At 63.7% G+C, this 46,240-nt stretch carries 56 protein-coding genes and 1 tRNA gene (1 of these 57 cut by a window edge); 34 read left to right on the top strand and 23 right to left on the bottom strand.

Going from position 1 to position 46,240, the window contains the following annotated elements:
• The first annotated feature begins 300 nt into the window (after positions 1-300).
• Positions 301-1,272, top strand: coding sequence for a nitronate monooxygenase family protein (locus tag FHW96_RS16465; RefSeq protein WP_172341654.1), 972 nt, complete (start codon positions 301-303; stop codon positions 1,270-1,272).
• Here the strand turns inward: FHW96_RS16465 and FHW96_RS16460 are convergent.
• The 9 genes from FHW96_RS16460 to FHW96_RS16420 form a co-directional block, all read right to left on the bottom strand.
• A complete protein-coding gene (locus FHW96_RS16460) occupies positions 1,258-1,887 on the bottom strand; it encodes a MarC family protein (RefSeq protein WP_172341653.1) in 630 nt (209 codons plus the stop codon). The genes FHW96_RS16465 and FHW96_RS16460 overlap by 15 nt on opposite strands.
• Positions 1,888-1,927: 40 nt before the next feature.
• Entirely contained in the window at positions 1,928-2,581 is a 654-nt protein-coding gene (locus tag FHW96_RS16455; RefSeq protein ID WP_172341652.1) for a hypothetical protein, read from the bottom strand.
• A gap of 41 nt (positions 2,582-2,622) precedes the next feature.
• Positions 2,623-3,537 carry a bifunctional methylenetetrahydrofolate dehydrogenase/methenyltetrahydrofolate cyclohydrolase FolD gene (folD, locus tag FHW96_RS16450; protein ID WP_172341651.1) on the bottom strand — a complete coding sequence of 305 codons (915 nt, stop codon included), beginning with the start codon at positions 3,535-3,537 and terminating at the stop codon, positions 2,623-2,625.
• Complete coding sequence (locus tag FHW96_RS16445) at positions 3,534-3,827, bottom strand: YggT family protein (protein ID WP_172341650.1); 294 nt, start codon at positions 3,825-3,827, stop codon at positions 3,534-3,536. Before FHW96_RS16445 ends, folD begins: the two co-directional genes overlap by 4 nt.
• A gap of 150 nt (positions 3,828-3,977) precedes the next feature.
• A complete protein-coding gene (gene argB / locus FHW96_RS16440) occupies positions 3,978-4,889 on the bottom strand; it encodes an acetylglutamate kinase (protein ID WP_172341649.1) in 912 nt (303 codons plus the stop codon).
• A gap of 42 nt (positions 4,890-4,931) precedes the next feature.
• Complete coding sequence (locus tag FHW96_RS16435; protein ID WP_172341648.1) at positions 4,932-5,600, bottom strand: queuosine precursor transporter; 669 nt, start codon at positions 5,598-5,600, stop codon at positions 4,932-4,934.
• 299 nt (positions 5,601-5,899) lie between these two features.
• A complete protein-coding gene (gene gmk, locus FHW96_RS16430) occupies positions 5,900-6,580 on the bottom strand; it encodes a guanylate kinase (RefSeq protein ID WP_253951013.1) in 681 nt (226 codons plus the stop codon).
• Positions 6,581-6,623: 43 nt separating this feature from the next.
• A complete protein-coding gene (locus FHW96_RS16425; RefSeq protein ID WP_172341647.1) occupies positions 6,624-6,887 on the bottom strand; it encodes a hypothetical protein in 264 nt (87 codons plus the stop codon).
• A 5-nt stretch (positions 6,888-6,892) separates the two neighbouring features.
• The gene (locus FHW96_RS16420; RefSeq protein WP_172341646.1) at positions 6,893-7,390 is read right to left on the bottom strand and encodes an SspB family protein; all 498 of its coding nucleotides are present in this window, start codon (positions 7,388-7,390) and stop codon (positions 6,893-6,895) included.
• Between the two features lie 95 nt (positions 7,391-7,485).
• Here FHW96_RS16420 and hisB point away from each other — a divergent pair, with 95 nt between their 5' ends.
• From hisB to FHW96_RS16350, 14 genes are all read left to right on the top strand, one after another.
• On the top strand, positions 7,486-8,094 hold the full coding sequence (gene hisB, locus FHW96_RS16415; RefSeq protein ID WP_168605928.1) for an imidazoleglycerol-phosphate dehydratase HisB: 609 nt from the start codon (positions 7,486-7,488) through the stop codon (positions 8,092-8,094).
• A gap of 8 nt (positions 8,095-8,102) precedes the next feature.
• Positions 8,103-8,723: an imidazole glycerol phosphate synthase subunit HisH gene (gene hisH, locus FHW96_RS16410; RefSeq protein WP_172341645.1), complete on the top strand. Its 621-nt coding sequence runs from the start codon at positions 8,103-8,105 to the stop codon at positions 8,721-8,723.
• Entirely contained in the window at positions 8,720-9,448 is a 729-nt protein-coding gene (hisA, locus tag FHW96_RS16405) for a 1-(5-phosphoribosyl)-5-[(5-phosphoribosylamino)methylideneamino]imidazole-4-carboxamide isomerase (RefSeq protein ID WP_172341644.1), read from the top strand. The genes hisH and hisA overlap by 4 nt, the downstream gene beginning before the upstream one ends.
• 236 nt (positions 9,449-9,684) lie before the next feature.
• Complete coding sequence (gene hisF / locus FHW96_RS16400; protein ID WP_172341643.1) at positions 9,685-10,449, top strand: imidazole glycerol phosphate synthase subunit HisF; 765 nt, start codon at positions 9,685-9,687, stop codon at positions 10,447-10,449.
• 141 nt (positions 10,450-10,590) lie between these two features.
• Positions 10,591-10,785: a hypothetical protein gene (locus tag FHW96_RS16395; RefSeq protein WP_172341642.1), complete on the top strand. Its 195-nt coding sequence runs from the start codon at positions 10,591-10,593 to the stop codon at positions 10,783-10,785.
• 45 nt (positions 10,786-10,830) lie between these two features.
• Positions 10,831-11,169 carry a phosphoribosyl-ATP diphosphatase gene (locus FHW96_RS16390; RefSeq protein WP_172341641.1) on the top strand — a complete coding sequence of 113 codons (339 nt, stop codon included), beginning with the start codon at positions 10,831-10,833 and terminating at the stop codon, positions 11,167-11,169.
• Between the two features lie 3 nt (positions 11,170-11,172).
• A complete protein-coding gene (locus FHW96_RS16385) occupies positions 11,173-11,550 on the top strand; it encodes a histidine triad nucleotide-binding protein (RefSeq protein WP_172341640.1) in 378 nt (125 codons plus the stop codon).
• A gap of 64 nt (positions 11,551-11,614) precedes the next feature.
• Positions 11,615-12,139, top strand: a complete 525-nt coding sequence (locus FHW96_RS16380) for a YbgC/FadM family acyl-CoA thioesterase (protein WP_172341639.1) — start codon at positions 11,615-11,617, stop codon at positions 12,137-12,139.
• On the top strand, positions 12,136-12,843 hold the full coding sequence (gene tolQ, locus FHW96_RS16375; protein WP_168605920.1) for a protein TolQ: 708 nt from the start codon (positions 12,136-12,138) through the stop codon (positions 12,841-12,843). The genes FHW96_RS16380 and tolQ overlap by 4 nt, the downstream gene beginning before the upstream one ends.
• A 3-nt stretch (positions 12,844-12,846) precedes the next feature.
• Complete coding sequence (locus FHW96_RS16370; RefSeq protein WP_172341638.1) at positions 12,847-13,311, top strand: biopolymer transporter ExbD; 465 nt, start codon at positions 12,847-12,849, stop codon at positions 13,309-13,311.
• Positions 13,312-13,315: 4 nt separating this feature from the next.
• Entirely contained in the window at positions 13,316-14,326 is a 1,011-nt protein-coding gene (locus FHW96_RS16365; protein ID WP_172341637.1) for a hypothetical protein, read from the top strand.
• The gene (gene tolB, locus FHW96_RS16360) at positions 14,323-15,720 is read left to right on the top strand and encodes a Tol-Pal system beta propeller repeat protein TolB (RefSeq protein WP_253951011.1); all 1,398 of its coding nucleotides are present in this window, start codon (positions 14,323-14,325) and stop codon (positions 15,718-15,720) included. Before FHW96_RS16365 ends, tolB begins: the two co-directional genes overlap by 4 nt.
• Positions 15,721-15,779: 59 nt before the next feature.
• Positions 15,780-16,319, top strand: a complete 540-nt coding sequence (gene pal, locus FHW96_RS16355) for a peptidoglycan-associated lipoprotein Pal (RefSeq protein ID WP_172341669.1) — start codon at positions 15,780-15,782, stop codon at positions 16,317-16,319.
• A 290-nt stretch (positions 16,320-16,609) separates the two neighbouring features.
• Entirely contained in the window at positions 16,610-17,152 is a 543-nt protein-coding gene (locus tag FHW96_RS16350) for a J domain-containing protein (RefSeq protein WP_172341636.1), read from the top strand.
• Positions 17,153-17,398: 246 nt separating this feature from the next.
• On the opposite strand, the gene FHW96_RS16345 is transcribed toward FHW96_RS16350, so the two are convergent.
• Entirely contained in the window at positions 17,399-18,259 is an 861-nt protein-coding gene (locus tag FHW96_RS16345) for a DMT family transporter (RefSeq protein WP_172341635.1), read from the bottom strand.
• Positions 18,260-18,363: 104 nt separating this feature from the next.
• Here FHW96_RS16345 and FHW96_RS16340 point away from each other — a divergent pair, with 104 nt between their 5' ends.
• Both FHW96_RS16340 and FHW96_RS16335 read left to right on the top strand, forming a co-directional pair.
• Positions 18,364-19,740, top strand: a complete 1,377-nt coding sequence (locus tag FHW96_RS16340) for a PLP-dependent aminotransferase family protein (RefSeq protein WP_172341634.1) — start codon at positions 18,364-18,366, stop codon at positions 19,738-19,740.
• A gap of 66 nt (positions 19,741-19,806) precedes the next feature.
• Positions 19,807-21,033 carry an NAD(P)/FAD-dependent oxidoreductase gene (locus tag FHW96_RS16335; RefSeq protein WP_172341633.1) on the top strand — a complete coding sequence of 409 codons (1,227 nt, stop codon included), beginning with the start codon at positions 19,807-19,809 and terminating at the stop codon, positions 21,031-21,033.
• 17 nt (positions 21,034-21,050) lie between these two features.
• On the opposite strand, the gene map is transcribed toward FHW96_RS16335, so the two are convergent.
• The 4 genes from map to FHW96_RS16315 form a co-directional block, all read right to left on the bottom strand.
• Positions 21,051-21,821, bottom strand: a complete 771-nt coding sequence (gene map, locus FHW96_RS16330; RefSeq protein ID WP_172341632.1) for a type I methionyl aminopeptidase — start codon at positions 21,819-21,821, stop codon at positions 21,051-21,053.
• The gene (locus FHW96_RS16325) at positions 21,818-22,042 is read right to left on the bottom strand and encodes a ParD-like family protein (protein WP_172341631.1); all 225 of its coding nucleotides are present in this window, start codon (positions 22,040-22,042) and stop codon (positions 21,818-21,820) included. Before FHW96_RS16325 ends, map begins: the two co-directional genes overlap by 4 nt.
• A gap of 118 nt (positions 22,043-22,160) precedes the next feature.
• Positions 22,161-22,247: transfer RNA gene (locus FHW96_RS16320), tRNA-Leu, on the bottom strand.
• Between the two features lie 112 nt (positions 22,248-22,359).
• Positions 22,360-23,124, bottom strand: a complete 765-nt coding sequence (locus FHW96_RS16315) for an MJ0042-type zinc finger domain-containing protein (protein ID WP_172341630.1) — start codon at positions 23,122-23,124, stop codon at positions 22,360-22,362.
• A gap of 210 nt (positions 23,125-23,334) precedes the next feature.
• On the opposite strand from FHW96_RS16315, the gene ftsE reads away from it, so the two are divergent.
• Genes ftsE through FHW96_RS16295 form a run of 4 tightly spaced genes read left to right on the top strand, consistent with a single transcriptional unit; the run spans position 23,335 to position 26,327 of the window.
• Positions 23,335-24,060 (top strand): cell division ATP-binding protein FtsE, encoded by a 726-nt coding sequence (gene ftsE, locus FHW96_RS16310; RefSeq protein WP_172341629.1) that lies wholly within the window; start codon positions 23,335-23,337, stop codon positions 24,058-24,060.
• Complete coding sequence (locus FHW96_RS16305; RefSeq protein ID WP_253951010.1) at positions 24,057-25,079, top strand: ABC transporter permease; 1,023 nt, start codon at positions 24,057-24,059, stop codon at positions 25,077-25,079. The genes ftsE and FHW96_RS16305 overlap by 4 nt, the downstream gene beginning before the upstream one ends.
• Positions 25,079-25,609: a YdcF family protein gene (locus tag FHW96_RS16300; RefSeq protein ID WP_168603995.1), complete on the top strand. Its 531-nt coding sequence runs from the start codon at positions 25,079-25,081 to the stop codon at positions 25,607-25,609. Before FHW96_RS16305 ends, FHW96_RS16300 begins: the two co-directional genes overlap by 1 nt.
• Position 25,610: 1 nt before the next feature.
• On the top strand, positions 25,611-26,327 hold the full coding sequence (locus FHW96_RS16295) for a 1-acyl-sn-glycerol-3-phosphate acyltransferase (protein WP_172341628.1): 717 nt from the start codon (positions 25,611-25,613) through the stop codon (positions 26,325-26,327).
• Positions 26,328-26,556: 229 nt separating this feature from the next.
• Here FHW96_RS16295 and FHW96_RS16290 read toward each other — a convergent pair whose 3' ends face one another.
• Both FHW96_RS16290 and FHW96_RS16285 read right to left on the bottom strand, forming a co-directional pair.
• Complete coding sequence (locus tag FHW96_RS16290) at positions 26,557-27,465, bottom strand: prephenate/arogenate dehydrogenase family protein (RefSeq protein WP_172341627.1); 909 nt, start codon at positions 27,463-27,465, stop codon at positions 26,557-26,559.
• A 2-nt stretch (positions 27,466-27,467) separates the two neighbouring features.
• Positions 27,468-28,565, bottom strand: coding sequence for a histidinol-phosphate transaminase (locus FHW96_RS16285; RefSeq protein ID WP_172341626.1), 1,098 nt, complete (start codon positions 28,563-28,565; stop codon positions 27,468-27,470).
• A gap of 101 nt (positions 28,566-28,666) precedes the next feature.
• Between FHW96_RS16285 and FHW96_RS16280 the strand changes: the two genes are divergently transcribed.
• The 3 genes from FHW96_RS16280 (at position 28,667) to ftsH (ending at position 32,442) form a co-directional block, all read left to right on the top strand.
• On the top strand, positions 28,667-29,788 hold the full coding sequence (locus FHW96_RS16280; RefSeq protein ID WP_172341625.1) for a homoserine O-acetyltransferase: 1,122 nt from the start codon (positions 28,667-28,669) through the stop codon (positions 29,786-29,788).
• Positions 29,785-30,390, top strand: a complete 606-nt coding sequence (gene metW, locus FHW96_RS16275; protein ID WP_172341624.1) for a methionine biosynthesis protein MetW — start codon at positions 29,785-29,787, stop codon at positions 30,388-30,390. Before FHW96_RS16280 ends, metW begins: the two co-directional genes overlap by 4 nt.
• 102 nt (positions 30,391-30,492) lie before the next feature.
• Complete coding sequence (gene ftsH / locus FHW96_RS16270; protein ID WP_172341623.1) at positions 30,493-32,442, top strand: ATP-dependent zinc metalloprotease FtsH; 1,950 nt, start codon at positions 30,493-30,495, stop codon at positions 32,440-32,442.
• 64 nt (positions 32,443-32,506) lie between these two features.
• Here ftsH and FHW96_RS16265 read toward each other — a convergent pair whose 3' ends face one another.
• The 3 genes from FHW96_RS16265 to FHW96_RS16255 form a co-directional block, all read right to left on the bottom strand.
• Complete coding sequence (locus FHW96_RS16265) at positions 32,507-33,436, bottom strand: SGNH/GDSL hydrolase family protein (protein ID WP_172341622.1); 930 nt, start codon at positions 33,434-33,436, stop codon at positions 32,507-32,509.
• 136 nt (positions 33,437-33,572) lie between these two features.
• Complete coding sequence (gene rpoZ / locus FHW96_RS16260; protein ID WP_172341621.1) at positions 33,573-33,917, bottom strand: DNA-directed RNA polymerase subunit omega; 345 nt, start codon at positions 33,915-33,917, stop codon at positions 33,573-33,575.
• Between the two features lie 93 nt (positions 33,918-34,010).
• Positions 34,011-35,522: a replicative DNA helicase gene (locus FHW96_RS16255; protein ID WP_172341667.1), complete on the bottom strand. Its 1,512-nt coding sequence runs from the start codon at positions 35,520-35,522 to the stop codon at positions 34,011-34,013.
• 213 nt (positions 35,523-35,735) lie between these two features.
• On the opposite strand from FHW96_RS16255, the gene FHW96_RS16250 reads away from it, so the two are divergent.
• Genes FHW96_RS16250 through FHW96_RS16240 form a run of 3 tightly spaced genes read left to right on the top strand, consistent with a single transcriptional unit; the run spans position 35,736 to position 37,483 of the window.
• The gene (locus tag FHW96_RS16250) at positions 35,736-36,254 is read left to right on the top strand and encodes a UPF0262 family protein (protein WP_172341620.1); all 519 of its coding nucleotides are present in this window, start codon (positions 35,736-35,738) and stop codon (positions 36,252-36,254) included.
• Between the two features lie 51 nt (positions 36,255-36,305).
• Positions 36,306-37,034: a glycoside hydrolase family 25 protein gene (locus tag FHW96_RS16245; RefSeq protein WP_172341619.1), complete on the top strand. Its 729-nt coding sequence runs from the start codon at positions 36,306-36,308 to the stop codon at positions 37,032-37,034.
• 8 nt (positions 37,035-37,042) lie between these two features.
• Complete coding sequence (locus FHW96_RS16240; protein WP_172341618.1) at positions 37,043-37,483, top strand: cytidine deaminase; 441 nt, start codon at positions 37,043-37,045, stop codon at positions 37,481-37,483.
• Here the strand turns inward: FHW96_RS16240 and FHW96_RS16235 are convergent.
• Positions 37,480-37,914, bottom strand: a complete 435-nt coding sequence (locus FHW96_RS16235) for a nuclear transport factor 2 family protein (protein ID WP_172341617.1) — start codon at positions 37,912-37,914, stop codon at positions 37,480-37,482. The two genes, FHW96_RS16240 and FHW96_RS16235, sit on opposite strands and share 4 nt — an antisense overlap.
• Positions 37,915-38,167: 253 nt before the next feature.
• Positions 38,168-38,899, bottom strand: a complete 732-nt coding sequence (locus FHW96_RS16230; RefSeq protein WP_172341616.1) for a nuclear transport factor 2 family protein — start codon at positions 38,897-38,899, stop codon at positions 38,168-38,170.
• A gap of 153 nt (positions 38,900-39,052) precedes the next feature.
• On the opposite strand from FHW96_RS16230, the gene FHW96_RS16225 reads away from it, so the two are divergent.
• From FHW96_RS16225 to FHW96_RS16195, 7 genes are all read left to right on the top strand, one after another.
• Positions 39,053-40,066: an NAD(P)-dependent alcohol dehydrogenase gene (locus FHW96_RS16225; RefSeq protein ID WP_172341615.1), complete on the top strand. Its 1,014-nt coding sequence runs from the start codon at positions 39,053-39,055 to the stop codon at positions 40,064-40,066.
• A gap of 10 nt (positions 40,067-40,076) precedes the next feature.
• Entirely contained in the window at positions 40,077-41,186 is a 1,110-nt protein-coding gene (locus FHW96_RS16220) for an NAD(P)-dependent alcohol dehydrogenase (RefSeq protein WP_172341614.1), read from the top strand.
• Between the two features lie 308 nt (positions 41,187-41,494).
• Positions 41,495-42,628: a cobalamin-independent methionine synthase II family protein gene (locus FHW96_RS16215; RefSeq protein ID WP_172341613.1), complete on the top strand. Its 1,134-nt coding sequence runs from the start codon at positions 41,495-41,497 to the stop codon at positions 42,626-42,628.
• A 58-nt stretch (positions 42,629-42,686) separates the two neighbouring features.
• Entirely contained in the window at positions 42,687-43,433 is a 747-nt protein-coding gene (locus tag FHW96_RS16210; RefSeq protein ID WP_253951009.1) for an IclR family transcriptional regulator, read from the top strand.
• A 175-nt stretch (positions 43,434-43,608) separates the two neighbouring features.
• Complete coding sequence (gene rplK / locus FHW96_RS16205) at positions 43,609-44,040, top strand: 50S ribosomal protein L11 (RefSeq protein WP_172341612.1); 432 nt, start codon at positions 43,609-43,611, stop codon at positions 44,038-44,040.
• A gap of 3 nt (positions 44,041-44,043) precedes the next feature.
• On the top strand, positions 44,044-44,745 hold the full coding sequence (rplA, locus tag FHW96_RS16200; protein WP_172341611.1) for a 50S ribosomal protein L1: 702 nt from the start codon (positions 44,044-44,046) through the stop codon (positions 44,743-44,745).
• A 137-nt stretch (positions 44,746-44,882) separates the two neighbouring features.
• The gene (locus tag FHW96_RS16195; RefSeq protein WP_172341610.1) at positions 44,883-45,209 is read left to right on the top strand and encodes a hypothetical protein; all 327 of its coding nucleotides are present in this window, start codon (positions 44,883-44,885) and stop codon (positions 45,207-45,209) included.
• Here the strand turns inward: FHW96_RS16195 and FHW96_RS16190 are convergent.
• Together FHW96_RS16190 and FHW96_RS16185 are read right to left on the bottom strand one after the other, a co-directional pair.
• Positions 45,206-45,973 carry a hypothetical protein gene (locus FHW96_RS16190; RefSeq protein WP_172341609.1) on the bottom strand — a complete coding sequence of 256 codons (768 nt, stop codon included), beginning with the start codon at positions 45,971-45,973 and terminating at the stop codon, positions 45,206-45,208. The two genes, FHW96_RS16195 and FHW96_RS16190, sit on opposite strands and share 4 nt — an antisense overlap.
• 2 nt (positions 45,974-45,975) lie before the next feature.
• Positions 45,976-46,240, bottom strand: the final stretch of a protein-coding gene (locus FHW96_RS16185) for a toxic anion resistance protein (protein ID WP_172341608.1). It continues 932 nt past the right edge of the window; only the last 265 of its 1,197 coding nucleotides appear in the window; its start codon lies beyond the right edge, outside the window; its stop codon occupies positions 45,976-45,978.

Raw genomic sequence — 46,240 nt, 5'->3', positions numbered from 1 at the left:
CCGAAGGCGGCGGTGGGCCCAATTATCCCAATATGTGAGAAGAAGGAGAATATGCGAGGGTCTAGACCCTCGCGCTCCCGGGACTGTCTGCGTGGTGTGTCAACTCGGCCGAGGCACCTGCGCGCAAAGTTGAGATTGGAAAGCCTGCGGTGCGGCAAGGTCAGAGTTCGCCGCCGCAGGCCATAAAACCCTCGAACCCCACATCACCCCCGCCAACCCGTCACCACCCCAAAACGGGATTGCAAAGGGCCCCCGCCCTTTGCCCGCCGGAGGCAAAACCCCAAACCGAGAGGACCACCCATGCAAACCCGCATCACGCAAATGCTTGGAATCAAACATCCCATCGTTCAGGGCGGGATGATGTGGGTGGGCACGGCGGATATGGCGAGCGCGGTGTCGAATGCGGGCGGGCTGGGCATCATCACCGCGCTGACCTTTCCCACGCCCGACGCCCTGCGCGCCGAGATCGAGCGCTGCCGCGCGCTGACCGACATGCCGTTCGCGGTTAATCTGACGCTGCTGCCCTCGCTCAACCCGCCGCCCTATGCCGAATACCGCCGCGCGATCATCGAGAGCGGCATCAAGATCGTGGAAACCGCTGGCCACAACCCGCGCGAGCATGTCGAGGACTTCAAGAGCCACGGCATCACGGTTCTGCACAAATGCACCGCCGTGCGCCATGCGCTGAGCGCCGAGCGGATGGGGGCCGACATCATCAGCATCGACGGCTTTGAATGCGCAGGCCACCCCGGCGAGGATGACATTCCCGGCCTGATCCTGATCCCGGCGGCGGCGGACAAGGTGCGCGTGCCCTTGCTGGCCAGCGGGGGCTTTGGCGACGGGCGCGGCCTTGCCGCCGCGTTGGCGCTGGGGGCCGAGGGCATCAACATGGGCACGCGCTTTTGCGCGACGCTCGAGGCGCCGATCCACCCCGATATCAAGCGCATGCTGGTGGACGGCGACGAGCGGGGCACCGACCTCATCTTCCGCACCTTCCGCAACACCGCCCGCGTGGCCAAAAACGCCATCTCTCAGGCCGTGCGCGAGGCCGAAAGCCGGGGCCAGCCCTTCGAAACCATCGCCCCGCTGGTCAAAGGCGCCCGCGGCCGCGAGGGTCTCAGCACCGGCGACACCGCCCACGGCGTCATCACCGCAGGTCTCATCATGGGCCTCATCCACGACATCCCAACTTGCGAACAACTCATCCAGCGGATCGTCAAAGACGCCGAAGAGGTGATCAAGAACAGGCTGGCCCGCTTAGTGGCCCAATAGCACCCCGCGCACCCCGTCGATCACATATTGCACCGCCAGCGCGCCCAGCAGCACGCCCAGCACGCGGGTGATCACCGCCTCGACCCGGCTGCCCAGCAGGCGCATGATCGGCCCCGCCGCCAGCAGCGCCAGCGCCGTCAGCAGCAGCACGCAAACCAGCGCGGCCAGCACCACAGCGGCCCCGGTGCGGTCATTGGCATGGCCCATCATCAGCATCACCGTGGCGATCGAACCCGGCCCCGCGATCATCGGCATGGCCATCGGAAAGACGCTGATATCCTCATGCGGTTCGGGCGTATGAAGCACCTTTTCCACGCGTTCCTCGCGGCGCTGGGTGCGCTTTTCAAACACCATTTCCAATGCGATCAGGAACAGCATCATCCCGCCCGCAATGCGGAAAGCATTCAGCTCGATCGCCAACGCTGCCAGCAAGCCTTTGCCGAACAAGGCAAAGACAATCAGGATAGTGCTGGCGATGATGCTGGCGCGGATGGCGGTGCTGCGCGCGGCCTGGGGCGTATAGCTGGCCGTCAGCCCGCCATAGATCGGCGCGCAGCCGACCGGATCGATCACCACGAAAAGCGTGGCGAAGGTGGAGATGAAAAGTTCAAGCATGCCCTTGCCTTACCCCAGCGTGAGGTTCAGCAAAAGGGGCCTATTTCGAGGCGCGGCGCAGCACTTCGCTCATCTTGCCCGCGATTTTGACGCTGACAACATAGTCGCGCGTGCCGTCGGGGCGGGCCGAGGTGGACCATTCGAGCGAATGGTCGCTGCTTTGGCCGGACAAATGTTCCCCCACCACCGGCGGCGTGAATTCCAGCGCCTTTTGCCCGCGCGGGCCGCACTCGGCGACCTTGGCTTCGGCCCATTCGGGTTCGGCCATCGGTTTGTCGGTGGCGCCGCCCTGATCCAGCACGAAGAGATACTGCCCTTTCTTCTGCCGCTGCCACACGGTGGAGAACCAGCCATGGGCCGAGCCTGCCTGCCATCCGCCATAGGAAATGGCCGTGGCGCCGTCGCAGCTCATCCAGACATTGTGGACCTGCCATTGCAGGGGCTGGGCGGGATTGGCGCGGTGGCGGGCAAAATCCTGCACCTGCACCACCTTGTCGCCGTCAAACATTTGCGCGTCCGGCGCGCCATGATCGCGGAACGCCTGCCACTGGCCCTTGTCGCGCACCGCGCGGGCAAAGCCGATTTCGCGGGCGATAATGTCGCTGGGCAGGGCGAACATGGTGGCCATGCCCTTGGGCGGGCGCTGGGCCATGGCCGCGCCGGGCAACATGGCCGCAACCACCAATGCGGACAAAGCCCGCCTTCCAAAAAACGTAAGAAAGGCGGGCTTTGTCATCAGATCGAATGCTCCGGCAGGTCGGCAGTGGCCAGCGTCAGACCTTCATGCGCATAAGCGGCCACCAGCGCATTGCGCAGCAGCACCGCAATTGTCATGGGGCCAACGCCGCCCGGCACCGGAGTAATGGCGCCCGCCACCTGAACAGCGCCTTGATAATCGACATCGCCCACGATCCGGCCCTTGGTCTTGCCTTCGGCGGGGGGCAGGCGGTTGATGCCCACGTCGATCACGGTCGCGCCCGGCTTGATCCAGTCGCCCTTGACCATTTCGGGCACGCCCACGGCGGCCACGACAATGTCGCTGCGCCGCACGACTTCGGCCAGATCCTTGGTGTGGCGATGGGCGATGGTGACGGTGCAATTGGCCGACAGCAGCAGTTGCGCCATGGGCTTGCCCACGATGTTGCTGCGCCCGATCACCACGGCATTCAGGCCCTTGAGGTCGCCCAGACGGTCTTCGAGCAGCATCAGGCAACCCAGCGGCGTGCAGGGCACATAGCCGGCCTGGCCCACGGCCAGACGGCCCGCATTCGTGACGTGGAAGCCGTCGACATCCTTGTCCGGGTCGATGGTGGCAATCACCTTCTGCTCGTCCATATGGCGGGGCAGGGGAAGCTGGACCAGAATGCCATCGACCGCCGGATCGGCGTTGAGGCTTTCCACCACGGCCAGCAGTTCTTCCTCGCTGGCGTCCGCTGCCAGCTTGTGTTCAAAGCTGTTCATGCCCGCCGCCACGGTCTGCTTGCCCTTGGAGGACACATAGACCTGACTGGCCGGATCCTCGCCCACCAGCACCACGGCAAGACCCGCCTTGCGCCCGGCCTTGGCCTCGAACTCACCAGCCAGCACGCCGATACGTGCGCGCAGCCTTTCGGCAAATTCCTTCCCGTCGATAATTTTGTTCTCGCTCATCCGTAATGATTCCCAATGTAAACCAGCAAGATGATGACGATGCGAATCAGCACCAGCAGCGCCATCGGCGAAAGGTCGATAAAGCCGGTGTGTGGCATCAACCGGCGGATCGGCCTTAACATCGGCTCCAGAATCGCGTTGAGCGCCTGCCAGATGCCGGAAACCAGCGGATTATGCAGGTTTACGACGTTGAAGCTGATCAGCAACCCGAGAACGACCTGAACCAGAACGGCCGTTGACACGATATCGGCCAACAACAACAGTATGGGGATAATCACTTCGTTAATCACGGGGCGCTTCCTCTCCCAATGGCAGAGCGTGTGGCCTAGCCGAGGCAAGCCACGCGCGCAACCGGAGCGCTGAGGAAGGATTGTAAGTGTTGCTTACAAATTTAGCAAGGGTGCAGGAAAGGATTCCTGCAAAACATCGCCAATTCGCGATTAAGCCTTGCGGATCAGCGTGCCCGCGCCCTTGCTGGTGAAGAATTCCAGCAACATGGCATGGGGGACGCGGCCGTCCAGCACGACGGCGGCTTCGCATCCGGCCTCCACCGCATGGGTGCAGGTGGCCAGCTTGGGGATCATGCCGCCGCTGATCGTACCATCTTCGGCCAGCGCCTCAATGTCCGCAGGCGTCAGATCGGTCAGCAGGTTCTTGTCCTTGTCCAGCACGCCCGGAACGTCGGTCAGCAGGAACAGGCGAGCAGCGCCGATCGCAGCGGCAATCGCGCCTGCCATCGTGTCGGCGTTGATATTGTAGGTCTCGCCATCATGGCCCACCGCGATGGGGGCGATGACCGGGATCAGGCCCGCGCTCGACAGGGTTTCCAGGATCGAAGTGTCGATGTGATCGGGTTCGCCCACATAGCCCAGGTCCACCACGATGGCCTCACCGCTGTCGGGGTCCTCGATGGCCTTGCCCAGCTTTTGCGCCTCGACCTTGCGCGCCGTGACCAGCGCGCCGTCCTTGCCGGAAATGCCGACGGCCTTGCCGCCCGCCTTGCTGATCCAGCTGACCAGTTCCTTGTTGATCGCGCCGGAGAGGACCATTTCGGCAACCTCGGCGGTGGCCTTGTCGGTCACGCGCAAGCCGTTGACGAATTGCGATTCGATGCCCAGCGCTTTGAGCATCCGCCCGATCTGCGGACCGCCGCCATGGACGACCACGGGGTTGATGCCCACGGCCTTCAAAAGCACGATATCCTCGGCAAAATCCTGCGCCAGCGCAGGATCGCCCATCGCATGGCCGCCGTATTTCACAACGAAAGTGCGCCCTTCGTAACGCTTGAGATAGGGCAGGGCCTCAATCAGCGTTTCGGCTTTGGCGAGCAGGGATGCGGTGGAGTCGTTCATGGCGCGCCGTTTACCGCGCTTTTGGCGGAATAGAAGTGTTTTTTATGCTGCCTTTTCGCGATCAAGCCAGCGCCCAAGCGATACAAACAGATAGATCAGCGGCGGAACCATGATCGTGGAAAGCACCAGCTTGGAAATGATCTGACCCTTCATCAAGGGACCAAGGTCAAGCACGCCGTAAAAGCTGATGGTGATGAAGATCAGCGTATCAACGATCTGGCTGAGCAGGCTGGCCGCCCAGGCGCGCAGCCACAGGTGTTTGCCGTCCTTGCCCCGCGCTAGGCGCGAAAAGACATAGACATTAAGCGTTTGCGAGGTGCCATAGGAGCAAAGTCCGGCGAATTGCATCCGCGCGCCCTGACCCAACAGATGGGCAAAGGCGGGCTGATCTGGCCAGAACGGGGCGGGCGGCACGGCGTGGATGACGATCATCAACAGCGCCATCGACACAATCAACGGCACAAAACCAAAGCGAACCAGACGGTTGGCCGTCGCTGTGCCATGCAGCTCCGCCGTTGCGCTGCCCAGCACGACAAGGATCAGGAAAGCGAAAATCCCGCTCTCCACCGCCAGATTGCCAAGGAGAGGCCATGTGCCAAGATCGGCGATCTTTGTCCCCAGCACACCCGCCAGAACGCACAGGCCGCCATACAGCAGCGAGCCGGCGAAAAGCGAAAGCGGGATGTTGGGGGCGGTTTGCGGCTGGTTCATTACAGGGGTTTAGCGGGGTGTGTCTGGGGCTTCAAGGGGAAGGGTGCCTCCGGCGGGCAAAGGGCGGTGGCCCTTTGCAATCCCGTTACTGTCGAGGTTGCGCCATGGGGGGCGGCCAATGGGTGTCGGGCGCGATGTTTGAATGTTAAAGCCTGCGGCGCCTATTAGCGCGAGGCCGCCGCGCCGCAGGCTTTAAATCGCATTGGCGCTACGCCGCCAACCCCACACCACCCCATTAATGGGATTGCAAAGGGACAGGTCCCTTTGCCCGCCGGAGGCAAAATCACCCCCGCACAAATTCACCCATGCTTGGTCCGCAACAGCCCGCGCACAAACGGGATCAGTCCGGTCTGCCGCTTGCGCCGCAAACGCTCCGAGGCCAGGATCAGCTTCACCTGCTCATAGCATTCGTCCAGATCCTCGTTCACCACGACATAGTCATAGGCGTCCCAGTGGCTGATTTCGGCGCGGGCGCGGTCCATGCGGGCGTTGATGACTTCGGCGCTGTCGGTGCCGCGGCCCGAGAGGCGGCGGTGCAGTTCCTCGATGCTGGGGGGCAGGAGGAAAACGCGGACCACGTCCTGCGCGTCCTTTTGATAGAGCTGCTGCGTGCCCTGCCAGTCGATGTCGAAGAGGAAGTCCTTGCCGTGTTTCAGCCCGGCGCGGATATGGGCCTTGGGCGTGCCGTAGCAATTGCCGAAAACCTCGGCCCATTCATAGAATTCGTCATTTTCCGCCATGCGGTCGAATTCTTGCTGGCTGACGAAGAAGTAGTCCACGCCATCGACCTCGCCGGGGCGGGGCGTGCGGGTGGTGGCCGAAACCGAGGGGTTGATCGCATGATCTTCGGCCAGAAGGCGGCGGGCGATCGTGGTCTTGCCGGTGCCCGATGGGCTCGACAGGATGAACATCAGCCCGCGACGATGCAGGTCGGGGTGGTGGTGGTCGGTGTGGTGCAGATCGTGCGATTCAGGAGCCATGGCGTCCGATGCCGCAACATCGCCGCGCGATCAAGGGGCCTGTTTATTTGGCCCCTTCGTCCTTGTCCTTTTTGTGTTCCTGCTTGCGGTCGTGCAGATGTTTGGCCAGCAGCACCCCGCCCACGAGGATCGCGCCGGGAACCGACCGCGTGGCCAGCTTCGTCAGCGCGAAACCGGCCAGCTTGCGGGGCAGCGAGATGCGCTGCTGATCGCCCGCCTTGTCCTGCACGATGATCGTATCGACGGCCTTCCTGACCAGCGACTGGCCGTTCTGGCGGATCAGGCTGGAAAGTTTGGGCGCGCTCATCGGATTTACTTCTTGCGTCCGAAATCCACCGTGACGACATTTGAGCCATCCTCGCTGGTTGCGATGGGGCTGTCGCCGTCGGGCGAGTCGTTTTCGGCTTCATCGTGGAGTTCGGGTTCCATGTCCTCGACCGAGGCCTGAAACTGGAGGCCGAAATCGACCGCCGGATCGACAAAGGCGGTGATCGCGGCAAAGGGGATCATCAGAATGGCGGGCACCTGATTGAAGGTCAGCCCGACCGAGAAATGGTCCTCGCCCACATTCAGATCCCAGAACTTGTTCTGGAGCACGATGGTCATTTCATCGGGAAAGCGGGTTTTGAGGTGGGCGGGAATATCGACTCCCGGCGCCTGAGTCTTGAAAGTGATGTAGAAATGGTGATTGCCCGGCAGCGAGCCGCCCGTGCTGGCCACCTGGCCGAGCACGCGGCCCACCACGGCGCGCAGCGCTTCCTGCACGATTTCGTCATAGGGGATCAGGCTGTCAGGCGTATCATCGGTCATGGGCTCTCAAGTGGCGCTTGGGGGCTGGATGGTCAAGAGGGGATATGCGCAGCGAAACCTATTGATCGCGCCGCCGTCGGGTATATAGGCACGCCATGCGCACCGCCCGTATCGCCCGCAAGACGCACGAGACCGATATTCTCGTGGAAGTGAACCTCGATGGATCGGGGAAGTATGATGTCTCAACAGGCATCGGCTTTCTCGACCATATGGTGGAGCAATTGTCGCGCCACTCGCTGATCGACATGACCGTGAAGATCAAGGGCGACCTGCATGTCGACCAGCACCACACGGTCGAGGATTGCGGCATCGCCATCGGTCAGGCCGTGTCGGCCGCGCTTGGCGACAAGGCAGGGATCGGCCGATATGGTCAGGTCTATTCGCCGATGGACGAGGCGCTGGCCCGTGTGGCGCTCGATATTTCGGGCCGTCCCTGGCTGGTGTGGAAGGCTGCTTTCACCGTCCACAAGCTGGGCGAGATGGACACCGAACTGTTCGAACACTGGTTCCATTCCTTTGCTCAGGCAGCCGGCATTACGCTGCACATCGAAGTGCTTTATGGCCAGAACAACCACCATATCATTGAAGGCATCTATAAGGGCCTTGCCCGCGCTTTGCGCACGGCGGTCGAGCTGGACCCCCGTAAGGGCGGGGCTGTGCCTTCGACCAAGGGCCTGCTTGGGGATGGAACTCTGAATGGCTGAGGTGAGTCATGTCTGAAGTATTGGCCCTGATCGACTATGGCGCGGGCAACCTGCATTCGGTGGCCAATGCGCTGAAAGCCGCCGGGGCCGAAGCGGTGAAGATCACCGCCGACCCCGATGTGGTGCGCGCCGCCGATCGTATCGTGCTGCCCGGCGTCGGCTCGTTCAAATCCTGTGCGGAAGGGTTGCGCGCGATCCCCGGCCTTGTCGCTGCGATGGAAGAGCGCGTGATGGTGGGCGAGGCGCCGTTCCTTGGCATCTGCGTTGGCATGCAATTGCTGGCCACGCAGGGCGTCGAGCATGGCGTCACCGCCGGCCTTGGCTGGATTCCGGGCGAAGTGCGCCTGATTGAGCGCGCCGACCCCACCATCAAGATCCCACATATGGGATGGAACGATGTGGGCGTCCAACCCCACGCCCCGCTGATCGAGCCGGGCGAGGCTTATTTCCTGCACTCCTATGAATTTGTTGCCGAAGATGGCCACCATATCGTGGCCATGACCGACCATGGCGGGGGCGTGACCGCTGCCGTGGGGCGCGACAATATCCTTGGTGTGCAATTTCACCCCGAGAAGAGCCAGTCCTATGGTCTCTCGCTGCTGGCCCGTTTTCTGGAGTGGAAGCTGTGATCGTTTTTCCCGCAATCGACCTCAAGGGTGGTCAGGTCGTCCGTCTGGCCGAGGGCGATATGGACCGCGCCACGGTCTATGGCGACAACCCCGCCGCGCAGGCGCAGATCTTTGCCGATGCGGGCAGCCAGTTCCTGCATGTGGTCGATCTGGACGGCTCTTTCGCGGGCCGGGCGGAAAACCGCGAGGCGGTCGAAGCGATCCTGCAAAGCTTTGAAGGCCATGTGCAGCTGGGCGGCGGCATCCGCACGCGCGAATCGGTTGAGGGCTGGTTCAACCTTGGCGTGTCGCGCGTGGTGATGGGCACGGCGGCGCTGAAGGACCCCGAATTCGTCAAGGACATGGCGAAAGAGTTCCCCGGCGGCATCGTCGTGGCTGTGGACGCGCGCGATGGCTTTGTGGCCACGCAGGGCTGGGCCGATGTGTCGGACGTGGCGGTGGTCGATCTGGCCCGCCGGTTTGAGGATGCGGGCGTGGCCTCGCTGCTCTTCACGGACATTGGCCGCGACGGTTTGCTCAAAGGCGCGAATATCGAGGCGACGGTCGATCTGGCGCGGCGGGTGAATATTCCCGTGATCGCATCGGGCGGGGTCAAGGGGCTGGACGATATTCGCCTTTTGGCTCTGCATGCGGAGGACGGGATCGAGGGTGTGATCACTGGTCGCGCGCTGTTTGAGGGCAAGCTCGATCTGGCCGCAGCGATTGCGATGGCTTCGAAAGACTAAGGGATAGATGCGAGGGTCTAGACCCTCGCGCTCCCATGACTGTTTGCGTGGCGTTTGTGGTTCGGCCTTGGTTGGCGATACGCGCCGTTTGAATTGTAAAGCCTGCGGCGCCTTTAGCGCTCCTTCGCCGCGCCGCAGGCTATAATATGCATGGCGCCGATGTTTCGGGCAGGGCGCCACCCATTAACGGGATTGCAAAGGGATCGAATCCCTTTGCCCGCCGGAGGCATGAGAAAATGACCGTTCGTATCCGCGTAATTCCCTGCCTCGATGTCCGCGATGGCCGCGTGGTAAAGGGCGTGAACTTTGTCGACCTGATCGATGCGGGCGACCCGGTGGAGCAGGCGCGGGCCTATGACGCGGCGGGGGCGGATGAATTGTGCTTTCTGGATATCAGCGCCAGCCATGAGGGGCGCGGGACGCTGCTCGATGTGGTGCGCCGCACGGCCGAGGTCTGCTTCATGCCGCTGACCGTGGGCGGCGGCGTGCGCAGCGCCGGGGATGCGCGCGCGCTGCTGCTGGCGGGTGCGGACAAGGTGGCGGTCAACAGCGCCGCCGTCAGCCGCCCCGAGGTCGTGCGCGACATTGCCGAGAAGTTCGGCAGCCAGTGCATCGTGGCCTCGGTTGACGCGCGCGGTGTGGCTCCGGGCAAATGGGAGATTTTTACCCATGGCGGGCGCAAGGCCACCGGCATTGACGCGATCGAACATGCGGTGCGCCTGACCGAACTGGGCGCGGGCGAATTGCTGGTGACCAGCATGGATGGCGACGGCACGCAGGCGGGCTATGATCTGGAACTGACGCGAAAAATTGCCGACAGTGTCGGAATTCCTGTCATCGCCAGCGGCGGCGTGGGCAATCTCGACCATCTGGTTGAGGGCGTGACCAAGGGCCATGCCAGCGCGGTTCTGGCGGCCAGCATCTTCCACTTTGGCAAACATTCGATTGCCCAGGCGCATGGTGCGCTGCGGGCGGCGGGGCTGCCGGCGCGGGGCGGCTGAAGGCGGGAATTGATTAACGGACAGTGTCGGAATTTTTACCAAATGACACTTATAGTTAATATATAAATTATTCTAAATCATATGCTTAACTAAATGGCACGCATTGTGCATTAACTATCTCCGTCAATCGGGGAGTATTTCATGCGTCTGTTTCTGAATATCGCGGCCCTCTTGCTGATCGGCGCGATGTTGCTGCAACCGATGCTCGCATCGCATGGGCTGGCGGGCCTGACCTCGTCGAACATGGCGATGGCGGCGCTGGGGCTGGCCGGGCTGATGCTGGGCTATCGCGGCAGCAGTCGGCCCGCCAAGGCCAATACGCCCGCTATGGCGTAACTTCCGGGCTTGACGGCGCGGCGCGACCGCCCCATCGCAGGCGGCATGAACGACACCGTCCGTCCCTTGGCCACGCTGGCCCGGCTTGAAGCCACCATCGCCCAGCGCGCCGCCGCCGATCCTTCCTCCTCCTATGTGGCCAAGCTGAACGCGCGCGGCGTGGCCAAGATCGCCCAGAAGGTGGGCGAGGAAGCTGTCGAGGCGGTGATCGCGGCCATGGCCGATGATCGCGCTGGGCTGATCGGGGAATCGGCGGATCTGATTTTCCACCTGCTGGTGTTGCTGAACGCCAAGGGCATTGCCCTGACCGAGATCACCGACGAACTGGACCGCCGCGAAGGCGTGAGCGGGATCGTCGAAAAAGCCAGCCGCAAGGAAGACTGACCGATGCCGATCGACCCCACGCTTGCCTATGACCACGGCAACATCTTTGCCCGCATCCTGCGCGGTGAGATCCCGGCGAAGAAGGTCTATGAGGACGATTTCGCGCTGGCTTTTCATGATATCGCGCCTCAGGCGCCGGTGCATGTGCTGGTGATCCCCAAGGGCGCCTATGTGTCGTGGGACGATTTTTCGGCCCATGCCCCGGCCGAGGAAATTGCCGGCTTCATCCGCGCCGTCGGTCATGTCGCGCGCGAACAGGGGCTCGTGGCGCCCGGCTATCGGCTGCTCGCCAATGTGGGCATGGATGGCGGACAGGAAGTGCCGCATCTGCATGTTCACCTGTTCGGCGGCAAGCCGCTTGGGCGCATGATCGCCCAATAAGCGCGTTTATTCGCAAGGGCGGGTTGCTCTTTGCGCCAAGGGCGGGCTAGATTCAGCGACAATTATGAACGCCCTGCCTCTCCCCCCTTCCGGCTGCTTCGATGGCCTTGCGCATCTCTATGCGGTGCGGGCCTATTTCGAGGATACCGACCTGTCGGGCGTGGTCTATCATGCCAATTATCTGCGCTGGTTCGAGCGTGCCCGCTCGGATATGCTGCGCCTGCTGCATGTGGACCAGCGCGGCGCGCAGGAGGCGGGCGAGGGGGCCTATGCCGTGGCCGAAATGACCATCCGCTATGCCGCGCCTGCGCGCCTTGACGACGATGTGCTGATTGAAACGCGGATCGAGGAACTGGGCGCGGCCAGCATCCGGCTGGTTCAAGCCGCGTTCAGGCGGGCCAGTGTTGAGAAAGGCGCCGTTCAGAAAGGCGCGCTGCTGACGCAGGCATCCGTTCGGGTGGGCTTTGTCGCCCCCGATGGCCGCCCGCGCCGACAGCCCGCCCAATGGCGCGCCACCTTTGCCCAGTTTTTGGCCGGAACCATTCCGGCATCCATTGATTTAAGCCCCAACCAACCGGGAACCCCATGACCGACCTCGACCTGCTTGCTGCCGCTGCCGGCTCTACCCATCTCGATCCTGTCAAGCTGTTTCTGGACGCCGATATTGTCGTGCGGGTGGTGATGGGCGGTCTGGTTCTGGCCAGCGTATGGGTGTGGACGATCCTGTTGTCCTTCGGCTTTCGCATGGCATCGCTGCGCCGACAGTCGGAGGCCTATGAGGGCGAATTCTGGAAATCGCGCGACATTGACGCGTTTCAGGCCGAGCGCGGCGGCGGCAAGAATGCCGATCTGCCGGTGGCCAAGGTGGTGAGCGCGGCTCTGGCCGAATGGCGCCGTTCGGCCACGGGCAAGATCGACCGCTCGGGCGCGCGCCAGCGCCTCGCCTCGGTGATGGACAGTGTGGTGGCGGCTGAGGCCGAATCTCTGGCCGACCGGCTGAATTTCCTTGCCACGGTGGGTTCTGTCGCGCCCTTCGTCGGCCTGTTCGGCACCGTCTGGGGCATCATGAACAGCTTTTTCCAGATCGGCCAGCAGCAGAATTCCTCGCTCTCGGTCGTCGCGCCCGGCATTTCCGAGGCGCTGTTTGCCACCGCCATCGGCCTGTTCGCGGCCATTCCGGCGGTGATCGGCTACAACCGCTATTCGCATATCGTGAACAGCTTTGAATCGCGCCTGCAACGCTTTGCCGACCGTTTCCATGCGAGCCTGTCTCGCGAGCTGGACGGGCTTTGATCCATGGCGATGGGCATCCATAAATTTTCGAAGCGGCGAGGGCGGGGCAGTCGCGCGCCGATGGCCGAAATCAACGTCACGCCGCTGGTCGACGTGATGCTGGTGCTGCTGGTCATCTTTATGGTCACCGCGCCGCTGATGAAGGCGGGTATCCCGATCTCCTTGCCCGACAGCCGCGCCAAGCCGCTGGACCAGACGCCCAAGCAGGTGACGATCACGATGAATGCCGAGGGGCGCGTGTTCCTCGATGATGACGAGCTTTCGCCCGGCGAACTGGTCGAGCGGGTGGGCAGCCTGCCGCGCGGGGCCGATGGGGCGATGCCGCTGGTGACGCTGCGTGCGGACAAGGCGCTGGAATATGGCCGCGTGGTGAGTGTGATGGGCGAATTGAATCGCGCCGGGATCACCGCCATTTCGCTGGTAACGGTGGCGGGCGGTGCGCCCGCCGAAACTGCGAAGAAGCCCTGATTCCATGCCGCTGGCCCAAACCTATTCCAGCCGCAAGGGCCTGAGCCGGGGCGAGGCGATTGGCCTTGGCGTCGCGGTGGTGGGGCATGTGGCGCTGGTGGCGGTGCTGGCTTTGCAGCCTTCCGCTCCGCCCTTGCCGCGCCCGCAGCGGATGCAGGTGACGCTGGCCGAGGATGTGGCCAAGGAGGCGGTTTCGACCAGCCGCGAGGAGGCCGCGCCCGATCTGGCCCCGCAACTGGGCGAGGCCCAGCCGATGGCCGTGCCCGTACCTGCGCCGCAACCGGCGCCTGCGCTCCAGCCGGCACCCAAGCCCGTGCCGGTCCCGCCGCCGCCCAAGCCCGTGCCGCAGCCCAAGCCGCAACCGGCCCCGCCGCCGCCGCGTCCGGCCCCGCAGCCGCATCCCGCGCCGCCGCCCAAGCCCGCGCCCATGCCGAAGCCTCAGCCTGCGCCGGTTAAGCCCGCACCCGCCAAGCCGACCCCGGCCAAGGCAGACCCGATCTCAGCCGCGATTGCGGCGGCCCATGGCAGCAAGGCGCCCCCCGTTAAGAAAGAGGCCGCCAAGCAGGAGGCCAAGACTGAGGCCGCCAAACCGGCCACCAACAAGCCCGCAGGCGGCAGCCGCATCGGCGTCGATTTCCTGAAAGGTTTTGGCGCCGGCCCCGCGGGCAAGGCGCAGACCCCGCCCGCCGCCGTAATCGGGCCGGGGGTCAAGGCCGCGCTCTCGGGCGCGATCAGCCGCCAGTTGAAGCCGCATTGGCGCGTGCCGCAGGGGGTGGAAACCGATCAGTTGGTCACGATTCTGGCCTTTGACCTCAACCCGGACGGCACGTTGGCTGGGCCGGTCACGGTGGTGCGTCAGGAAGGCGTGACCGCCAGCAACCATCCGCAAGCCGGGCTGCATCGCGAAAATGCAATACGCGCGGTCAAACTTGCGGCACCTTTTCCTTTGCCGCCCGATCTCTATGAAGCATGGAAACATGTGCAATGGCGTTTCGACAGGAACCTGTCCCAATGATGATGCGTAAATTCTCTTACGGGCTTCTGGCTGGCGCGGCCTTGATGGCCGCCGGCGCGATTCATGCCCAGACCATCGCCCCCGCCCCGATGGTGACGCCCAACCCGCCGCCCGCCGCCGACAATGGCGTGCTGACCGGCACGGTTTCGGATGACACCGCTTGGCAAAGCCTTGGCATCGCCATCCCCAGTTTTGCCACCAACGCCGATGTGCCCACCGCCGCTAGCGCGGGCAGCACCGCGCAGGTGGGCCGCGCGATTGCCGAGGTGATCACCGGGGACCTGAAGAATAACGGCCTGTTCAAGCCCACCGGCCCCAACAGCCTGCCGCCGATCCCGATCATCCAGGTGCTGACGCCCGATTTCCCCACATGGAGCACGCGCGGCGCCGAAATGCTGGTGCATGGCAGCGTCTCGGCGGCCAGCAACGGCAATCTGGTGGTGGGTTGTTACCTGTATGACGTCAGCCTGCGTCAGCAACTGGTGAAGGCCACATGGGAAATGGCGCCGGGCGACTGGCGCCGGGCCGCGCATAAATGCGCCGATACGGTCTATTCGCGCCTGTCGGGGGAAAGCCCCTTCTTTGACAGCCGCATCGCCTATATCGCGGAAACCGGGCCCAAGGATCACCGGATGAAGCGGTTGGCCATCATGGACAGCGACGGGGCGAACCACCGGTTTATCACCACCGGGCAGGCCATGGCGCTGACCCCGCGTTTCTCGCCCGATTATCGCAAGATCGTCTATCTGTCCTATCTCAATGGTCGCCCGCGCATCTATGTCTATGACGTGGAAAGCGCGAGCCAGAAGATGATCGCCGAACCGGGCAGCCCTGCCTTTGCCCCGCGCTGGTCGCCCGATGGCAAGTGGATCCTGTATTCGATGGCATCGGCGGGCAACACGAATATCTATCGCGTATCGGCCAATGGCGGGATCAGCCAGAAGCTGACCGAGACGCCGGGGATCAATGTCGGCGGGTCCTATTCGCCCGATGGCAGCAAGATCGTGTTTGAAAGCGATCGCGGCGGCAGCCAGCAGATTTACGTGATGAACGCCGATGGCAGCAACCAGCGCCGCATCAGCTTTTTCGGCGGCCGCGCGGCCACGCCTGAATGGAGCCCGCGCGGGGACCAGATTGCCTTTACCCATATCGCGGGCAATCTGCGCATTGCGGTGATGGGGGTTGATGGCGGCGGCATGCGCTATCTGACCAATGCATGGCAGGACGAGGCCCCGACATGGGCGCCCAACGGCCGTATCATCCAATTTTTCCGCACCGAAAAGGGTACCGGCAAGACCAGCATCTGGCAGGTGGACCTGACGGGTCGGAATGAACGGCGTTTGCCCACGCCGGTCGATGGATCGGACCCTTCGTGGGGACCGGTTCGCCAGTAACGGGCCCAGTTTTGCCTACCCTCTGTACTTACTACCCCTGTAGTCAAGGAGAAGACATGATGCCCTCCATGCTCAATACTCGCCTGCTGAGCGCCGGTGTGCTCGTCAGCGTGAGCGCGCTGGCCCTTTCGGCCTGCTCGCCCAAGCCGCCCAAGCAGTTGCCGCCCGAACCCGGCCCGCCGGTCACCAACACCATGCCCGCACCGGCTCCTGTCGTGCCGGTTGGCCCGGCGCCGGGTTCGCAGGCCGACTTCCTGGCCTCGGTCAATGGTCGCGACACCATCCACTTCGCGCTGGACAAGTATGACATCGACCAGATCTCGGCCGATATCCTGCGCGTTCAGGCGGGCTGGCTGCTGAAGTATCCGGGCAAGAAGGCCACCATCGAGGGCCATGCCGACGAACGCGGCACCCGCGATTACAACCTCGCCCTTGGCGAACGCCGCGCCAATTCTGCCAAGGCATTCCTGGTCAGCCTGGGCGTCGACGCCTCGCGCCTGACCACGGTCAGCTATGGCAAGGAACGCCCGGTCGATACCGCTTCGACTGAGGAAGCATGGGCGAAGAATCGCCGCGCCGTGACCGTCACCATCGACTGATCGGGCGACTGATCCGGCGATCACAAGCGATGCAGAACCCCGCGCCGGAGCGATCCGGTGGCGGGGTTTTGTTTTCAGCGCAGGATGATAGTGGCGTAGCGCGCCATGGCCATACCGGGCGCCATCAGCGCACAGGCGGCGCTCGCGGCAATGGCAATCATGCTGGCAAGGGCAAGTTGGCGGCTCATGGGGCGGGCGCTTAAGCGAAAAAGCCTGCGATTGCAATGCGACATAGCAAGCAGCCTCTGCGGACACTTGCGTAGAGGGCCCGGTTTTGTCAGTAAGCGCGGATGGCTCGTGCAGGTCGATCATCGGATTGGGGATTCCCGCGCTGGCGTGGCTATGAAAGTGGCCGCGAGGCGGCGCATGTGCGCCTGTGCGACCGCGCCGGATGCAGCGAACCGGGCAATTGCCCCGCGCCGAAATCGCCTAACAGCCCGGATCGCTGGTATTTTTGCCAGAATCACGCTGCCGAATACAATTCGGGCTGGGACTATTTCGCGGGCCTCGACAAGGAAGAGGCCGAGTCGCGGGAAAAGGCTGAACAGCAGACCAGCGCGGGCTATCGCGAATCATCCTACTACGGATGGACCGGATCGGGTGACGGCACCCGCAGCCGCGACGAGATGCGCGCGCTCGAAGTGCTGGATCTGGAAAGCGACGCCGATTTCGACGCGATCAAGAAAGCGTGGCGGACAAAGGCCAAAGAGGTCCACCCCGACGTGCGCCCCAATGACGAAGAAGCCGCCAAAGCCTTCCGCAAGTTGCAACTGGCCTATGAGGTGTTGCGCGCTGCCGAGGAGCGGCGGTCGTGGAAGGGGAGTGGGATTTAAGGGGTTTTGAAGGTTTGCCTCTGGTGGGCAAAGGGCGGGGGCCCTTTGCAATCCCGATAATTTTGGTGTTGTGGGCTGACCTTAGGTTTGGGACGCGGCGTTGCGATTTTAAAGCCTGCGGCGCGAATCAGCGTAAGGCATTCGCGCCGCAGGCTTTATAAAGCCATCACGCTTGTTTGCCGATCATGCGCCACCCATTAATGGGATTGCAAAGGGACGAGTCCCTTTGCCCGCCGGAGGCACAAATCAGGCAAACCTGCGCGCGCCCGCCACACAGCCCACCACGGCCCCAACGGCAATCAGCATCGCGGGTGCAATCGCCTCATGCAGGAACACCGCCGCCAGCCCCAGCCCCAGAAACGGCTGGAGCAACTGCAATTGCCCGACCCGCGCGATGCCGCCCAGCGCCAGCCCGCGATACCAGAAGATGAAGCCGAGCAGCATGGTGCAGACCGAGACGTAGAACAGCCCGACCCAGCTTGGCGCGCCGATGGAGGCGATGCTTTGCGGCCATGTGAGCGCAGCCAGCACTCCGGCCAGCGGGGTGCAGATGACGAGCGCCCAGCAAATCACCTGCCATCCGCCCATCTGCCGGGTCAGCACGGCGCCTTCGGCATAGCCCAGTCCGCAGACGATCACGGCGGCCACCATCAGCGCATCGCCCAGCGGCGAGGCGGCGGCATTGTGTGAGAGCGCATAGCCCGCCACGCATCCCGCGCCCATCAGCGCAAAGAGCCAGAAGATCGCTCCGGGCCGCTCGCCCCCGCGCAGCACGCCGAACAGGGCGGTGGAGAGCGGCAGCAGCCCGACAAAGACCAGCGAGCGCGCCGCCGAGATTTCTTGGAGGGCGATGGCCGTCAGCAGCGGAAAGCCCACCACCACGCCGCCCGCGATCATGGCCAGCGAGAGCCATTGCCGCCCGCGCGGCAGGCTTTCGCGCATGGCCAGCAGCATCAGCGCGCCAAGCCCGCCCGCAATGATCGCCCGTGCCGCGGTCAGGAACAGCGGGGTGAACCCGATCACCGCCGCGCGCGTGGCGGGCATCGACCCGCTGAACAGCGCGACGCCGATCATCCCGTTGATCCAACCTTTTCTGATATCCTGCATGATGGCCTCCTTAGAGGTCGCCCAATAGGTCATGCGGGGGGCTTGCGCCCAGATACAGTATGATACAGATTACATCATCTGTATCGATGTAAAGAGCAGCACACATGACGACCCGCATCAATATGGTGATCGAAACCATCCGTGGCCGTATCGCCTCGGGCCTGCTGGGCGAGGGGGACAAGCTGCCCTCGGTGCGCCAATGCGCCGCCGCGCTGCATGTTTCGCCAGCTACGGTGGTCGAGGCCTATGACCGGATGGTGGCCGACGGGCTGATCGCGGCGGTGCCCAAATCGGGCTTCTTCGTCGCCCGCCTTGCCGCCCCGCCCAAGGGCCCCGCGCAGAATGCCCCCGCGCGCCCGGCGGAAATCGACCCATTCTGGGTCTCGCGCCAGTCGCTTGATGCCGATGCGGAAACCGAAAAGCCGGGCTGCGGCTGGCTTCCCCCCGACTGGATGCCGCAGGAGGCGCTGCGCCGCGCCTTGCGCGCGGCGGCGGCGGACCCGGTGCTGCTCACGCTTTATGGCTCGACGCGGGGCGAACCCAGCCTGCGCCGCCAACTGGCGCTGGCCATAGCGGGCGAGGGGCTGGCGGTGCATCCCGACCAGGTACTGCTGACCGGATCGGGGACGCAGGCCATCGACCTGATCTGCCGCCTGATGTTGCGCCCCGGCGATGCGGTGCTGCTCGACGATCCATGCTATTTCAATTTTCAGGCGCTGCTGGCCGCCCACAGCGCCCGCGTGGTCAGCGTGCCCTATGGCCCCCATGGCCCCGATCCGGCGCAGTTCGAGGCGATTGTCGCGCGCGAAAGACCCCGGCTCTATCTGACCAATTCGGCGCCGCATAATCCCACCGGGGCGGGCTTTTCGCCCCAGATCGCCCATCGCCTGCCCGCCATTGCCGCCGCGCACGGCATGGTGATTGTCGAGGACGATATCTTTGCCGATTTCGTGCAACAGGCGCCGCGCATGGCGGTGCTGGACGGGTTGCAGAGCGTGATCCGCATCGGCAGCTTTTCCAAGACGCTCTCGGCCTCGCTGCGCTGCGGCTATATCATGGCGCGGGGGGAATGGATCGATGCGCTGTGCGATCTTCAGGTCGCCACCGGCTTTGGCGGGCCCAGTCCGCTTTCGGCGGCGGCCATCGCGCATGTGCTGGTGGGTGGGCAATATCGCAAGCATATCGATGGTTTGCGGCGCAGGCTGGCAGGCGCACGGGCGGATCTGGCCGGGCAATTGGGCGCGATGGGCCTGCGGGTCTGGGGCGATCCGGTGGGGGGCTTCAACCTGTGGTGCGCCCTGCCGCCGGGGCGCGAAAGTGCGAAACTGGCGCAGGCCTGCCGGGCGCGCGGGGTGGTGCTGGCGCCGGGCAATGTGTTCAGCCCCAGTCAGAGCGCGGGGGCCTATCTGCGCTTCAACGCGGCGCAGACCTCGCTGCGCGCGCTGCGCATCATGGCCGAGGAAATGGCTGCAATTGAATAGGCCCACTGCATTTCCGATCACGCCAAAGATTGACCTTGGCGCGCTTTTCGTCAAACCACACGTTCCATGGATAAAAAAGACATTCTGATCGTGGGCGGGGGACACGCCGGGGCTCAATGCGCGATTGCGCTGCGTCAGGGGGGCTTTACCGGCTCTGTGGCGATTGTGGGGCGCGAGGTTGAGCCGCCCTATGAACGCCCGCCTTTGTCCAAGGAATATTTTGCGCGGGAAAAGACCTTTGACCGCCTTTATATCCGCCCGGCTGCGTTCTGGGAGGAAAAGCAGGTCGAATTGCTGTTGGGGCGCGAGGTCGCCAGTGTTGATGGCGCGGCGCATCAGGTGACTTTGGCCGATGGCGAGACCATCGAATATGGCCGTCTGGTTTGGGCGGCGGGCGGCGATGCGCGGCGCCTGTCGTGTGAAGGCGCGGATCTGGCGGGCGTTTATGGGGTGCGCACGCGGGCCGACGCTGATGCGCTGATGGGCGAGGTTGATGCCGGGGCGCAGAATTTCGTCGTCATCGGCGGCGGCTATATCGGGCTGGAGGCCGCCGCGGTGCTCTCGAAGATGGGCCGCCATGTCGCGCTGCTCGAACTGGCGCCGCGTGTGCTGGCGCGGGTGGCGGGGCCGGAGCTGTCGGCTTTCTATGAGGCGGAGCATCGGGCGCATGGCGTCGATCTGCGCACCGGCATCAGCGGCGTCGAGCGGCTGGTGGGCACCGACAAGGTGACGGGCGTAGAATTGTCCGATGGCGAGGTGATCCCCGCCGATGTGGTGATCGTCGGCATCGGCATCGTGCCTGCGGTCGGCCCGCTGATTCTGGCGGGCGCTGCCGGGGCCAATGGCGTGGATGTGGACGAATATTGCCGCACCTCGCTGCCCGATGTCTATGCGGTGGGCGATTGCGCGGCCTTTGCCTGCGACTTTGCCGAGGGCGTGGTGATGCGCGTCGAATCGGTTCAGAACGCCAATGATCAGGCCTCCTGCGTCGCCAAGCATATCCTGGGCGAGGAAAAGCCTTATCACGCCTTCCCGTGGTTCTGGTCGAACCAGTATGATCTGCGGCTGCAAACTGCGGGTCTGTCGGTGGGCTATGACCAGACGGTGCTGCGCGGCGATGTGGCGGCGCGCTCGTTCAGCGTGGTTTACCTGAAGGCGGGCCGTGTGATTGCGCTCGACTGCGTCAACAGCGTCAAGGATTACGTTCAGGGCCGCAAGCTGGTCGAGGCGGGGGCTACGCCCGATCTGGCCGCGCTGGCGGACAGCGGCGTGCCTTTGAAGGAATTGCTCTAAGGGGACGGGCGCGCCGGTTAACGGCGCGCCGGTTTTTCCTCAGGCCTCAGGGTCAGCACCCGCACGCCCTGCGCCGTAACGGCCACGGTATGCTCAAATTGCGCCGATAATTTGCCGTCGGCGGTCACCACGCTCCACCCGTCGTCAAGCGTCTCCACCTTTGCGCGGCCCTCGTTCAGCATGGGCTCGATGGTGAAGATCATCCCTTCGTGCAGAGTGAGCCCTGTGCCGGGGCGGCCGAAATGCAGCACCTGCGGGTCCTCATGCATTTCGCGCCCGATGCCATGGCCGCAATATTCGCGTACGATCGAATAGCCCGCCTTTTTGGCATGGCGTTCGATCGCATGGCCGATATCCCCCAGCCGCGCGCCGGGGCGCACCGCGCGAATCCCCTGCCACATCGCCTCATAGGTGGTTTTGACCAGCCGTCGCGCATGGGGCGAAACGTTGCCGATCATATAGGTCTTGGACGAATCGGCGATGAAGCCGTCCTTTTCCAGCGTGATGTCGAAATTGACGATATCGCCATCGGCCAGAACATCGTTTTCCGATGGCATGCCGTGGCACACCACATGGTTGCGCGAACAGTTCAGCACATAGGGATAGTTATATTGCCCCTTGCTGGCCGGGCGGCTTTGCAGGGGGCCGGTGATATAGGCCTCGACCCGGTCGTTGATCTCCATCGTCGTCGCGCCGGCCAGCGGCAGCGTGTCGAGATAGGCAAACACATCGGCCAGCAGGCGCCCGGCCTGGGCCATCACCTCGATTTCGGTGGCGGTCTTGATCATCCTGATATGGCCCCGGCCCCAATTGGGCTTAGCGCAGGATCGACGCCTGCCTCGCGCAATTCGCGCGTCACGATGTCCTGAAAGCTCATCTGGGGGTTCATCTCGCACAGCATGCCGATGCGGATCCAGAAGGCGGCCTGCGCGTTGATCGAGCGGCAGGAGACCTTGCTGGCCTTGCGCAATTGCTCGTGCAGCTCATCCTCGATGTTGACGATGCCCATAACGGCTCCTGTATATACGAATCGTATATGCTTCGTATATTCACAGTGGGTTGAAGGCAAGCATTCACGTGGAAAGCAGGCAACAAAAAAGGCAGGGTTGCCCCTGCCTCGTTTGTTCTGGTGCGGTCGAGAAGACTCGAACTTCCACGGGTTTTCACCCACAACGACCTCAACGTTGCGCGTCTACCAATTCCGCCACGACCGCAATCAGTGTCTGATCTGTCAGAAGCTCTGACCTATCAGTGGGGTAGGAGGGCGCCCCTAACAGAGGAGTTTGACCTTGCCAAGCGCTGAATCGAACCTGTGGAAAATTTGTTTCAATTCACCTTCCATTTCACCTCGGCCGAAACCGCCGCTTTGGGCGCGTCAACGATCGCGGTGTTGATGGTCAGGTTCTCACCGGGGTTCAGCACGGGTTTGGGCGGCGCGGCCTCGACCGTATAGACCGCGCGGTTGCGCGCATCGCGCAGCACAATCACCAGACTGGGCACGCTGCGGCGGTTCTGGCCGATATTGGTGATCGTGCCGGAAATGTTGAAATAATCGTTCTGATTGTTGAGCGGGCGGCGTTCCTGACGCGCGGCCGGAAAGGTCAGCTTGAGATCAGGCTCGCTATGCCCGGTCTGGGGCAGGGGCAGCCACGCGGGCAGGCCGAACTGATAGACCGCCGCCATTGCGCCGCTGGCCATCAAGGCAAAGCCGACGGCCAGCATCGTCCACATGCGCGCCGGATTGCGGCGCGGTCGGAAGGGGGGCTCATGGGCAAAGCTGGAAGGGGTGGCAGCGAAATTATCCGCTATTGCGGGCGGCGCCTGCTCAGCCGCCGGGGCGGGAGGGGGCGCGGCCATAACCGGAGGTGGGGGCGGCGGCGGTGCCGGAGCGGGCGGCGGTGCCTGCTCGACCGGGGGCTGCTGCACAGGAGGTTGGGGTGACGGAGCCGGTGCTGCGGGCACCTCAATCACCGGCCCTTCCTGAAACCAGCTATGGCGGCAGGTGGCGCAGCGCACGGTGCGGCCATCGACCCCGATGGCGCTGTCGGGGACGGCATAGCGTGTCGCGCAAGCAGGACAGGCAATAATCATCGCCCACAGCTAAAGCATGCAACAGTTGCACAGCACAAGGGGAACAGGGGGCGACCGCCGCGCGAACAGCCATTTTTCCACCGCCCTTTTTTCGCGGGCAAAGCCGTACTATAGCTGGGTCACAATGGTCGAGCGCTCCCCCGTTACAAGCTTGCAATGCTGCATTTTGCGCAGATGTGTTGCCGCGTCTGAAGCGCGTGGGAGGGCCAAATGACGGGCATAACAGGAGAAATCGCAAGGTTCGACAATGTCGGCCTGCGCTATGGCCCCGATCGCGAGGTGTTATGCGATGTCGGTTTCACGCTTCATGCGGGCCATTTCTATTTTCTGACCGGGGCCAGCGGCGCGGGCAAATCCTCGCTGCTGCGCATGCTTTATCTGGCCCAGCGCCCTTCGCGCGGGATGATCAGCCTGTTCGGCACCGATGCGATCACCCTGCCGCGCCACCGCCTGCCCGGATTTCGGCGGCGGATCGGGGTGGTCTATCAGGATTACCGGCTGGTTCCCCACCTTTCGGCCTTTGACAATGTGGCGCTGCCGCTGCGCGTGGCGGGGGTGCCGGAACGCGATGTGGTCCAGCCGGTCAAGGATATGCTCGAATGGGTGGGCCTTGTCGACCGGATGGAGGCGCGCCCGGCCACACTATCGGGCGGTGAGCAGCAGCGCGTGGCCATTGCGCGCGCGGTGATCGGGCGGCCCGAATTGCTGGTGGCCGACGAGCCGACCGGCAACGTAGACCCTGATATGGCCGTCAAATTGCTGCGCCTGTTCGAGGCGCTCAACCGGCTGGGCACGACCGTGGTGGTGGCCACCCACGATCTGCACCTGTTGCAGAAAGTGCCCGGCAGCCTGATTATGCGGCTGGATCGTGGGCGGATGTCGGACCCCACTGGCGCGCTGCGCTATCCGCCGCGCCGGGAGAACGGCCAGCCATGAAGCCATCGATGGACGATGAACAGGTGCAGATCCCGCAGCGTCCGCTGGCCCCCACCGGCGGGCCTGCCGATCCCGCCCCGCGCCGGGGAGGCGTGTTGGGTCGGGGTGAAGGCAAGCTTGCGGGCTGGCGCGCTTTTGGCGGCGGGGGCGAGGGCGTGCTGGTGCCGCAGGCCCGGCTGTCGGGGCCGACGCCATGGGTGATCGCGATCATGGTGACGATCACGGTGATCGCGGCGGCCACGGGCCTTGCGCTGCGCAACATCGCCAATGCCGCCGCGCTCGATCTGGCCGGGGGCGTGAGTGTTCAGATCATCGAGGCGCAGGCCCCGATTCGTACCGCTCAGGCGCAGGCCGCGCAAAAGGCGCTGCTGGCCGTGCCGGGGGTGATTTCGGCCCGCGTGGTGCCGCAGGCCGAGCTGGATCAGTTGCTTGTGCCATGGCTGGGCGCGGGGATGAGTGATGGCGATATGGTGCCGGTACCTGCGATGATCGACGTGCGGATCGACGGGGCGGCCGATGGCGGGCGCGTTGCTGCTCTGCGCAAGGCGCTGGGCCGGGTGGCGCCCGGTGCGCGGGTCGATGCGCAATCGCATTGGCTGGCCCCGGTGTTTGAGGCGATGGATTCGCTGCGCTGGCTGGCGCTGTCTATGATTGCCCTGTTGGCGCTGGCGCTGACGGCGGCGGTGCTGCTCTCGGCGCGCTCGGCGCTGGGAACGCATCGGCAAACGATTGAGATCGTGCATAATCTTGGCGGAACCGATGCCCAGATCGCGCGCATTTTCCAGCGCTCGATGGGCATGGATGCCACGCTGGGCAGTCTGGTCGGGCTGGTGCTGGGGCAAGTGGCGGTGGTGGTGCTGGGCGCGCGTTTTGCCGGGCTGGGCGCGGGGCTGCTGGCGGGCGGGGTGCTGCGGCCGCTCGACTGGGCGGTGGTGGCGCTGGTGCCGGTTGCGGCGGTGCTGCTGGCGATGCTGACGGCGCGGCTTTCCGTGCTGATCGCGCTGCGAAGGATGCTCTGATGCTGCGCCGCCTCCTTGCGTTGTTGCTGACGGTCTGGGCGCTGGGCTTTGCCGGGTTCGCCGCGTTTCAGCCCCAGCCTGCCCCCATCGCCAAGGCCGACGGCATCATCGTGCTGACGGGAGGCGAGGGGCGGATCGCGCGGGGGCTGGATCTGCTGCGCGATGGCGTGGCGCCGCGCCTGCTGATCTCGGGCGTGGACCCGGAGGTCAAGCCGGGCGAACTGGCCGCGCAATACAAGATGAGCGCGGCCCTGCTGGCCTGCTGTATCACGCTGGGGTATGAATCGGTCGATACGCGCAGCAACGCGCGCGAATCGGCCCAATGGATCAAACGCCACGGGTTGCGCCGGGTGCGGCTGGTAACCTCGGACTGGCATATGCGCCGGGCCGCATGGGAATTGCGCCAGACCATCCCGGCCGACGTGGAACTGACAGAAGACGCGGTGCCGACACGGCCCTCGCTGGGCATCCTCTTTGCCGAATACAGCAAGTTCGTGTTGCGGCGCCTGTGGCATATCGGAAAAGGTTGATATGAATAAAACGCCGCTGGGCATCGGCAACGCATTGCGCTCGATTGCCTTTTGCCTGCACTTCTATGTCTGGTCGGTGGTCATGGGCTTGACCATTCCGTTTTTCATCTGGCTGGGCGGCCGCGAGGGGGCGATCTGGATCTGCACCCGCTGGTCGAACATGCACCGCTGGGGCGTGGTCAATATCCTTGGCATCAAAATCGTGATCGAGGGGGTGGTGCCCTCCGGCCCTGTTTTCGTCGCGCTGAAACATGAAAGCATGTTCGAGGCGATCGACCTGCCCACGCTGCTGCCCTTCCCGGCGGTGTTTGCCAAGGTTGAGCTGCTTCGCCTGCCCCTGTGGGGCAAGGCGGCGGGGCTGTATGGTCTTGTTCCGGTCGAGCGCGATCAGGGCGCCAAGGCCCTGCGCGCCATGGTCTCGGCCGCGCGCAACCTGTCGCAGGAAAACCGTCCGCTTGCCATTTTCCCCGAAGGCACCCGCGTGCGCCACGGCACCCAGCCTGCGCCTCAGGCCGGCTTTGCAGGCCTGTATAAAATGATCGGGCTGCCGGTGGTGCCGGTCGCGGTCAACTCGGGCCCGCTGCTGCATGGCTTCTGGAAAAGGCGTGGAACGGTGACCTATCGCTTTGGCGAGGTGATCCCGGCAGGTCTGCCCCGCGAGGAGATTGAGGCGCGGGTGAAGGTGGCGATTAACGCGTTGAATTCGGCGGAGGGGTAAGAGGGTTTGCCTCCGCAGGCAAAGGGACGAGTCCCTTTGCAATCCCGTTAATGGGGGTGGCCGATTGGCGGGGTGGTGTTTGGGGCTAAGGTAGAAAGCCTGCGGCGCGGTAAGGGCATCCTTGTTTGTTCCGCAGGCTTTTAATTTTCAGGCGTTGCGTCCGATACCTGCGGCCGACCCCATCGCGCCATGCAGACAGCAACGGGAGCGCGAGGGGCGATAAACCCCCTTAAACCTTTCCATCCCGCCCGAAATTGGCGCTGGCCACATCCTGACCCTGCTCGATGATCGAGCGGCGGATGGCGCGGGTGCGGGTGAAATGCTCGAACAGTTTTTCGCCATCGCCAAGACGGATCGCCTTTTGCAGCTCGGTCAGATCCTCGGTAAAGACCTGAAGCATATGCAAAACTGCGTCGCGGTTATAGAGGAAGACATCGCGCCACATGGTGGGGTCCGACGCGGCGATGCGGGTGAAATCGCGAAAGCCGCCTGCGGAATATTTGATGACTTCGTTTTGGGTCACTTCTTCGAGGTCGCCCGCAGTGCCCACGATTGTATATGCGATAAGGTGCGGCAGGTGGCTGGTTACGGCCAGCACGCGGTCGTGATGGGCGGGGGCCATGATTTCCACCCGCGCGCCGATGGCCTGCCACAGCACGGAGAGGCGCTCGATTTCAAATGGGTCGGTGTCCTGCGCAGGCGTGATGATGCACCAGCGACCTTCGAACAGGCTGGCAAAACCGGCATCGGGGCCGGAATTTTCGGTGCCTGCCACCGGGTGGGCCGGGATGATCGTGTGGTTGGGCAGGACCTCGCCCAGCACTTTGGCGACCGCTTCCTTGGAGGAGCCGACATCGGAGATGACTGCATCCGGGCGCAGGCCGGGCGCGCATTCGCGGGCCGCATCGCCCATCGCGCCCAGCGGCACGCAGAAGATCACCAGATCGGCGTCTTGCACGGCCTCCACGGCGGTCTCTGTCACATGGCCCACCAATCCGCGTTCTGCTGCCCGCGCGCGGGTTGCCGGGTCGCGGTCATAGCCCGAGGTGGCGATTTTGGGCAGATGTTGCTGAACCGCAAGGCCGATTGATCCGCCCTGAAGCCCGAGGCCAATAATGGCAATTTTGGCAAAAGACATGCTTATGCCCCCCGCGCCAGACGGGTGATTTCATCCGCGATTTCATCCATCTGCGCCTGGCTGCCGATGGTGATGCGCAGCCCATGGGGCAGGCCCTGATTGGGCAGCCAGCGGGTGATATAGCCGATCTCCATCAAGCCGTTATAGACCGTCTCGGCCTCCAGCGCGCCTTCGAACAGGATCAGCACGAAATTGGCCTGAGACGGCAGCGGGCGCACGCCATGGTTGCCAAGCGCCTCAAGCCGTTCGACAAAACGGGCGCGGGTGGCGGCATTATGCTCGCGGCTGGCCGCGACGAAAGACTGATCGGCCACGGCGGCAAGGCCCATCGCCTGCGCGGTGTTCGACAGGTTGAAAGGCCCCCGAATCCGGTTGAGCGCGTCGATGATGTGATCCGCCCCCGTGCCCCAGCCGAGGCGTTCGCCGGCAAGACCGTAGATCTTGGAAAAGGTGCGCGTGACCAGCACATTGCCCGCAGCCTCGGCCAGCGCCAGCGCGCCATCATCGTCGGCCGGATCTACATATTCCCCATAAGCCTGATCCAGCACCAGCAGCACATCGGAAGGCAGCGCGGCATGGAGGCGGGCGATTTCGCCGCGCGGCAGGAACGATCCGGTCGGATTGTTCGGATTGGCCACAAAGACCACCCGCGTCCGTTCCGTCACCAGCGCCAGCAGCGCATCGACATCGGTGCCATAGTCCGCATCAGGCGCGACAATCGGCACGGCCCCGCAGCGGCGCGCGGCAATGTCATAGACGCTGAAGCCGTAGCGGACGTAGATGATCTCGTCCCCCGGCCCGGCATAGGCTTGGGCGGCGATATGCAGAATTTCGTCAGACCCGGTGCCCATCACGATGCGCGCCGCGGGAATGCCGTGGAGTTCGCCCAAGGCGGCGCGCAGGGCATTGCTGTCAGGGTCGGGATAAAGCGCCGGGGCCGCCGCCTCGGCACGCGCCGCCAGAGCCGCCACAGACGTGCCCAGCGGGTTTTCATTGGCCGACAGCTTGGTCAGCGGCCTGCCGTCCTTGCCCTTGGACTTGCCGGGGACATAGGCGTGGATCGCGCTGATCCAGAGCTTGGGGGTGGGAAGTTTGGTCATGATGGCGCGGCCCTTAGCCCAACATGGGGCGAAATGACAGGGGGTGACGCATGGACTTGCCGTTGACTTCCCGCGCATCAGCCCCCAATTCAACGCGCATAATGGCCAGCCTCTTTACGCCCAGTTCGCAGACCTATGACCTGCCCGATCCGCTGCCTCTGGATGGCGGACAGAGCCTTGAAGGCGTAAGGATCGCGTTTGAAACCTATGGCGCGCTTAACGCCGCGCGCGACAATGCGATCCTGATCTGCCACGCCACCACGGGCGACCAATATGTTGCCAGCCCGCATCCCATCACCGGCAAGCCGGGATGGTGGAGCAAGATGGTGGGGCCGGGCAAGCCGATCGACACGGATCGCTTCTATGTGATCTGTCCCAATGTGCTGGGTTCCTGCATGGGGACGACCGGGCCGGGCAGCCTTGCCCCCGATGGCCAGCCCTATGGTTTGCGTTTCCCCGTCATCACCATCCGCGACATGGTGCGTGGAGCTATGGCGCTGCTCGACCATCTGGGGGTGGAGCGGCTCTATGCGGTCGTGGGCGGCTCGATGGGGGGGATGCAGGCGCTCTCGCTCTCCATCCACTGGCCCGAAAGGGTGGCGCGGGTGCTGCTGCTGGCGACCACGGCGGTGATGCCGGTGCAGAACATCGCCTTTCAGGAAGTGGGGCGGCAGGCGATCATGGCCGATCCCGACTGGCAGGGCGGGGCCTATTACAACACCGGCCGCGCGCCCGATGCCGGGCTGGCGGTGGCGCGGATGGCCGCGCATATCACCTATCTGTCGGAAGAAACGCTGTCGGAAAAATTCGGGCGGCGGCTTCAGGACCGCGACGCCAAGAGTTTCGGCTTTGGCGCGGATTTTCAGGTGGAGAGCTATCTGCGCTATCAGGGCAGCAGCTTTACCGGCCGGTTCGACGCCAATTCCTATCTCTATATCACCCGCGCGATGAGCTATTTCGACGTGGTGGACGAGCGTTTCGGCGTGGGCCACACCGCCCGCCTGTCCGAGGCCTTTGCCGGGGTCACGGCGCGTTTCTGCGTGGTCAGTTTCGACACCGACTGGCTCTATCCCACCGCCGAATCGCGCAAGATTGCCCATGCGGTCAATGCCGCCGGGGCACCGGTGTCTTTCATGGAACTGGCCGCGCCCTATGGGCATGACAGCTTCCTGCTCGATGTGCCCGCGCTCGACCGGGTGATTACGGGATTTTTGAGCCGATGAACCGGATTATGGCAACATTGCGCCCCGATCTGGCGGTGATCGCCGGGCATGTGGCGGCAGGCGCGAAAGTGCTGGATGTGGGCTGCGGCGACGGCACGCTGATGGCGGCGCTTCGTGATGAGCGGGGCTGCGATGTGCGCGGGCTGGAGATCGACCCGCATAATGTCGCCGAATGCGTGGGGCAGGGGCTTTCGGCCATCCAGGGCGACGCAGACACTGATCTGGCGCTCTATCCCGACGCCAGTTTCGATTATGCGATCCTGAGCCAGACGCTTCAGACCACCAAGCGGCCCGACATGGTGCTGGAGGAATTGCTGAGGATCGGGCGGCGGGCCTTTGTTTCCTTTCCCAATTTCGGCCATTGGCGGGTGCGCAGCGACTTGCTGTGGCGCGGGCGGATGCCGGTGACTCGGCTCTTGCCGGTGGGTTGGTTTGAGACGCCCAACATTCACCACCTGACCATCGCCGATTTCCGCGACCTGGTGGCCCAGCGCGGGCTGAAGGTGGAGGGCGCGTGGTATCTCAACGGCGACAGCCTGATCAGCCCCGCGATGGCCAATTGGCGCGCGGAGCACGCGGTCTATCTGCTTTCGCGGGGATAATCGCTTCTGATCGGCAAACTCGATCGGAATATACACCATCCCTAACTTGCGATTCAGCCCCGCCGCCCTACATTACATGGGTGTGAAAGGACGCGCCCCTCGATGAATGACGAACAGCCCAATGGAAACCCCTGGACGAAGAGCCTTTTGGTATGGGGGGGGATCTTCCTCGCCCTGTTCTTCGCCGTATCGCTGTTCAGCGCGCGCAATGACATTGGCGCGCAGGCGATCCCCTATTCCGAATTCCGCGCCAAGGTCGCCGAGGGCAGCGTCTATGACGCGCAGGTGGGCGAACAGCGTATCACCGGCAAGTTCAAGAACGGCGAGGCCTACAGCACCGTTCCCATTCCCAATGACGTGACGCTGGCGCCACTTTTGGCCCAGAATAACGTGAAATATCAGGGCAAGGCGCCCGAAGAGCCCAACGTGCTGCTCTATATCCTGCTTCAGGCTCTGCCTTTCCTGCTGATCGTCGCGGTGGGTTTCCTCGCCATGCGCCAGATGCAGAAGGGCGGCGGCGGCGGCGCCATGGGCTTTGGCAAGAGCAAGGCCAAGATGCTGACCGAAAAGCAGGGGCGCGTGACCTTTGCCGATGTGGCCGGCATTGACGAGGCGCGCGAGGAACTGGAAGAAATCGTCGAGTTTCTGCGCGATCCGGGCCGGTTTTCCAAGCTTGGCGGCAAGATCCCCAAGGGCGCGTTGCTGGTCGGTTCGCCGGGCACGGGCAAGACGCTGCTGGCCCGCGCGATTGCGGGTGAGGCGGGCGTGCCCTTCTTCACCATTTCGGGTTCGGATTTCGTCGAAATGTTCGTGGGCGTGGGCGCAAGCCGCGTGCGCGACATGTTCGAACAGGCCAAGAAGAACGCGCCCTGCATCGTCTTCATCGACGAAATCGACGCGGTGGGCCGCAGCCGCGGCAATGGCCTTGGCAATTCGAACGACGAGCGCGAGCAGACGCTGAACCAGTTGCTGGTCGAGATGGACGGGTTTGAAGGCAATGATGGCATCATCATCATCGCCGCGACCAACCGCCCCGACGTGCTTGACCCCGCGCTGCTGCGTCCGGGCCGTTTCGACCGTCAGGTCGTGGTGCCGGTGCCCGATATTGAGGGCCGTGAAAAGATCCTCGCCGTGCATATGAAGAAAGTTCCTCTGGCACCCGACGTTCAGCCCCGCGTGATTGCGCGCGGCACGCCGGGCTTTGCAGGCGCGGATCTGGCCAATCTGGTCAATGAGGCCGCGCTGCTGGCGGCCCGGCGCAACAAGCGTCTGGTGGCGATGCAGGAGTTCGAGGACGCCAAGGACAAGGTCATGATGGGCGCCGAGCGTCGCAGCATGGTCATGACCGAGGAAGAGAAAAAGATGACCGCCTATCACGAGGCGGGCCATGCTCTGGTTTCGGTGAATGAACCGGCCAGCGATCCGATCCACAAGGCGACGATCATCCCGCGCGGCCGCGCCTTGGGCATGGTGATGCGTCTGCCGGAGCGTGATTCCTATTCCTATCACCGCGACAAGATGCACGCGAACCTCTCGGTCGCCATGGGCGGGCGCGTGGCAGAAGAGCTGATCTTCGGCTATGACAAGGTGTCGAGCGGTGCGAGCGGCGATATCCAATATGCCACGGGCCTGGCGCGCAACATGGTCACCAAATGGGGCATGAGCGACAAGTTGGGGCCGTTGCAATACGAGGATCAGAACGAGGGCTATCTGGGCATGGGCGCCAGCCAGCGTCTGTTTGCCTCGGATGAGACCAACAAGTTGATCGACAGCGAGATCCGCACCCTCGTCGATAATGCCCATGTGCGCGCCACCGACCTGCTCAAGGCGCAGATCGACAAGCTGCACATGCTGGCGCAGGCGTTGCTGGAATATGAAACGCTGACCGGCGACGAGATCAAGCAGGTGGTGGATACCGGCAAGATCGACCGCCCCGAAGCGCCCAGCGGGGTGCCGCTGCCCGCCGCGATCCGGGGCACCAGCGTGCCGCGCGCGGGTCGTTCGAGCGGCTTGGCCAGCGGTCTGGGCGGGATTTCGCCGCAAGGGGCCTAAGCCCCGGCATCACGGAATGGAGGGGAGGCCCCGTCGGCAACGGCGGGGCCTTTTCTTTATACGGTTAGCGTAATTGCTCCAGCACCGGGCCGACCAGCGCCTTGGCGATCAACGCATTGCCCGCCGCATTGGGGTGGGCGGCATCGATGAACAGCTTGTCGGCATCGGGGCGCTGGGCCAGTTGCGGGCGCACGACGACCACGCCATTGGCCCGCGCCCATGCGAAGAGTCGTTCGCGCCGGTCGGGCGCGGTGGTGGTGGGGTCGCGCATGTCCCAGTAAAGGATCATGAACTTGGCCCCCGATGCCATCGCCATCGCGCGGATGGACTGGACGGTGGCCTGAATTTCGGCCTCCGGTGCGATGCCGTTTTCTGCGGTTGAGCCGGGGTCAAAGGCAGCTTTGGTCAGATGCAGCCGTGGGGCCAGATAGCGCGTGACGATTTCATAAAGCGCGCCGGGGGGATTGCGGCTGGGGAAATTGGCATTGACGTCCAGCATCGAGGCGGGCGCAAAACCCTGCGTCAGATCGCTCTGGTTCACTTCGAGCACGACCAGATCCGCGCCGAATGCGCCATGCGCGCCCAGCCATCGCCGCTCGTTTTCCAATGCCCAGCCACCGGCCGAGGCATTGATCATCTCAATCGGGCGGGGCCCCAAGGCGGCCTGGGTCAAGGCAGAAATGGTCTTGCCATCATCGGTCATCGTCGTGCCAAAGGCCACCGAATCGCCCAGCAGCAGCACGCGCTTTGTTCCGGTGCGGGGCGTTGCGCCGGTCGCCGGACCGCGCATCCCCAGATCGTTGATGGTCACATGATTGCTGAACCGATGCACGCTTTGACCCGGCGTCGGCTCATAGCCCGAGGCGGCGGCGCGATAGAGCAGCGGGCGGCCGAAGCCCAGCGCGCGCCCCGCCAGTTCGGCCCCGCCAAGCCCGGCAACCAGCGCAAGCGGCAGGATCCAGCGCAGACGTGCTTTGAAAGACTGCGTTGTCATCTCGTCCTAAATCCTAGGGATTACCCTATATGTGTGTTGCAGTACCTCCGATATTGCAAGCGCGAAAAATGCCAAAAGGCCCCGGAAAAGCCGAAGCTTATCCGAGGCCTTTTGTAGCCATTGCGATGCGATGAAATCAGCCGTCGTAATCCCCGCCGAGCGAGGTGTTACGCACCGGAGCAGCCGCGGTGATGCGCAGCGCTTCGGCCGATTGCGAGAGCGAACCGATGTCATCGACATCATCGTCATCGTCGGGCAGGACGCGCTGCATCGAGGTGATGAGCGATTCCTTGAGGATCTTGGGACGGACGGTTTCCTCTGCGATTTCGCGCAGGGCCACCACCGGGTTTTTGTCACGATCGCGTTCGATCGTCAGTTCCGCACCGCCCGAAATTTCACGCGCGCGCTGGGCAGCCAGCAGCACGAGATCGAAGCGGTTGGGGATCTTGTCGACACAATCTTCAACGGTTACGCGCGCCATGGGCACTCCGTCTTGAATAGGGAAATTCCAGCGAACCTTGGCGCCTAGGCGGCAAAGCGGCGAAAGTCAAGGATTCGTGAGGATCGGGTTTCCTCACTCCTCCAGATCATAGGAATAATTGGCCAGTTCCTCGGGCGCCAGATCGCTGAACTTGGTGATCTTGGCTTCGAACCGCATGCGGACCTTGCCGGTGGCGCCATGGCGCTGCTTGGCGATGATCAGCTCGGCAAGGCCGAAGACGCGCTCCATTTCCTCCTGCCACTTGGCATGGGCTTCGACCACGGCGGGCGGATCGGTGGGGCCGGGCTCCTTGGGCTCGCGGCCCTTGACGTAATAATCCTCGCGGAACACGAACCAGACCATATCGGCGTCCTGTTCGATCGAGCCCGATTCGCGAAGGTCGGAAAGCTGAGGCCGCTTGTCCTCGCGCTGTTCGACGGCGCGCGAAAGCTGCGACAGGGCGATCACGGGAACATGCAGTTCCTTGGCCAAGGTCTTGAGACCGCGCGAAATTTCCGAGATTTCGTTCACACGATTGTCGGTGGCCCGCCCGCTGCCCTGAAGCAATTGCAAATAGTCGACGATGACCAGGCCAATGTCATGGCGCCGCTTCAAACGGCGCGCCCGCGCGCGCAGGCCTGCAATCGTCAGGCCCGGCGTGTCGTCAATATACAGCGGCAACTGGCTCAAACGCTGGCTGGCGAAAGACAGCGCCTGAAAATCCTCGCGGCTGATCTTGCCCATACGCAGCGCTGAGGAGGAAATGCCCGATTGCTCGGCAAGGATACGCGTGGCCAACTGATCCGCGCTCATTTCGAGGCTGAAAAAGGCGGTCGCCGCGCCGATGCTCTTGGACGGATCAAGGCCCAGCTCGCGGTCGGTCAGCAGGCGATTGGCCGCGTTGAATGCGATGTTGGTGGCCAGCGAGGTTTTGCCCATGCCCGGACGGCCGGCCAGAATGATAAGGTCGGAATCATGCAGGCCGCCGATCCGCTGGTTGACCGAATCGAGGCCCGTGGTCTTGCCCGCGACATGGCCGCCCGAATTGAACGCCTTTTCGATGCCCGAAATAGCGGTGCGGGTGGCCTCGGCAAAGCTCTTGGCCTCATTCGCGCCGCCCGCGCCATCGGCCACCTTATAGAGCGCGGCCTCGGCGGCCTCGATCTGTTCGAGCGGCTCGACCGATTCGCTGGTGTCCATCGCGCCCTGCACCAGATCGCGTCCCACGCGCACCAGTTCGCGCAGCAGCGCCAGATCGTAAATCTGTTCGGCCAGCACGCGCGGCGCGATCAGCCCCTGACCATCGGCGGTCAGGCGGCCCAGATAGGCCGTGCCGCCCAGCGCTTTCAACGCCTCGTCGCTCTCGAAATAGGGCTTGAGCGTGACCGGCGTGACCACCGCCTTGCGGTCGAGCAATTGCAGGATGCGCTCAAAGATCCGCCCATGGACGGGTTCGAAGAAATGCGTGGGCGACAAGGGCTTGGCCAGTTCTTCGACCACGCGATTGTCGATCAGGATGGCGCCCAGAAAGGCTGCCTCGGCCTCGATATTGGCGGGCAGCGCTTGCGCGCGCGCGCCGGAATCATTGGCGGGCGAAAACGGCATAGCCGGAGCGAGATGGGTGTCGGATTGTGCCATGGATGGGCCCTCATGCGCCCAGCGGCGGGGCGGCGCAATGGGGTGTGTTGCAAACGACCCTGTGGATAATGGGGATTGGTCCGTCTTTAAGGTTTGCACCATGGGGCCATCAGGGTTTGCACCATAGTTCCTTGCACCCCCTTGCCTGCGCCCCTCGCATTTGCGAAATGAGGCAGTCTTATGCTGTCCAACCTGCCTCCCGTTGCGCCCTCTGCGCGCATTTCCAGCATCGACCTGGATGAAACGACGATTCTGCGTCGCAATGACGACATCGAGCAGGAGCGGCGCGTGGCGGTGTTCGATCTGATCGAGGACAATGTTTTCAAGCCCTTGCGGATCTGGGATTCGGGCTATCATGGCCCCTATGCGGTACGCTTGGCCGTGCATGACGGCCGCCTGTCGATGGAGATCAGCGACGGGCGCGAGGGGCATGAGGGCGAGCTGCTTGAAACGATCATGCTGGGGATGGGGCGCTTCCGCCGCTCGATTCGCGAATATTTCGCCATTTGCGAGAGCTATTATCAGGCCATCCGCAAGGCTTCGGCCAAAGAAATCGAGACGATCGACATGGCCCGGCGCGGGGTCCACAACCATGCCGCCGAACTTCTGCTCGAAAGGCTGGAGGGCAAGGTGGAAACCGACTTCCCCACGGCGCGCCGGTTGTTTACGCTGATTTGCGTACTGCATATCAAGGCCTGATGACGATTCGCGTTTCATGCGGACGGGCCATCACAAAGAACGTTGAATAACATGGCAAAAACCAAAACCCGTCCGCGCGGCAAAGGCCGTAGCGGGCGCCCTTCGCTTCTCTGGCGCCTGTTGGCGGTGGTGGCGCTGCTGGGCATCATGGGCGGGGTCTGGGCTTGGTGGAGCATGCGCCACTGGCAGCCCGACCGCACCACTTTCCCGACGCAGGGTGCGCTGGTGGGCAGCGCGGATGGGCCGGTGGATTTTGTCGCATTGAAGGCAATCGGCGCCAATTTCGTCTATATCGAGGCCTCGGCCAGCGCCTTTGCACGCGATCCCGCCGTGGTGAAAAATCTGGACGCAGCGCGCAGCGCGGGCCTGCCATGGGGGGCGCTGCACAAATATGATCCGTGCCAGCCCGCCGACAAGCAGGCCGCCAATTTCGTCACCGTGGTCCCGCGCGACAAGAAGATGCTGCCCCCTGCGGTTGAACTGGAACAACTGGCCGATCATTGCCCGGTGCCGGTCTCGGACGCCGCTGTGGTCAGCGAGCTGATGACCTTCCTCAACCAGATCGAGACGCATACGGGCAAGCCTGCGGTGCTGAAACTGGGGCGTGAATTTGAAAAGACCTATCCCATCGCCGCCACGCTCGACCGCGCGCTGTGGCTGAGTGCGGACCGGGTGCAGCCCGATTATGGCGGGCGGCCATGGGCGCTGTGGACGGCCAATTCGGGCTTGCAAACCTCGGCGGCCGAGCAGCCCTTGCGTTGGGTTGTGGTGCAGAGGTAAAATAGCGGATGACCCATGATCGTGACACTCTGATCGCTGCTGCCCGCGCGGCTTCTGCCCTTGCCTATGCGCCCTATTCGGCCTTTCATGTCGGCGCGGCGCTGGGCTTTGCCGATGGCAGCGTGGTGACCGGCGCCAATGTTGAGAATGCCTCCTATGGGCTGGCGCTCTGCGCGGAAACGGTGGCCGTGTCGCGGGCGATGGCCGATGGCGTGCGCGGCGGACTGGTGGCCGTGGCGGTGATCGGCGGCACGCCGGGCGAGGATGGCGTGGCCCAACCCGGACCGGGACCGGTCACGCCTTGCGGGCGCTGCCGTCAGGTGCTCAACGAACTGGCGCAACTGGGCGACACCGACCCGGTGGTGTGGAGCGCATCGGCCGATGGCGTGGCGGAAATGAAGCTGTCGGAATTGCTGCCTTTGGCCTTTGGACCTGCGAACCTGCTTTAGGCTTGGCGGAAATCCAGGCTGCCGCGCCGCTCGGCAAATTTCCATGCGCCCGATTCCAGCACCAGACGGTCCTGATAGCTGCCTACCAAAGGCGGCTTGGGCGACTGCATGGGTAAGCCTGCGCCGTCCGCCTCGCCGGTGAAGAGCAGGAGCTGGCTATAGGCATCCGCGCTTTGCCCATCATCGGCGACGTCCACCACGATATTGGCCACGATATGCCGACTTGCGCGCGGCGGGCGGGCCTGAAACGCGGCCAGAATAGCCTCGCGCCCGGTCGTGAAACTGTCGGGCGCGGTGGGGCGGTTCATGCGGCCGTCCTGCGTGTAAAGCGCGGCAAGGTCTTCCCAGCGGCCAGCGTCGTTGAGGTGGACGTAGCGTGTGATGAGGCGGGCAATGGCGTGTTCGGCAAGCAGGCGGTCAAGGTCGGTCATAGGGATGAGCTTTAGCAGGGTTTGCCTCCGGCGGGCAAAGGGACTTGTCCCTTTGCAATCCCATTATGGGGTGGTGTTTCGGGGGCATGTTGGGGTGATTGGGGTTTAAAGCCTGCGGTGCGGCGAGCGCAGCCCTATCCGCGCCGCAGGCTTTCAATTTCAAGCATAGCGTCCGGCACAAAACGCCCAAATCCATGCGCAACGAGGACAGTAATGGGAGCGCGAGGGTCTAGACCCTCGCATAAACCCCTTCTTAGTCCTTGAACCCTTCCCGCGCCCGCGAATTATCCAGCACGATGGGCGCGCCGGTCACGGGGTGGGGATAGTGGAAAGGCACCGTATCGGTGGCGGGCCACAGGCGGGGCAGGGGATCGACCAGCGCATCGGGGCCGAGCGGATCTTCGGGGAAGAGCGTCTTGGTCATCGGGATATAGTCGATGGGGGTCTTGGCCCAGCCATCGGCGAAGGTGCCGTGCCAGAAGGGATAGTAGCGCAGCGCCTTGATCTTCCAGACCAGTTCGCCCGCCTCATTGGCCTCGCGGATATATTCGTTTTCATAGAGGCCGCCTTCCCACCATGCGCGCTGGTTGCCCTCGGCGCTTTCGTGCAGGCCCGCCTGCATCATCGAGCGGCCGCGCACATGGGCGGTCTTGCGGTCGGGCGATACGTCGATCACCATCTGCAGCTGGGGATGGTCGAGCAGCCAGCCATAGCGCGGGCCGTTATGGCCTTGGGTGAAATTGGTCTGGAACCGCTCGATATAGAGGCGGCGGACCCCGGCCTTGCCCTTGTAAATCCCGCCAAGGAACCACACTTCGCCTTCATCGGAGAAGAGGTCGACCACTTCATTATATTGTGATTTATCAATGAAGAAGCCATAGGTGTACTGGATACGGCGGATCTGGTGGATATCTTGTTGAATGGCCAGATCGTGCTCAACGCGCTCAAGGCGCGCGGCAAGGTCTGCGAGGGTTGCTTCAGCCATGGTACTCTCCCGGAGAAACGAGTCTTGGGACTCTGTGAATCTTTGTCGTCCATGTGATAACTTCATGGTTGCGAATATCAAAGCAAGAAATATGTATTACATACAAATTACACCCCGGCAGAGCGGGGGCAAGCAGCATCGGAGGAGGACGCTATGAAGGCATGGGTTCTGCGCAAAGGGGCGACCAGCCTCGATGACCTGCATCTGGTCGAACGCGATGTGCCGCGCCCCGGCTGGGGCGAGGTGTTGATCCGGGTGCGGGCCTGCTCGCTCAATTTCCGTGATCAGGCGATCGTGCGCGGCGTCTATATCGGCGGGCCGGTGGCCGAGGATATCGTGCCCTTTTCCGATGGCGCGGGCGAGATCGTCGGGCTGGGCGACGGGGTGCATGATCTGGCGCTGGGCGACCGGGTGGCGGGGATCTTTTTTCAGCACTGGCTCGAAGGGCCGCCCAATCCGGGCGTGGGGCCTGCGCTGGGGGCCAGCGGGGCCAATGGTATGCTGGCCGAATATGTCGTACTGCCCGCGCAAGGGGTGATCCGCATCGCCCGCACGCTCAGCTTTGAGGAAGCGGCCTGTCTGCCCTGCGCCGGGGTGACGGCGTGGAATGCCTTGATGGGCGGGCCGCGCCCTGTGCAGGCGGGCGACAATGTGCTGGTGCTGGGCACCGGCGGCGTGTCTCTGATGGCGTTGCAGATCGCCAAGGCGGCGGGCGCGCGCGTGGTGGCCACCAGCGGCAGCGCGGGCAAGCAGGAGCGCGTGGCGGCGCTGGGTGCGGACGCCACGGTCAATTACCGCGAGGTCCCGCAATGGGGCGCGCAGGCGGCCACCCATACCAATGGCGGCTTTGAACATGTGGTCGAAGTGGGCGGGGCGGGCACGCTGGCCCAATCCATCGCGGCGGTGGGCTTTGGCGGCGAAATCGCGCTGATCGGCGTGTTGACCCGCGAGGGCGATACCAGCCCCCATGGGTTGATGATGAAGGGCGCCAGCCTGCGCGGTATTTTCGTCGGGTCGAAAGCGATGGCCTTGGAGCTGAATGCTTTTATCGATAGCAATCGCATCAGGCCGGTGGTCGATCGGGTATTCCCGATGGCCCAGGTCAAGGATGCCTTCGCCTATCAATCCTCGCCCGATCTGTTCGGCAAGGTCGTTATCGCGCTTTAAGGGAGCCATTATGCCTGAAATTACCGCTGCCGTTTGCCGTCAGCCCCATGGTGCTTTGACGCTCGAGACGTTGCGCCTTGATGATCCGCGCGATGACGAGGTGTTGGTGCGGATCGTCGGCTCGGGCATTTGCCACACCGACCTTGCCGTGCGCGATCAGCAATTGCCCACGCCCATGCCGGTGGTGCTGGGCCATGAAGGGGCGGGCATCGTCGAGGCGGTGGGCGCGGACGTGACTCATGTGAAGCCGGGCGACCGGGTGCTGATGAGCTTTAACTCCTGCGGCACATGCCCATGCTGTCACGATCATGCGCCGACCTATTGCTACAATTTCTTTCCGCATAATTTTGCCGGTGCGCGGGCTGACGGCAGCTTTACCCTGCATGCGGGCGAGGAGCCGGTGCATGGCAATTTCTTTGGGCAAAGCAGCTTTGCCACCTATGCCTTGGCCACGGCGCGCAATGTGGTGCGCGTGCCCGACAGCGCGGGTGAGGTGCCTTTGGAGCGCCTTGCGCCGCTGGGCTGCGGGATGATGACCGGGGCAGGCGCGGTGCTACGCAGCATGAAGGTGCGCGCGGGCATGCCGATTGCCATCTTTGGCGCAGGCGCGGTGGGGCTAGCCGCGGTGATGGCGGCGAAAATTGCCGGGGCCGATCCGATCATTGCGGTGGACCTGCACGAAAACCGCCGCGCGCTGGCGCTGGAATTGGGGGCGACTCATGCGATCAACGGGCGCGATGATCCGTTCGGCAAGATCGCTGCGCTATGCCCCCAAGGGCTGGCCTATGCCTTCGACAACACCGGCCTTGCCAGCATCATCGAGAGGGCCTTCAACCTCCTTGCCCCGCGCGGCGTGCTGGGCATCGTCGGGGCCAGCGATCCCACCGCCATGCTGTCCTTCAACGAAACCGCCTTTATGGGTGGTGGGCGCACGGTCAAGGGCATCCTTGGCGGGGATTCGGACCTGTTCGGCTTCCTGCCCGAGCTGATCGAGCATCATCTGGCGGGGCGGTTTCCCTATGATCGACTGATCGGGGTGTTTCCGTTCGAGCAGATCAATGAGGCGATTGAGGCCGGGGAAAGCGGGGCGGTGGTCAAGCCGGTGGTGGTGATGGGGTAGGGTTTTGAAGAGAAGAGATGATGCGAGGGACTAGTCCCTCGCGCTCCCATTACTGTCTGCGTTGCGCTTTGGGTTTGGCCTTGGGTGTCGAGCGCACCCTTGAAATTTGAAAGCCTGCGGCGCGGAAAGCGATGTGTTCGCCGCGCCGCAGGCTTTAGAAGTCCATCCCACCTATGAACCCCTCGCACCACCCCAAAACGGGATTGTTAAGGGCTCCCACCCTTAACCCGCCGGAGGCACACTTCCTTCTTCACCCATCCGATAATTTCATATAGGAGAACGCAAAAGCCCGTCACAGGAGAGGACACATGCCCCATATCCGCACCACCCATGTTGGCTCCATGCCGCGTGGGGAGAACCTGACGCCGCTGCTGATCGCGCGCGACCGGGGGGAGGCCTATGATCCGGCGGAGTTTGACGCCAAGGTTTCGGCCGCGGTGAAGGAGGCGGTGCGCCATCAGGTAGAATGCGGGGTCGATATCGTCTCGGATGGCGAGATCGGCAAGATCGGCTATTCGACCTATATGATCGAGCGTCTGAGCGGGTTTGGCGGCCATGTGGACCGCAAATCCGCGCTCGATCTGGCCGAGCATCCGGCGCTGGTGAAGAAGCTGTCGGCGATGATGGGCAGTCAGGATTTCGTGCGGGCAAGCTGCGTCGGGCCGATCAAGCTGGTCAATCTGGAACCGTTGCATGAGGACATCCGTCGGTTCAAGGCGGCGCTGGCGCAAGAGGGCCGCGAGGGCACGCAGGCTTTCATGAACGCCGCCTCGCCGGGCCTGATCACCGCGTTTCAGGTCAACAAATATTACCCCAGCCACGAAGCCTACCTTGCCGATCTGGCCGAGGCGATGCGGACCGAATATGAAACCATCGTCGATGAAGGCTTCTATCTGCAACTCGACTGCCCCGATCTGGCGATGAGCCGCCACACCGGCTATCAGGACCTGAGCGAGGCCGAATTCCTGAAGGTGGCCGAGGAGAATGTCGCCGCCTTGAACGCTGCGACCGCCAATATTCCCCCTGAACGGATGCGGATGCATATCTGTTGGGGCAATTATGAAGGCCCGCATGACCATGACATTCCGCTGGAACGCGTGGTCGATATCATCCTGAAAGCCCGCCCCGCCACCATCCTGTTCGAGGCGGCCAATCCGCGCCACGAGCATGAGTGGAAGGTCTGGGCCGATGCCAAGATCCCCGATCACAAGATCCTTGCGCCGGGCCTGATCGACACCTGTTCGAACTATGTCGAACATCCCGAACTGATCGCCCAGCGCATCGAGCGTTTTGCCGGGATCGTGGGAGCCGAGCGCGTGGTGGCCAGCACCGACTGCGGGTTTGGCACCTTTGCCGGTTATGGCAAGATTGACCCGGATGTGACGTGGAAAAAGCTGCGGTCTCTGCGTGAAGGCGCCGATATCGCCGGGGCGCGGGTCTGACCAGGGCTTTTGCGTAACAGGGCTTTTACAGGGGGCCAAGGCGGCTATAGGAGGGGGCATGGCTGACGCTGGAACTTCCACCTCGCATGTCAAATCGGCAATGCGCACACTCGACATTATCGAATATGTCGTGGCGCGGGGTGGCCCCGCCGTGGCGCAGGAAATCGCCGGGGCGCTGGCGATTCCGGTCTCCAGCCTGTCCTATCTGCTCGCCACCTTGGTCGAGCGCGGCTATCTGGCGCGCGCCGGGCGCAATTATCTGCCGGGTCCGGGATTGCAGCGTTTGCAGGCCCGGTCCGAGCCTAGCCTTGAGGACCGGGTGGCCCCGCTGGTGCGCGCTCTGCGGGTGCAATTGAACGAAACGGCCTCGTTCTTTGTCCGCGATGGCTGGCAATTGCAGACGCTGGTGACCGAGAGCAGCGAACATGCGCTGCGCTATGCAATTGCCGTGGGCGCGCGGGCGCCTTTGCATGGGCTGGCGGCGGGCAAGGCGATTTTGGCCGCGATGCCGGATGCAGAGGTCGAACGCTACCTGCGCGAGAGCCGACGCGAGAGTTTTACCGAGGCCACGCTGGTGAGCGCGGCGGACCTGCGCCGCGAGATCGCCCGCACGCGTGAGCGCGGCTATGGCCGCACCGGCAGCGAATATTCGGTGGGTATCGAGGGTCTGGCCTGTGCGGCGATGGCGGACGGCGAGGTGATCGGCGCCTTTGCCGTGGCGGTGCCATCGGTACGTTTCGATGCGGACGTGGAGCAGCGCGTGGCCGGGCTGCTGATGCGCACGGCGGGGCTTTTTGAAGGCTGAGGCGCAGCCCCGCTTGCAATTACCCGACAAAGCTGTATGGGCCACCGCTTGCCGAATGAGGCGGGCTTGCCCGATTCTTTCGGTATTTCCGCGCGGGAGGGGCCTTCGGGCGCCGTTCGACCGCTTGATCTGAAGGGTCGGCCCGCCGGCTCGTACAGGATGAAAGGAGGCCATCGTGGCCAAGAAAATTGACGGTTACATCAAGCTGCAGATCGCAGCCGGCCAAGCCAAGCCCAGCCCGCCGATCGGCCCGGCTCTGGGTCAGCGCGGCGTCAACATCATGGGTTTCTGTAAGGAATTCAACGCGGCCACCCAGGGCGTAGAGCCCGGCACCCCGCTGCCCACCGTGATCACGGTCTATTCGGACAAGTCGTTCTCGTTCGTGACCAAGACCCCGCCCGCCACCTTCTTCATCAAGAAGGCGCTGGGCCTGAAGTCGGGTTCGAAGGCTCCGGGCAAGGATTCGGCTGGCACGATCACCACCGCTCAGCTCGCTGACATCGCTCAGGCCAAGATGAAGGACCTGAACGCCAACGATCTGGACGCTGCTGTCAAGATCATCGCCGGTTCGGCCCGCGCCATGGGCATTCAGGTTGTGGAGGGCTAAGACATGGCCAAGCTGACCAAGAAGCAGAAGTCGCTCGTCGAAAAGCTGGGCGACAACCAGAATCTGCACGGCATCAACGATGCCATCGCGCTGCTGCGCGAACTCAAGAGCGCCAAGTATGACGAAACGCTCGAAATCTCGCTGAACCTGGGCGTTGACCCCCGCCACGCCGACCAGATGGTCCGCGGGATGGTCACGCTGCCCTCGGGTACCGGCAAGGACGTGAAGGTCGCCGTGTTCGCACGTGGCGACAAGGCTGAAGCGGCTCTGGCTGCTGGTGCCGATCGCGTTGGCGCTGAAGACCTGCTCGAAGACATGCAGGCTGGCAATCTCGACTACGGTCGCGTGATCGCCACGCCCGACATGATGGGCATCGTGGGCCGTCTGGGCAAGCTGCTGGGTCCCAAGGGCCTGATGCCGAACCCCAAGCTGGGCACCGTGACACCGAACGTTGCTGAAGCGGTCAAGGCTGCCAAGGGCGGTCAGATCGAATTCCGCGTCGAAAAGGCCGGTATCATCCACGGCGGCATCGGCAAGCTCTCGTTCTCGGACGAAGCTCTGCGCGCCAACTTCGACGCTTTCGTTGACGCCATCGTCAAGGCGAAGCCGGCTGGCGCCAAGGGCAAGTATGTCCGTAAGATCGGCCTGTCGACCTCGCAGGGTCCGGGCATCAAGGTGGATCTGGCCGAAGTTCACGGTGGTTAATTCCATCGACGGCTGATCTGCTTCGTCTTAGGACGGACGGGAAGCAAGGGTCGGGAAGGGGAAACCTTTTCCGGCCCTTTTCCTTTACGGGCCAGAATTGACTGGACGTCCGTTGTGCGGCGCAGCATAGAAGGCTCATGCTGCATATCGCTGATTATGGCCGCCTGATGGACTGGATCGTGGACACTTTCGCGCCCACGCAGGCCGACAAGATCGTCCACACCTATGTCGGTCTGGCGATCTGGCTGGCGGCGGGGGTGGTGCTGCGGCGGCCTTTGGCCTCGCGCTGGCCGCTGATCGCGGTGATCGCGGCAGAGACCCTTAATGAGCTCTACGATTATTTCTTTCGCACGCTCTGGTCATGGCAAGACACCAAGGGCGATATGCTCGCCACTTGGTTCTGGCCCTTCGTGCTGTTTGCGGCGCTGCGTTGGTTGCCCTGGCTGAGCGCGCGCCGGGATTAACCTTCTGGCGTATCGCCATATTTATAATCGATAAACCGGTTCTGGATCGCCAGCGCGTCCAGCTTGCCCTCGGCCAGTTGGCGCGTCACGCTGTCCAGCTCCCCGCTCAGCCGGGTCAGGCTCTCGCTCAATTGCTGATCCGGGCTGCTGCCGGCATGGGCCTGTCCGCGCAGCGAAGGCGGCACAGCGGTATAGGCGTTGACCAGTGCGGGCAGATGTTCGCCCACCAATTGCCGGACCTGCCCCACGGCGGGCGCATTTTCATCCACCCGGTCAAGCTGCAGCGCCAGCCCATCCAGTTGTCCGCCGATCCGCCCGACCAGATCGAGCGCCGGGGCGGGCAGGGCGGCCCGCTGCGCTTCCAGCCAGACCTGCGTTTGCCCCACCAACTGGCGCGCAGGCGCGGCGCGCAGCGTTTCAAGGCTGGGCACAGGCACCGCGCGGTTGCGCATCAGCATCCAGATCACCGCCACCAGCACCGCCGCCACCGCGCCATAGGACAGCCAGCCCAGCAGATGCACAATGCCGGAGAGCAGGCCGATCACCAGATTGACCAGCATGATCGCCACCACCATACTGAGCACCAGCGCGGCGGCCTTGCGCTTTTGCCCGCTGCGGCGCAGCGCGGCCGAACGCTGGCCGATGGGCTTGCCCGTGGCGATGCGCCGCCCGCCCGCCCGCTGATCGTTGAGCGAGGCGCGTGCGGCGGCCAGAATGGCGTCGCTGTTATGGGCGGAACCGCCATTATTGCTATTGGCGGCCATGCTTATCCTTCAAGGCTGAGCAGCGAGGGGCCGTCATGGGCCACCTGCGCCGAGGACTGGCCCTGCGCGCGGGCGATATAGCCCTTCGACTTTTCGACCTCGGCCGACAGCGTGTTGACGGTCTGCTTCATCGAATCGAGCGCCTTCACCTTGAACGTGTCGATCGTGTCCATCGTGTCATAGATGTTCTGGAACGCGCGTTGCAGGGTTTCGACGGGGATCGTGCTGGCGGCGGCCTGCTGGTGGATCTGGCCGGTCTGTTCTTTC

This window comes from Novosphingobium sp. SG751A (assembly GCF_013149295.1).
Lineage (GTDB): Bacteria > Pseudomonadota > Alphaproteobacteria > Sphingomonadales > Sphingomonadaceae > Novosphingobium.
Note: the sequence above shows the minus strand (reverse complement) of the source record. Positions and strands in the feature narration are given on the sequence as shown.

What these genes read in the sequence shown, in the direction of transcription:
- FHW96_RS16465 (WP_172341654.1), top strand. Translation starts at nt 301, where the DNA reads ATGCAAACCCGCATCACGCAAATGCTTGGAATCAAACATCCCATCGTT.
- FHW96_RS16460 (WP_172341653.1), bottom strand. Translation starts at nt 1,887, where the DNA reads ATGCTTGAACTTTTCATCTCCACCTTCGCCACGCTTTTCGTGGTGATC.
- folD (WP_172341651.1), bottom strand. Translation starts at nt 3,537, where the DNA reads ATGAGCGAGAACAAAATTATCGACGGGAAGGAATTTGCCGAAAGGCTG.
- argB (WP_172341649.1), bottom strand. Translation starts at nt 4,889, where the DNA reads ATGAACGACTCCACCGCATCCCTGCTCGCCAAAGCCGAAACGCTGATT.
- FHW96_RS16435 (WP_172341648.1), bottom strand. Translation starts at nt 5,600, where the DNA reads ATGAACCAGCCGCAAACCGCCCCCAACATCCCGCTTTCGCTTTTCGCC.
- gmk (WP_253951013.1), bottom strand. Translation starts at nt 6,580, where the DNA reads ATGGCTCCTGAATCGCACGATCTGCACCACACCGACCACCACCACCCC.
- FHW96_RS16425 (WP_172341647.1), bottom strand. Translation starts at nt 6,887, where the DNA reads ATGAGCGCGCCCAAACTTTCCAGCCTGATCCGCCAGAACGGCCAGTCG.
- FHW96_RS16420 (WP_172341646.1), bottom strand. Translation starts at nt 7,390, where the DNA reads ATGACCGATGATACGCCTGACAGCCTGATCCCCTATGACGAAATCGTG.
- hisB (WP_168605928.1), top strand. Translation starts at nt 7,486, where the DNA reads ATGCGCACCGCCCGTATCGCCCGCAAGACGCACGAGACCGATATTCTC.
- hisH (WP_172341645.1), top strand. Translation starts at nt 8,103, where the DNA reads ATGTCTGAAGTATTGGCCCTGATCGACTATGGCGCGGGCAACCTGCAT.
- hisF (WP_172341643.1), top strand. Translation starts at nt 9,685, where the DNA reads ATGACCGTTCGTATCCGCGTAATTCCCTGCCTCGATGTCCGCGATGGC.
- FHW96_RS16395 (WP_172341642.1), top strand. Translation starts at nt 10,591, where the DNA reads ATGCGTCTGTTTCTGAATATCGCGGCCCTCTTGCTGATCGGCGCGATG.
- FHW96_RS16390 (WP_172341641.1), top strand. Translation starts at nt 10,831, where the DNA reads ATGAACGACACCGTCCGTCCCTTGGCCACGCTGGCCCGGCTTGAAGCC.
- FHW96_RS16385 (WP_172341640.1), top strand. Translation starts at nt 11,173, where the DNA reads ATGCCGATCGACCCCACGCTTGCCTATGACCACGGCAACATCTTTGCC.
- FHW96_RS16380 (WP_172341639.1), top strand. Translation starts at nt 11,615, where the DNA reads ATGAACGCCCTGCCTCTCCCCCCTTCCGGCTGCTTCGATGGCCTTGCG.
- tolQ (WP_168605920.1), top strand. Translation starts at nt 12,136, where the DNA reads ATGACCGACCTCGACCTGCTTGCTGCCGCTGCCGGCTCTACCCATCTC.
- FHW96_RS16370 (WP_172341638.1), top strand. Translation starts at nt 12,847, where the DNA reads ATGGCGATGGGCATCCATAAATTTTCGAAGCGGCGAGGGCGGGGCAGT.
- FHW96_RS16365 (WP_172341637.1), top strand. Translation starts at nt 13,316, where the DNA reads ATGCCGCTGGCCCAAACCTATTCCAGCCGCAAGGGCCTGAGCCGGGGC.
- tolB (WP_253951011.1), top strand. Translation starts at nt 14,323, where the DNA reads ATGATGATGCGTAAATTCTCTTACGGGCTTCTGGCTGGCGCGGCCTTG.
- pal (WP_172341669.1), top strand. Translation starts at nt 15,780, where the DNA reads ATGCCCTCCATGCTCAATACTCGCCTGCTGAGCGCCGGTGTGCTCGTC.
- FHW96_RS16350 (WP_172341636.1), top strand. Translation starts at nt 16,610, where the DNA reads ATGGCTCGTGCAGGTCGATCATCGGATTGGGGATTCCCGCGCTGGCGT.
- FHW96_RS16345 (WP_172341635.1), bottom strand. Translation starts at nt 18,259, where the DNA reads ATGCAGGATATCAGAAAAGGTTGGATCAACGGGATGATCGGCGTCGCG.
- FHW96_RS16340 (WP_172341634.1), top strand. Translation starts at nt 18,364, where the DNA reads ATGACGACCCGCATCAATATGGTGATCGAAACCATCCGTGGCCGTATC.
- FHW96_RS16335 (WP_172341633.1), top strand. Translation starts at nt 19,807, where the DNA reads ATGGATAAAAAAGACATTCTGATCGTGGGCGGGGGACACGCCGGGGCT.
- map (WP_172341632.1), bottom strand. Translation starts at nt 21,821, where the DNA reads ATGATCAAGACCGCCACCGAAATCGAGGTGATGGCCCAGGCCGGGCGC.
- FHW96_RS16325 (WP_172341631.1), bottom strand. Translation starts at nt 22,042, where the DNA reads ATGGGCATCGTCAACATCGAGGATGAGCTGCACGAGCAATTGCGCAAG.
- FHW96_RS16315 (WP_172341630.1), bottom strand. Translation starts at nt 23,124, where the DNA reads ATGATTATTGCCTGTCCTGCTTGCGCGACACGCTATGCCGTCCCCGAC.
- ftsE (WP_172341629.1), top strand. Translation starts at nt 23,335, where the DNA reads ATGACGGGCATAACAGGAGAAATCGCAAGGTTCGACAATGTCGGCCTG.
- FHW96_RS16305 (WP_253951010.1), top strand. Translation starts at nt 24,057, where the DNA reads ATGAAGCCATCGATGGACGATGAACAGGTGCAGATCCCGCAGCGTCCG.
- FHW96_RS16300 (WP_168603995.1), top strand. Translation starts at nt 25,079, where the DNA reads ATGCTGCGCCGCCTCCTTGCGTTGTTGCTGACGGTCTGGGCGCTGGGC.
- FHW96_RS16295 (WP_172341628.1), top strand. Translation starts at nt 25,611, where the DNA reads ATGAATAAAACGCCGCTGGGCATCGGCAACGCATTGCGCTCGATTGCC.
- FHW96_RS16290 (WP_172341627.1), bottom strand. Translation starts at nt 27,465, where the DNA reads ATGTCTTTTGCCAAAATTGCCATTATTGGCCTCGGGCTTCAGGGCGGA.
- FHW96_RS16285 (WP_172341626.1), bottom strand. Translation starts at nt 28,565, where the DNA reads ATGACCAAACTTCCCACCCCCAAGCTCTGGATCAGCGCGATCCACGCC.
- FHW96_RS16280 (WP_172341625.1), top strand. Translation starts at nt 28,667, where the DNA reads ATGGCCAGCCTCTTTACGCCCAGTTCGCAGACCTATGACCTGCCCGAT.
- metW (WP_172341624.1), top strand. Translation starts at nt 29,785, where the DNA reads ATGAACCGGATTATGGCAACATTGCGCCCCGATCTGGCGGTGATCGCC.
- ftsH (WP_172341623.1), top strand. Translation starts at nt 30,493, where the DNA reads ATGAATGACGAACAGCCCAATGGAAACCCCTGGACGAAGAGCCTTTTG.
- FHW96_RS16265 (WP_172341622.1), bottom strand. Translation starts at nt 33,436, where the DNA reads ATGACAACGCAGTCTTTCAAAGCACGTCTGCGCTGGATCCTGCCGCTT.
- rpoZ (WP_172341621.1), bottom strand. Translation starts at nt 33,917, where the DNA reads ATGGCGCGCGTAACCGTTGAAGATTGTGTCGACAAGATCCCCAACCGC.
- FHW96_RS16255 (WP_172341667.1), bottom strand. Translation starts at nt 35,522, where the DNA reads ATGCCGTTTTCGCCCGCCAATGATTCCGGCGCGCGCGCGCAAGCGCTG.
- FHW96_RS16250 (WP_172341620.1), top strand. Translation starts at nt 35,736, where the DNA reads ATGCTGTCCAACCTGCCTCCCGTTGCGCCCTCTGCGCGCATTTCCAGC.
- FHW96_RS16245 (WP_172341619.1), top strand. Translation starts at nt 36,306, where the DNA reads ATGGCAAAAACCAAAACCCGTCCGCGCGGCAAAGGCCGTAGCGGGCGC.
- FHW96_RS16240 (WP_172341618.1), top strand. Translation starts at nt 37,043, where the DNA reads ATGACCCATGATCGTGACACTCTGATCGCTGCTGCCCGCGCGGCTTCT.
- FHW96_RS16235 (WP_172341617.1), bottom strand. Translation starts at nt 37,914, where the DNA reads ATGACCGACCTTGACCGCCTGCTTGCCGAACACGCCATTGCCCGCCTC.
- FHW96_RS16230 (WP_172341616.1), bottom strand. Translation starts at nt 38,899, where the DNA reads ATGGCTGAAGCAACCCTCGCAGACCTTGCCGCGCGCCTTGAGCGCGTT.
- FHW96_RS16225 (WP_172341615.1), top strand. Translation starts at nt 39,053, where the DNA reads ATGAAGGCATGGGTTCTGCGCAAAGGGGCGACCAGCCTCGATGACCTG.
- FHW96_RS16220 (WP_172341614.1), top strand. Translation starts at nt 40,077, where the DNA reads ATGCCTGAAATTACCGCTGCCGTTTGCCGTCAGCCCCATGGTGCTTTG.
- FHW96_RS16215 (WP_172341613.1), top strand. Translation starts at nt 41,495, where the DNA reads ATGCCCCATATCCGCACCACCCATGTTGGCTCCATGCCGCGTGGGGAG.
- FHW96_RS16210 (WP_253951009.1), top strand. Translation starts at nt 42,687, where the DNA reads ATGGCTGACGCTGGAACTTCCACCTCGCATGTCAAATCGGCAATGCGC.
- rplA (WP_172341611.1), top strand. Translation starts at nt 44,044, where the DNA reads ATGGCCAAGCTGACCAAGAAGCAGAAGTCGCTCGTCGAAAAGCTGGGC.
- FHW96_RS16195 (WP_172341610.1), top strand. Translation starts at nt 44,883, where the DNA reads ATGCTGCATATCGCTGATTATGGCCGCCTGATGGACTGGATCGTGGAC.
- FHW96_RS16190 (WP_172341609.1), bottom strand. Translation starts at nt 45,973, where the DNA reads ATGGCCGCCAATAGCAATAATGGCGGTTCCGCCCATAACAGCGACGCC.